Origin of the sequence: Hyella patelloides LEGE 07179, assembly GCF_900659865.1 — a bacterium.
GTDB classification, from domain to species: Bacteria; Cyanobacteriota; Cyanobacteriia; order Cyanobacteriales; family Xenococcaceae; genus Hyella; species Hyella patelloides.
Genome location: NZ_LR213780.1, coordinates 1 through 56,672, shown reverse-complemented (window position 1 = coordinate 56,672; position 56,672 = coordinate 1). Strand labels below are relative to the sequence as shown.

Here is a 56,672-nt window from a genome sequence, read left to right as displayed (position 1 = left end):
AAGATAGAGCGTTGGTGGTCGGTTCTCAAAACTTGGATGAAGCAGAGAGTTAAAGAATTTGAAACTGTTAGAGAATGTGTTGATACAGCTTTTAAAAAATGTCCTAACGTATATGCGTAATGCTATACTAGGCGTGTTTTGCTCGGTTTCAATGACAAACCCAAATTAGAGAGCCAATCAGCTATGATTTCCTTACATTGAAGTACAACTTCCAAATCCTCGTGCATACAGACAAAATCGTCTGCATACCTGATGAGATGGAGGCTTCTTCGTTTACGTTCTTTGGAGAGGTAGTTGCCGTTGGGATATAAAAGTTTTAATCCCTCAGCAAAATTTTTAACCTTATTCTCCATACCGTGTAAGGCAATATTAGCCAATAATGGTGAAAGCGTTCCACCTTGGGGAACTCCAGCTAGATTGGGTTCTAGCTCTCCATTATCCATAATTCCCGCTTTTAACCAGGCTTTTATTTGTTGCCTGAATTTAGGGAAGGTTTGGAGTTTATCGAGAAGAACTTGATGATTGATTTTATCGAAGCATTGAGCAATATCGGCATCTAAGACATATTTAGGTTTCTGACTAATAGCGATATGTATTGCCTCAATCGCATCATGACAACTTCTGCCTGAGCGAAACCCATAAGAATTGGGTTCAAAAAGAGCTTCCCATTGTGGCTCTAATGCCAGTTTAACCAGAGCTTGTAATGCTCGTTCATAGATGGTGGGAATTCCCAAAGGTCTCTTTTCCGTCTTTCCTGGTTTGGGTATCCAAACTCGACGTACTGGTTTGACTTTATGTCCCAGTTTTAGTTGACCTACCAGATTGAGACGTGCTTCTGGGGACAAGGATTTTACCCCATCCACTCCTGCCGTCTTCTTTCCTTGGTTATCTTGGGTTACTTTCCTGACTGCTAGACATTTCGCTGACCATGAATTGACCATCAATCTTTGAAGTTTATGGACTGTGAGTATGTCACCACGACTACTGGCTCGATAGATTCGCTTTTGTAATTTGTAGACAGAACGTTCTAGCTTACGCCAGGAGATGTTCTGCCATTCATACGTAGTCTGATTTAACTCGTTCATGGTATAAATTACTAATCACGACTCTATCTTCTGTATTACCGTGTGTCCGTCAGCTTATCCTCTTCCATTACAGAAGGGCATTTGCTTCTGACACAATCCCTCCACTTTCCTGGTTTCTAGTTAGCAACCCACTCAGATGTTCTGAGAACCAAGAAAGGGTTAATTCGTTCCTATCAGTCATTGGTTTGAATCCTTAGAGCCTGTATCTCCACCGAGATGAATTAAGGGTATTTGTTGATAAAACCCTGATTATCAACACTTGTCTCATCTTTTGCCTTAAGGCTCAGGCGTATCAACCTCTTGAGCCTGTTTCGCATGACGATGGCTCAAACTACAGTTTGCTGATGCTACTCATAGATTCCTGCTTGAAGGGATTCTCAATTAGGTTATGAGTTACCTCCTTTTCTTCCCGCTTCATCTCTGGAATTGCTACAACCAAAAATGGGGAGGATGCTTTTACTGGAACACCACCAGAGTCGGACTTGTAAGATTGATTTCTTACTCACCAACATGACTAATAAGTTGTCAAGGTTCTTTTACCATTGCGCCTAATCCCCCTCTCCAAATAAGGATTGGTTTCTAGACAACGAATCACACAAGGTTGCTGCAACGAGGGGCAACGAGGTCTGATTTGACATTTTTTACGCCATTTTTGGGCTTGAATGATAAAAAATACAAATCAATTACTTTGCCTAGTTAGTCTCATTCTAGGCAAAGTATCATGAGAGTATAAACACCAGCATGAGGATTTGACCCATGCTACAAACAACAGTCCAAGTTCCTTTTTCGGCAAAGTCCTGCGCTCCTCCACCGAAAAAACCATCGACTAGGGAAAGAGAATACTTGGGCACTGGTCAATTAAGATGTGTTGTCTTCCCAGCTTCGCCAATTGAGCATTTCTGACATCATAATTGGTCTTTTGATATACCCAATTGCCATTGCAGGAGTAACATTTTTTCCGAGACTAAAATGGGGACTTACCCAATTATGTATTAATCTTTGAATGGTAATGGCTCGATTTAATCCTTGAACCTTTTTAGCATATAAATTTTGTCTTCTTCTATAAGCACTACATTTACGTCTAATTGCACTATTATGTGCCTCTCAACACATCTTAATTGACCAGTGCCGGGGGCAGCAGGAGACCATTTTGATTCGATTTTTTCTAAATGTTTTTCCCAGCCTATTATTGTGGCATGAGATTTCCCTAAAATTCTGCCAGTTGCTCTTAACCCATTGCCCTCGGCTCTCATTTTCATTGCTAAAGCTACTTTTTCCGAGGAATGGCGTAGTCTATACATTGGGGTTCTAGTTCTTTGATTAAATCTTTTTCCGCAATCTTTGCACTTATATTTTTGAATTTTAATCCCATTTTTTAGGGTATTTGTACCATGTTTTATCGTTTTTTTACTTGAGCAATTAGGACAGTTCCCAGTTATGGCGATCGCATATTATTAGTGGTTTCTGACACTCTATTATCTCTCAACACATCTTAATTGACCAGTGCCCTAAATTGGAGTAAGCATCAGTTTGACCAGCATGAGGGCGATAGAGCTTCTGCACCTTGATTCTTTTTAATCTGGGCATTAACTGAAAACTCAACAGATGAGTAAAGGCAAAAGCCACTTCGCTTTGACCGTGACTGTTCACATAATTCTTCTTCACCTCCATGCTGGTACAGTGCTTCAATACTCCGTTAATCATTGCTGACACTTCGCTACTCGAACAGGTTTTAAGCTGAGAATAAATACAGGTAGAATTCTTTTCAACGTGCCAATAAATCATTACTCCCCGTCCGCCATAGCGGAGATGATACTGAGTCATGAGATTTTGCTTCCACGCACCGAAATGTTTGCTGTCGCTAGCACAGGTGGTTGTGCCTTCACCCCAGATGTGAGGCAAACGAATCTCATACATTGGCATTAACTATCTTTGCGATAGCACTGCGTAATTGGTCTTTGTGAATGTAGCTACTCTAACTTTTTCTTTCTTGTTAAAGACTTTGCCGAAAATAATCATTTTTGCATTCTTTCTGTGCTTTTTCAACTTCTCTTTTTTTTGTTACAAGCTCTTCTTGCTTTTGCCTTTTTTCCCAAAATTGGAAAAAAATCAAATTATCTCCAAAATTCTGTTAATTAAACTATGCTTATAGGGAACTCTATAAATACAGCCTAGGCTTATTTCAATTTTCAGCGACTTAAAGATGGTTAAAATTCTCATTGTTGATGACAGCAGCAGTCTGAGAGAGACATTTTCCGAAATTCTCAGTTCAATCAAAATCGAGGTGTTAACGGCTACTAATGGTAGCGAAGCAGTTAAATTGCTGGGAAAATACACCCCCGATTTGGTTATTACCGACTTGATTATGCCCGAAATGAATGGTTATGAATTATGTCGTTGGGTAAAAAATAATCCTTCAACTAAAGAAATTCCTGTGTTGATGTGTTCTACCAAAAGCGAAGAATTTGATCGCTACTGGGGAATGAAACAGGGTGCAGATGCTTATCTGACAAAACCCTTTCAAGCAGCCGAATTAATCTCGACAGTTAAAAATATGTTAAAAGCATAAAAAAATTTTCATTTTTAATAAGCGAAAATTAAAATCGATCGAATATTAACTGATATTAGGTTTACTTAAACTTTTTAAAACGATACTTGATGTGGTTAGCTAGTTCAATTTTGGGAGATTTTCCCATAGGTAATACCAATTCTTAAAAGTAATGAGAGACTTGGGAGGTTGGGTAAGCAATCAGAACCTGCGGAATTTATAATCCGTTTATACCCGTTGCATCTTCGTGTTTACACCCGTCATATTGGGTGTTTATCTCCATCGCATTTGGGGGCAACTGAAGGCCCTAAAGGACTCGCTCCGCGTCGCGCACAAGAGGTTTCCTCGCGACATGAGAACGCACGAGTATACAAATCCGAAGGTCGATTCTGATAATCGTTGGGTTGAGGATAAAACCCAACCTAAAATCTAATTTGATCTCTCCCAATTATTTTTGATAAATGGTATGAATAACAAATCCGAAGAGTAACATGAAAATATTTATTTTTAGTAATTATTAACACTTAATCTCAAATTTTTTCAAAGCTAGATCGCAGACCCTCAAATTACGCTATTGAGTAGGCTATTGATACGTATCCTGGTGATTTGGTGTAGGTACATGGATTAAGCAGTAGATATCTCGATCTATAATTTTAGGCTATGGCGACTAATCGGTATTTAACTTTGTCGCCTAACAATTTTGATGTTGGGTGATTAAGTCAGTCAAGGTATTGACTAAGCGTTCATTTTCCAAGGGTAAAATGTCTTGGCCGTGGAGCATTTCTTGTAAGATTACAAAATAAACTAGCGTCCCAACCATAACTCTTACTGTAGCTTCTGGATCGTCTAGTTTTAGTTCAGGATGAGCTTTAAAATATTGGCTTAAGATTTCAATGCCTGGTTTTGCGATATTTCTGACATAAGCTTGTGCTAGCTGTGGAAAACGCCCCGATTCTCCTATAATGATGCGAACAAAGTCTTGGAAATTGCGATCGCTTCTGGTATTCTCTAACATTCTCATTCCTATTTGAGATAGCACTATTTTGGGTTCTTGTTCTAAAGATTGAGGCTTTTGCAAACCCATTACTGTTTGGAATTTATCTTTGACCAAATCTTGTACGACTGCGCTAAACAAGCTTTCTTTGTCTCCAAAGTGACTGTATACTGTGGCTTTAGAAACTTTGGCAGTTTTGGCTATTTTGTCCATACTCGCAGCAGCATAACCATGTTTAAGAAATTCTTGCATTGCTCCTTTAATGATGGCTTCTGCTTTGGCTTCTGATTTGGAACGTTCTTTATTAGTTGTTTTTGTGTTTGTCATTATTATTTTTCTTTGGTTAGCATCATTTTAAGACGATCGCTTATTTCTAGATTAAGACCAATATTTTTTAAATAGTTATTAACTCCTCCATAATCACGATCTAGATAGGTAAATGTGTCTATTATGGTTTGCGGTGGAGATTCTAACAAATGGGTAAAGCCTTCTCGAACTGCTTTTGAACGCATTCGATCGTATAAAGGAGCTAAATGACGTTCGCTTAAATGGTAATCTTCAGCAATGGTTGTTATCGGTACGCCAGCCATAGCTAGTAGCAAAGCGGTAATAATTCCCGTCCGATCCTTTCCTACGGCACAATGAATTATTACTGGAATTTGTTGAGTCGCAATTGTTTCTAAGACTGTTTTAATTGTGTGCGCTCTCTCTTCTAAAAAGAAACGGTTGAGTTCCAATAGTGTTTGATCTTTGATTGATTCAATTATGTTTCTGTGATTTTCTTCTACTAAAGGCAAATTAAAATACTTAATCTCCGCTCTATTGCTAAAAGCATATTCTGCTGTTTCTAGTTCAAAGGGACTCCGCAGATCGATAATTGTTTTTATTCCATAATTAATAAGCTGTTGCTGACTAGATGGCGGTAAACAATGTAAGCTATCACTACGTAATAAAGTACGCCATTTTATTTGTTTCCCTTCGGTGGTTTCGTATCCTCCCAGTTCCCGTAAATTAAGGCAACCTGCTAGTTCAAGATGCCGTTGTAATGGTTTTAGCTCTTTCATAATAGTTCCCTTAATTGACATTTTTTCAAGTCATCAGTTTTTGGAATTTTCGTTAGCGCACGCGCACGCGCCAGCTTAGCTGTCCGCAACGCGCTGCCTTTGGCAGACCACTTTTTGGAGTTTCAAGTAATAGAATTCATAGTGGTAACTTATAACGATTTACTCTGACTGTATCAGTATTGAAATCTTCAGTAAATTCAATTTGTCCCGATAAGTCTCAAAGATTATAGTGCGATCGCGATTCAACTAATTCTTTGAGTGCTAAGTGAACTAACTCTTTTTTCGTACGCACTCCAGTAAGGGCAAAAGCTCTTTCTAAAAGCTGCTCATTCAAATCAATGTTAGTTCTCATAGAATAAATTCATTTTTGGTGTTTTAAACACTTAATTATCTGTTTCATGGGTAAATTGATTATTCTGACTTTCTTTAATAACGTGCATTTTCTTAGGTAATTAGTTGGTTGATTTTCGCAATAGCGATCTCGCCTTTGACAAGCATCAAGCAATATCAAAATACTATGTTTTATTGGTTAGTGAATTTTTTATAGTACAAAAATATCTTGCGATAGCGTTCTAGAAAATATTGTTGCTAAACTAATCGGTTTAGTTTTATTATATATCTAAAGTGAACTAAACGGTTTAGTCGTAACCAGATAGCATGACTATGAACTATACAACAGAAAACAAAGCTCAATCTTCCAAACCCCTAATCAAGAAAACTCCTGCTTTAATAATCGCCTTGGCTTTATTAATGGGAGGTACAACAGTTTTCGCCCTGCGTCAATTTTCTACTACATCCCAACCCAAAGCCGTACCAGAAACCGTTATTCCTGAAATTACAACAGTAACGGCATTGGGTAGGTTAGAACCCAGTGGAGAAATCATCCAAGTATCAGTATCTTCTAATTCAGAAGGTAATCGGATTGAAGAGTTACTGGTAACAGAAGGAGAAGAAATTACAAAAGGACAAGTAATTGCGGTTTTAGACAGTCGCGATCGCGTTGAAGCAGCCTTGAGACAAGCAGAAGCCAGAGTTATCGTGGCACAAGCTAATTTAGCCAGAGTAAAAGCAGGGGCGCAAACAGGAGAAATAGAAGCCCAACAAGCAACTATATCCAGAATAGAAGCCGAACGTAGGAACGATATTGAGGCGCAACAGGCTACCATATCTCGTATCGAAGCCGAATTAAAAAATGCCCAGATAGAATATCAACGCTACCAACAACTATACGATCGCGGTGCAGTATCCGCCTCTCAAAGAGATAGTAAAGAATTAACCTTAGCCACAGCACAAGAACAACTAGCCGAAGCTAAAGCCAATCTAAACCGTATCAAATCTGCTCAACAAGAACAACTAGCCGAAGCTAAAGCCACTTTAAACAAAATTGCCGAAGTGCGCCCCGTAGATGTAGATGTCGCAGCAGCAGAAGTCCAAGAAGCTCAATCAGCAGTAGCTACAGCTCAAGCAGATCGCGATCGCGCCTATATAAAATCTCCCCAAGCAGGAACAGTAATTAAAGTTCTAACTCGCCCTGGTGAAGTAGTTTCTAACAACGAAGGAATCGCCAGAATTGGACAAATTAACCAAATGTATGCCGTAGCGGAAGTTTATGAAAGCGATATTGGTAAAGTAAAAATCGGACAACCCGTCACTATTACTAGTAGCGCAATTTCAGAAGAATTAACAGGAACAGTAGAGAAAATTGGCTTAGAAATCGAAAGACAAGAAGTAGTCAACACCGATCCTACAGCTAATATCGATGCGAAGGTAGTAGAAGTCGAAATCAAGCTAGACGAAGCATCTAGCGAAAAAGTAGCAGGGTTAACTAATTTATTGGTAAATGTCAGGATTAATTTATCAATGAATAATGAATCATTAATAATTGGTCGATCGTGATTTTAATTGATTGTCTGAGAAAAAGTTGGTCTGATTTGTTGCAGGAATTGTCTGTAAAAGATCTCAAGTTGGGTGATGAAATATTTGCCAATTTAATTCAGAGTTATTCTGAGCCTATAAGGCACTATCACAACCTCGAACATATACAGGAAATCTTATATTTACTGCAACAGGTAAAAGATATTTCCCAAAATATTCCTGTCTTACGGTTATCCGCTTGGTTTCATGATTACATTTACGATCCTCAAGCCAAAGATAATGAAGAGTTGAGTGCTATTTATGCCGAACAAGTTCTCAGTAAATTAAATCTTGACTCCCAAATAATTTACTTAATAACTCAAATTATTCATAGTACAAAAAACCATCAACCATTGATTAAGGAAATTGATAATTTAATCTTTTTAGATATCGATTTAGCCATTTTAGGTACAAATAAAGCTCGATATTTCCAATACGCCCAAGCAATTAGACAAGAATATAGTCATTTAGATAATCGCGACTATCAATCAGGAAGAACCAAAGTTTTAAATCGATTTTTAACTAAACAAAGGATCTACTACACCGATTATTTTCATCACCGCCTAGAAACAACCGCCCGAAAAAACATACAAGCCGAAATAAAACTACTGAATAACAATTAAATTCATTTACTGACGACTAATCATTATCCATTATCCATTGAAAACCCGATGTTCAAATCGCTAAAAAACCGTACTCCTTTAGGATGGTTACAACTCAAACACGACAAATTTCGTCTGTTCACTGCATTATCGGGGATTGCGTTTGCCGATATTTTAATCTTCATGCAGTTGGGCTTTATGAACGCCCTGTATACAACTAATACTCAATATGCTCGCAAAATCAAAGGCGATGTTGTTTTAACCAGTACTCAAGCTACCAACTTTACTAGACCCTATACCTTTCCCCGCAGAAGGTTGTATCAGGCGATGGATATACCAGGGGTAGAATCAGCCGAACCTATTTATGTTGGTTCTCTTAGCTGGCGTAACCCTCAGAATAGAGAAAAAACCTCGATGACAGTTTTTGGATTTAATCCAGATAAACCTGCTTTCGATCTACCCGAAGTTAATAGCCAATTAGATAAAGTCAAAATTCCCGATACAGTATTATTCGATAAAGCCTCTAGAGGAGAATATGAGGAGGTAATCGAGCGAATCGAACAGGGAGAAACCATGACTACAGAAATAGATCGCACTACGATAACCATTGGTGGTTTGTTTGAAGTAGGAGCTTCTTTTCAAGATGATGGTGCATTGATTACCAGCGATCAGAATTTTATGCGCTTATTTCCTAGAAAACAGCCAGGAATGGTTAGTATAGGTGTAATCGATCTTCAAGAAGGAACAGATGCAGAACAAGTAAGAACTTACTTAAACAATTATCTTCCTGATGATGTCAAAGCTTATACCTATGAAGAGTATGTAGAGGGAGAAGTCACATACATTCAAAGCAGTACCGCCATCGGTTTTGTTTTTACTTTGGGTACAATGATGGGTTTTATCGTGGGTATCGTGATTGTATATCAAGTACTTTCTACCGACGTTAACGATCATATGGCAGAATACGCGACTTTTAAGGCAATGGGCTATCGTAACTCGTATTTACTCGGTGTCGTGTTTGAAGAAGCTTTAATTCTTTCGATTATTGGCTTTGTTCCCAGTGTAGCTTTAGCAGCAGGATTATATCAATTAACTGCAGCAGCAACAGCATTACCCATATTTCTTCCCGCTTCTAGAGCCGTTACTGTACTGATACTTACTATTGTTATGTGTGGTATTTCAGGAGCAGTTGCAACTCGGAAACTTCAATCAGCCGATCCTGCGGATATATTTTAAACAAGCTATTAGCTGTTAGCAGATGATTGTTGTTAAATATTCTTCTCAGTTTCAGGTCTATATGGTTCTTCTTTAACAGTATGACCGTAGACAATTTTAATAAATAAAACAGGAACAAACCACTCAAATCCAGTAGGTGAACTTACAAAATAGCCATTTATTAATAAAGCTGTAACGATAATGAGCATTGAAACTGGACGTTGTAGATAAAGAGGGGTATTAGTCACAGTTAAAACTGAAATCTGCAAAATCAAATACCAAAACACACCATAAAACCAACTAGCAGAGGAAAATATCAGGCTAACTATTAAAGGATGAATATGAATAATAGAAAAGAATAAATGGTTTTTAGCTAGCTTTACATAATTAGGTTCAAATGTTTGGAGAGAAGAATGATAGAAACGCTTACAAGAATTGAGAGAATTTGCTACTGCACCACCAACAATATCATAGGCAATAATTACTGCTAGAATATATTGCCAAATTGTCCAATCAAAATCATTTTTCCAATAAAAGAAACCAATAAGTACTACGCCTATAAACCCCGCAGTCCAACCAAGTATTTTCTCTATAGTTGTTGCTTGAGTACCTACAGCTAGATCGGTTTTTCCTCTGTAAGCCCAAATGATATCAGGTGATCTTTCCATAAACAATTTATGTCCTCAATAGATATTTTCTAGTATTTGTCATTTGTTCGCCATAAAAGAAGTCTACTCAACTATTTTGCTGATTGCTTCACGATTACGAAGACACATTCGGTGTAACTATTTGCATATCTAAACCGAGATAAACGTATGCATTGGGAATTGACAAAAATAATTTTTAAGAATGCGTAGTAAAAGTTTAATTCAAATATTTATCCTTAGTACATTAGCTTTCTTAATTTCTTCCGTATCAGGACAATCAACACCAACACCGCTTATAACATTTACTTGTGAAAATAATCAAGGCATTCCTGTTACTACTGCTAAAAATACTGAAGGGCAAACTCAAACTATTTTTTATTGGAAATCGAATACTTTTTATGATTATGTAACACCTCAAAAACTTTGCCATAGCGTCACCGAAAAACTTAATAATTATGCTGACAAAAGTAATAATTCAGCCTTATTTGTTTTACAACCCACTGAACAAGTTGGATTACCAAGTGTCTGCATTACAGAAAATGGTTTTAGGTGTGATGTAGTTTTGTTTACTTTAGCTCCAAACGAAGCACCTATCGATCGAGCTTATCAAACTTTAAAATCGATTCTCAATCAGGAAATAAGTCAGTCTATTCAAGATATAGAGAGAAATAACCAACAAGAATTTTATTTTTCTATTAGCTTATTTACCAATGAACTATAACCACTTAATTTTATAATAAAATAATAATTTTCATACTAATAAATAATAATCAATTAATTTGCCAATAGTATAAGTTCATTACAATCAACTTTATGTCTTATTCCTGATAAAATCTAACTTAAAAAGTAGATGTAGTGCAAATTGCACTGTCATTCATGAAAGCACTATGTAGATAGCTCGACTAAAAGTGAGATCGCCATTAAGGCAATACATTAGTCTAACTAAAACTGAAACTGCATTCGCACATTACCTACATAGATATTGGGATTGTCTTCAAAATTATTAGGATTAGCGATCAAATAAAAAGCAGGAACAATTGCTAAATTGTCGTTGACTGGATAAAAGTAAGTAGCTTCAAATTCGTACTGTGTACCGCCGTCTCCCGCACCAGAAGCTAGAAACTCTTCTCCATCAAGAACATCAAAGGGAATCACAAAAGAGAAAGTTGCCAATGCGCCTTCTTTAACCAAGTCAGGAAATGCTAAACCAGCCTGGATTGATTGAGCATCAATTTCTCCCTCTTCTCTGTCGGAATCTCTGGGAAAAATGCTTGTACTACCATAGCTGTAGCGTCCAAAAATGCCTAACCAATCGACTATTTTCCAGTCAAAGTTAACCGCAAAAGTATCAGCAGGAGCATCGCCAATTGTACCGCCAAAGCCATCATCGGCTACCCCATATACAGGTTCGCCTGTCGCTCCACCGATCCCAAAGCCTGTAGTATTACCATTTTCATCTAAAATTGGCACATTATTATCGACAGTAGAACGAGTATACATTAAACGAATATTGGCTGTTTCTGCAATTGAGAAATCAATCTCCGCAGTTAGGGTTTGTGTACCACTAAATAAGCCTTTATTGGGAGCTGAAGATGTGTTAAAAAAAGCTGATGGCAGAAATTCTGTGTTTTCTCCTAAATAACCCACTTTAAAAGACACAAAATCGTTGAAATCAAAAGTGATTACTGCACCCGAACCGCGATCTATAGGATTAACCAATGTTCCGCCACTGGAGTTGAAACTACCCGCACCAGTAAGAAAGAAAGTATAGGCATTATTATCAAAATAACGATACCAGTTAATTCTTGGCCCGACTACTACCCGCAGTTTTTCGCCAAGGGGAAAATCGTAAAATAGTTCGCGAATTTCAACACTATTAGTTCCGCTTGCAGTACCTGTTTGATCGGTAAAGGGAGTACCAAAGGTATTATAAAGTCCAGCCGAAGCAAAACTGTTAGCTGGAGAGTTCCCGTTACCTGCTACCAATTGAATAGCCAGATTATCTTTTCCTGTAAAAGAAGAATTCAGGTTAATCCAAGTATAGTAACCGAACGTAATTTCAGGATCGTCTGTAATCTCACTGATTATAGGATCGTTATTGCTATCTCTACCCGCACGACGCAGAGGTAAAGGAGCATCAAGACTATTAGTTTCGGCTAAGACATCATCCCCCGCAGTTGCACCAGTAAAGTTAAAAAAGACGTTACCAGACAGTTTAGTTGTGGTGGAAAACTGATTGTCTTCTAAAAAGGCAGTGCGCCCCTCTAAATTATCAATTCTTTCAGAAATACTAGCGAGTTCTGCTGCAAATTCTTGGGTTAAACGTTGAATAGTATCTAAGTCTTCTCTGACTACACTTTCCGATGAAGCAATTAATCGTTCGATTTGATTGAGACAGGAGTTTAAACCCGCAGCAAATTCATAGCGAGATAATGCCTGATTACCACGATAGGACTGATTGGGAAAACCCGCTATGCAACCATAACGATCTACTAATGAACGTAGTGCTTCATAAGCCCAGTCTGTAGGGGAAACATCTTGCAACTGATTGACATTTGTTACCTGAGACATTTCATCGGTATTTTTTATGCTGTCTAATTCTTCATATACAATTACTTCTTCCGAGGCAAACGTTTTTAGAGTTGTAGCGAGTAAGAAAGTTAAGGGGAAAAGTAATAAGGTTAAATTATTGATAAATTGTAAATTATTTTTAGTAATAGAATACCATCTTCCAATATTTCGTAAACTCATCTTCACTATCACACCGTTTAATATTAACAAGCAAACCTATCACCATTGGCTGTACATAAAAGTATCTTTGTATACAGTATACTATTTGCTTTTTAAGGCTGAAAAGACTAAGATATTCTTGATTTTAGGTATGGAATAAATAATGATAGAATTCGCTGCTCGTTATTAATTGCTCTTTACTCGTTGTCCGTTGCTCGTTGTTGTTTTTTTCTCTTAAAGAAAGAAAAGTCATATTTTATTCTTTCACACTCTGATTTACTAACGCCAAGATTAACTATTTATTACTTAGTTATTTTTTGGGTTTGAAAATTTTTTAGTTAATTTTAACTAAGTTAAGTGTCAGCTCTAAAAAATATCATAAATTATAGTGAAGCAGTAATATCAAATAATTTGTCAACATTGTGCGAAATTGTTTTAGGGATTAATCCGACAACTAAAAACTTTTTTTACAACTTACTTGTGATTGCCTAATTATTGATTAATTATTTTGGCATTAGTACAATCTTGTTGCATAACTTAGATAAAATTACGCTATGGCAAAAACTAACGCGGTGCGTCTTCTTGATTCTTGGGAAATACAATACAAACTGCTTGATTATGAAGTAGATTTAGAAGATTTAGCAGCAGAAAGTACGGCGCGTAAATTAAATCTGGCATCAGAACAACTATTTAAAACCTTAGTTGTACGCAGCAACACTAATAATCTTTATTTTGCAGTTATTCCCAGTAACACTCAATTAAACCTCAAAGCATTAGCTAAGTTAGCTGGTGAACGTAAAGTAGAAATGATTGCAGTCAAAGAATTAAAATCCCTTACAGGATATATTCGTGGTGGCGTAACAGCCATAGCCAGCAAAAAAGATTACCCTGTTTATGTTGATGAAACTATCGAAGTTTTTGAGCGCATTGCCGTATCTGCTGGAGTGCGGGGAACTTTGATTATGTTAGCAACTCAAGATTATTTACAAGTAGTAAAAGGTAAAATTGGAGCGATCGCCTTGTTTACTGAGACGTGATAAATAACTAAAAGGTTTAATTACCTTGATTCTAGAGACAAAGATTGATATTTTTCAGGCATTGTTTTGGCATTTAAATGTTAATTAACAATAGAAAATGCTGCCTGAGACGATATTTTTGTCTTGTCCACCAACAATTTATCCCAGCGATCTACCAAACTGGGAAGCTTGTCTACTGAGAAAAATTTTAAATTGTCCTGCTGCTGGATCGATCTCTGGAAATTATTTAGAGTTTGAGCAAGCTTGCGCTCTCATGGGTTGTCAGATTTCGCAATTGTCGATCTTTAACTGCGACTATTATAGTATTTACAGTGAGCAAATTCGATTTCTATTGACCACAGATTAACAATTACCAAGGCAATACTCTATGGCTAAAAAAGCAGCAAAACTGGTTCAGAATATCAAAAAATTCGCCTATGTGATTGTTCTTTGTTTAAGTGCGATCGCTGTAGTTGTTTTTGTGGGAATGTCTTCTCACACCGCATCTTTTACCCAAGCAAGTAATTTCCAGTCTTCAAGGGAGAAACCCGCTAATCCAGCTATGAAAGAATTTCCTATCGGGTGGATAGATCGCATTGAAAAACCAGAAACTCCAGGCAAAGTTGCCAATGAAGGAATCAATCTTTTGATTCCTTATACTCATAGTTACCAGCAGGAAACCATCGAAACCTATTTAGATAATGCTCAAAAAAATGGGATTAAAGTATTTTTAGAGCCATATAGAGAGCCTGTTGAGACTGGAGATGCTGCTGCTGTAACCGAATTTGTGAGGACTTATAAACAACATCCTGCTGTTGCTGGTTGGTATGCCTATGACGAACCCATACTCGCAACTAGAGTACCAGTACCTCCTGAAATCCTAGAAATTACTTATCAAGCAATTAAAGCTGAAGATCCCAAGCGTCCTGTAGCAGTGGTTTTTCCTGGTTCACAAATAGACAAAGTTCCTCAATATAGGAACGCAATGGATATCTGTATGATCGATCGCTATCCTTTTTTTTACCCCAAACCAGAGTTTAGTAATCTTAGTGATTTTGGACAGTGGATGGAGGAAGCAGCCTCTTTTTCTGGAGATCAACCATTTTGGCCTGTTTTACAAGGTTTTGGAGAACAAGAAAATGGCAAACCTAAATTTAAAAGGCGTTTACCTACCGCAGCCGAAGAACGCTACATGATTTATACTGCGGTTTTAGCTGGTGCTGATGGTTTGATCTTTTATGGACATCATTGGACGCAGCAATCTTGGGTAGATTCAATTTTAACTCCTTTAATTAGTGAGTTTCGCGAATACTTGCCTATTGTTGAGGCTAATCTCATAGCTGGAAACTCTCAAGTGAATCAAGACGATGTGCAAACTCTTCTCTATCAAAATCCGTCTAACCAACAATACTTGTTGATTGCAGTTCATCACGGCAGAGGTAAAGTAAGAGCAACTATAGGTTTTGAGTCTTTAGAGGCTAGTAATCAAGCTAAAGTTTTGGCAGAAAATAGAGACGTTGAGTTAATCGAAGGTGGAATTGAAGATACTTTTGATTCTTATGCCGTACATATCTACGAAATTTCTTAATTAATTATCATCCAAATATAACTAAATAGGTTTTAAAATTACATCAAATCCTGATATACAAAGTTCTTCTTGAGGCAAACTTTGAAATTCTGATGACATCTTTTGTTTTGGTATTGGTAAATGCGGCCAACGGGTGGTTGTAACTACTTCTGTCTCAAAACAAGCTTCTTTGAATAACTGCAATAGTTGGGAGTACCTCAGACGATTAGTATAAAAGCTAGAATTAGTAATTATGCTTGATTCCCAAATTTTTTGAGAGAATCTCAGATTATTTAGTGATGATACGAAATGATCTTTGAGGTCTATGCAGTGGGAGCAAACACCATTGGGGCGAATAATACGCCTTATTTCTTTCATTGTATCGAAAAACTCTGTCAATCTGACGTGTTCGAGAACAGCATGAGAAAACACAAAATCAACTGACTCGCTCTGTATGGTCTTTAAAGATTGTAAGCCTTCTGTTAGGTAATCTGTTGACAAAATTCTAGTAACTCATTCAAAGTATTTATAGACTGAATCTCGGCTAGATTCATGTTTTTTTGATTATGCAAAAAGCTTATTAAATCGAGATAAGGTTGTAGCTCTTCAGTAGCGCAATTTTCTACATCTACGAGATAAGTGGATTTTACACCAAAGGCACGAGCCAAAATTGCGGAAAATAAGGAAGCTCCAGGACCAAGTTCTAAGATGGTAAAGTCTGAATAGTCACTTAAATAATTTACTCGCTCAAAATGTCTCTGAAAAATTTGATAAGCTTTATCTGGCTGACTCATCGAGCCACGCTTAAATTTTTGAAGCCGAAAACCGTCAATTAAGGGTATATGTGCTGATAACAGCTTGACTATCATTTGAGCTTGCCAGGGAATTTTTTGTTTCCAATTCATAAAAACTAAATTTTAAAATTGTAACTTTTGATCTTTAGAATACCTCCTATTTAGGAAGTGCATTACAGAAAAGCATATTATTATTTCAAATATAGCTTTGAATAGATACTTTGATAGTTTTCTGAAACTTTTCTGGCATTCAAATGTTCACAAACAATAGATCTTGCTGCTACAGACATTGACTCAGATTCAATATTGACAAGCCGATTCAATTGAGTTGTTAAATCTTCTATGTTGCCAGTAGAAAACATAACACCAGCTTGTTGATTAAAATTGAGGATTTCTCGATGTGGTTCGATATCAGAAAGACAAACAGGAACGCCACAAGATAAGGCTTCTATTACTGAATTGGGTAATCCTTCAGATACAGAAGCTGAAACAAAATAATCTGCTACTTTTAGATAATCCACTACATTATTAACTTGTCCGATAAACTTAATCTTAGAAGAGTTTTCAGCGATCGCTTGACAAGAATTTAGTAAAGTGCCGTCGCCTATAATTAGTAAAATACTATTTTTTTGTGCCTGACTTGCCAAAAATCCTCGCACAATTGCTTCTGGTTGTTTTCGAGCAATTAAAGCACCTACAGAGACAATAATTTTTGCTTCTAGAGGTAAATTTAACTTGTGTTTTAGCTTAGTTTTTTCTTCTGAGGTAGGTGGTATGTATAAATTTTCATCTACTCCATTACAGACTATTTGAGATTTTACCCCGTGTTTTTTCACCATATTGCTGATGGTATTGGAGCAAGATACGGGAAATTTAATTTTTTTTAAAGCATTAATATGTTTTTGTGCCGAATAAGAACCAATTAATTTGCCATACTTCATGACATAATCATGATATGGATAGTTTCTAATTGTAGCTACAGTTTGATAATCACTCAAATATTTAGCAGCTAAAGTATCGGGACGAATACCCTGAGAATGAATAATATTTGGCTGATATTGACGAAGTGAACGCAAGCCCCGCATCGCAGCGCGTTCCTTGGGCGAGGAAACCTCGCCAGGGTCGCTGCTCCTTTTGAAGGCGGGGTACTGTTCACTAACAAAAGACTTAAGTTTAGACTCTCCTAATAATATTCCTTGCCAACGAGATAGATTTAAAGAATAGAGCGGAATATTTAGTTGTTGAAATTTTGACCATAGTGAGTTTTTAGGTTCAGGAGAAAGTGTTAGAACTATCGGCTCAAATTGTTGAATATCCAGATATTTTATTATATAAAGAAGCTGATTAGTAGGGCCGCACGATCTTAAAGTAGAAACAATATATAAAATTTTCATTGTCCTCTAACCTCAGACAAACTACTTCTCGCTGATAAAAAGTAAGTAGGCACAGATTTTTTGAAAAATTGTTGTTTATCAATTGATAAAAACCATAAACCATAAAGTAGAGCAAAAATAACAAATGGAGAACGCATTGGATTATTGACTACCATAGCTGGGGAGATATAGACTAGCAAGTAACGCAAGAAAAATACTGCCCAATTTTTCTGGGAGTTTTTAACTCTAAAAGAAGCGATTAATATCCAAACAAAACTACTTACTAACCCTGCTATAAAAATCCATTTTCCTTGAGCATAATAGGTAAGGTATCCCGAATCGATGATTCCCAATACTTTAAAGCTGGGAATAAAAGTTCCCCAAGGATATTTTCTTAGTTCGGACAGCACCATTGGCCAAACATCTTCAACTCTGGTACTCCAAGAGTAGTCTTGTTCTAAACCTTGTTCTTGTACTCTGATAAAGCGAGAAAAGAAAACATCATAGTCAAGTTCGAGGTATAAATTAAGCAAAATAATTAGCAAAACAACACTAATTATAATAGTTATTGCTAGTTTAAACGATCTTTTTATGCCACTAGTTATCAAGCTTAAAAATATAATGAGTGCTGCTACAATATAAGCATTACGGGAAGTCGATAACATAATTAGTAACAGAGCGGTCATTAAATATACCAAATATATACCTTGTTTCTTGACTTGAAACTTAGCTAAAAAATAGCTCATGGTAATAATGCCAAAAGCAGCAAGTGCAGACACGTTAACAAAAAAACCAGAAACTCTTAAACCTGATAGTTGATTAAAATGAGAATCGGCTGCCCAAGACTCTAAACTATTAGTAATAAGCAAGAATTCGGGTAGCAATCCCATGCCAACTGCCAACTGAATGATACAGTAAATCAAGTTAATTATTACTGCGATTTTGAACAGCTTTTCTAATTTCAAATCTAGTTTATAAGCAGATACATTTCCTAATTTTAAGATGCAAATGGTTACGGGAAGATAAAGTAACAACACTCTAGCACTACTCAAAGAATCACTCATTGAGCCATAATAAAATGCCCCAATTATAGGAAATAATAGCTCCAAAATCAAAAAGGGTAATATGGGTAACAAAGGTCGTATTTTTAACCGAGATTTTCCCAATAATAACCAGCAAGATACGCTAAAACTAGTAATAGCGATCGCTATTAAATCGGGGAATCTAATAAAGTTATCATTAATAATTTCAATTCCATAAGGATATGTAAAAATCAGGGATATAAAGTATAAAACTAATAGTTGTCTAATAGTTTTATTGATTGATATTTTATAGTTAGAAGATTGAATTTCCATAAATAAGTTTAATAATATTTTAAAGAATTTGGCTCTCAAGCAAAAAGAGGGGAATTATTAATGAAGTCTAGATACTGATTGCTAATCTGCTCGACAGAGAATTCATCTGCTCTAGATCGCAATCTAGCGGGATTTGAAGGTTGAGCTAAACTCTCCAAAATGGCTTTTGCTAGTGCTGGAGAATCTCTGACAGGAACTAACTTACCATATTGCTCTTCTGCTAAAATTTCCCCAGGGCCACTTGGGCAATCAGTAGAAACAACAGTAGTACCACAAGCCATAGCTTCCACTAGCACGTTACCAAATCCTTCCCAAGCTGAAGATAAGACAAATACACTCGCTTTTGCCATATAAGCATAGGGATTATCTACAAATCCAGGTAACAAAACATCTGCTTCTAAGCCTAAATCTTTAACTAAATCTTCTAACATCTGACGCTCTTTACCTTCTCCGAGAATTACCAAGTAAGCTGGCTGCTGCTTTCTGACAATTGCAAAAGCTTTAATCAGGTTAGTAAAATCTTTTTGCTGATGTAATCGCCCTACCCCCAAAACTATTGGTACTTCTAAGTTATCTAACTCAGGAATTGCTACAGAAGCTTGAGCCATTTTGGTTATTTCAGGAGTCACCACAGGATTGTAAATAACTTCAACTCGTTTAGGTGATATCTTAGTTGCTACTGCGATACTTTTGGCTACACCTTGAGAAGCTGCCACAATTAAATCTGCTTGAGGATATAAATATCGTCTCAAATAAGGAAGTAGTTTACGTCTGTTATAAGTGTAATTTTTTGCCTGCTGAGATACATCATTTTGTATCATAACCATAGTTTTAACCTTAGTTTTGGCAATATACTTAGCACCAATGGCGATTAAATTAGCTCCGCTTAAACTGGAAATTAACAATTTTGGTTGATACTCATTAAGATAGTCAACTAAAGGAAAAAAGCTGTGGACTAACTTTGACACTTTAAGGTCTACAATACGAACTCGATCGACAACTATATTCAGATAAGGACCTTCAGCTTTTGCTAAAACTAAATCTACAGCTAATCCTTTTTTAGCAAATTCGTTAGCTAAATTAACGATTACTCTTTGCGCTCCACCACCATGAAGTTCAGAAAGAAAAAAAGCAATGTGTTGGCAATTCATTGACTAATTTTTTGTTTGAGCTTAATTAATCCTGTAATTTTACCAAACCAGAGTAAAGATAAGCGTAAATATTCAGTTAATAGAGCAAAAAATACTTGAGGATTGCGACTAGTAGCAGTAGCTCGCTGCATCTCATTTAACATGGCAAAATTAATTCCATAAGAAACACCACCACTACGAAAAATTGCTAAAGTAGTTGTAGAAATTGCTGAACGCTCCTGCTTTATTTTCTCTGACATCACAATTCTTTCAGCAACAATCAGATATAAATCGCTCTTAAAGATGGATTTGCTATTTCTAATCCCTAAAAAACCTTGATGAGAACCTGGAACTTTGACTATATTAAGCATGGGATCTGATTGAGGTGTTGTTGCTGCTCTTTTAGACAAAGTTTCTTTATCTATTCGATAGAATAAAACACTGCTAAATAGATTAGATAATTGTTCCTGATTTGTCTTTTGAATTTCGTTAATTACTGTTGCTAAGCATTGAGAATCAAATAGAAGATCGTCGGCATTAATATGTAAAGTATAGTCTCCTGATGCAGCAATTGTACCTTTGTTCATCGCATCATAGATTCCCCGATCTGGTTCGCTCACCCAATAATCAAGATCGTCTTCATACTTTTTGATAATTGCTAAAGAATTATCGGTCGAACCACCATCGATTACTATGTATTCTAAATTAGGGTAAGAACTATTGACGATCGATTGAATAGTTTGTTCGAGATATTTTTCGCCATTAAATACTATAGTAATTACCGATACTAATGGTAGTTGATTCAGAGAATTTCGATATAAACCCTGAGTCCGTAATCCTCCTTCCCCAATACGTCGTGAATCAGGTGGGAGTGAAAATGTTGTTGGAAGAATATCTTTTGTTTTCGTAGTAGCAACTGGCTTTTGTTTTGTGAGAAAATTACTACGCTTTTTGCTTGTAGAATCTTTAGCTTTTTGAATATCTTGAAGTTCAAAAGGACAATCTATCGGTAATAGTTGATATAAATGATTAACTGTCTCCCAATAGCTACCTATGACAAAACGTTGAGGAACAGTTGCTATTTTTTGTTTTTGATTTAGTTTTGTTGTCGGTTCGCAGAGATAAATAATTAATTTATGTCGCTTGGATTCATTTTCTGGCTTTTTAGCTAGTAAAGTTGATTCACACCAGCCATGATCTACTAAATTTTGTTGCCAAATTTCTGAACCCCAAGCATAACGAAAATCGATGTCATAAATCTCACCAGTTTCTGCCAAACAAACCAAAGTTTTTAAATCCTGCCAACCAGTTAAATTAGAGATAGAGTGAGATTTTATCTCAATAATTTTTTGTTGTTGAACTGGAAATCCCAGACTATTTAAAAATGATAAATATTGAGTAGAATCATCCATACTATATTGAAATTTCAGCTTAATGGTATCAAATTGACGCTGTTTATTTTATCTCAGCGATCGCATTTTGGCTATTATCTGTTGACCGTTTTTGGATTAAGTTACGTATCATAATATATCGATTGGGTGTCAGTAAAAACATGAACAAAAGCTTGAACGTTTCTACGATTTCTTTTTTCGTTTTACTCAACATTAATAAAGTTGTCCAGTGAGATATTGTGGCTGCTCTTTGTTTGGTTAAAATCAAATTACGAATTAAATTAAAATAGAGATCGTTGAGAAAAATTCTCTTAAATTCTAGAGTATCAGTAAGAGAATCATGCCATTTATTGATTACTTGTTCTAAACCTTTGAGTCTGCGATCTATCGTTTGAGAGGTGCGAGTACTAAAGTGTTGTCTAAAAACAATTAGAGGTTCTGGGATACAATCAAAATCATTTTCTAGAGCAATTCTATACCACATATCCCAATCTTGAAAACTAACTAAATTTTCATCAAAAAGACCACATTTTGTAAAACAGCTATTAACAACAGTGACACTGCTAGTAGTAATCGGGCAAAATCGACCTAGATTCATAGCGGTAACGATATCTTGCTGGGGAAATTTAGCTGAGACTACTTGAGGAGGTAATTCATTACGATCCCAGCGTTTAATAAAACCTGAATAAATCAAACCAGCATTGGGATTTGATTGATGTTTTTGAATATGTTGTAATAGCTTATTAGGAAGCCACAAATCATCATCATCGAGAAAAGCAATTATATCTCCGTCTGCTTGTTTAATTCCAGTATTTCTAGCTGCATTTCCTCCCTGAGAATGTCTCTGATTTATCAGCACAAATCGGCTATCTTGCATTTTTGAGAGTATTGATTGGATTGCCGAAGCATCTGGAGGATAATCATTAACCACCAAACAATTAAAATGCTGATAAGTTTGCTGAGAAACACTATTAAGTGCCTGTTGAAGATAATCTAATCTTTTAAAAGTAGGAACAATAACAGTTACTTTCATATTTATCTAGTTTTACGGAAAAAGCTACATATAGCTAATTTATTTTTCGTTCATATTAGTCCAACTCGACGGATTATATTTTAAATTTTAAGTTAAATATCTAACTCCTGGAAATGTAATAACAATCTATTCTCTATTCCATATTCTTTGCCCTTACTTTTCACCACTGGTACTATCTGAAGCTAGTAATTGATGAAATATTGTGTTTAATCGATCGTTTAATTGATTAATGTCGTGTTCTTTAACGACAATTTCTCGCCCATGATTGCCCATTATTACCCCAAGATCGGGATTGAAAAGCAATTTTTTGATTTTTTCCGCTAATTGGTCTATGTCTTTTTCGGGAACGAGAAATCCCGATTTTCCATCTTTGACTAATTCTGGTATACCACTATGTAGGGTACTAACTATGGGTAAACCAACAGCAGAAGCTTCCATCAGAACTACAGGAATTCCTTCACAGTCACCCTGTTGACTAGTGACACTAGGAGCCAGCATAATGTCACTATTTTGCATTAGTTGTACGACTTCTTCTTGGGTTTTGCTCCCCAAAATTGTGACCCAATTACTCACATTAAGGTCTTCAATCAATTGTTCGAGTTGACTTCTAAGCTCTCCATCTCCGACTATCTGATACTCAAGTTGAGGATATTCTTTGGCAATTATAGCCACTGCTCTAATCCCATACTCAATGCCTTTCTTTTCTTTAAGTCTAGCTACAGTTAAAATCCGAGTTTTTTGCTTGGTTTTGGGTAAACGAGGACGAAATTCAAATTTATCCAAATCAATTCCCATTTTGTGTATGGTAATTTTACTTTCATCGCACCCCAAATCGATTAACTTTTGCTTCCAAGTGTTGCTAATAGGTAGCTGCAAATCTCCTTTTTCAAATAACTCAGCATAAAAATCACTATCATTATCGATCAGCATTTGGGAGATATCAACTCCATGAAAGGTCGTAACTATTTTCCCTTTCAGAAGAGCGATTTGTTTGAGAAACACAGCTAAATTACCTGTATGACCTAAGTGACATTGAATTATGTCATAGTCATCTCCACCAACAAAACTAGCAGCAGCATGAAAAAGTCTCAGAGAAAAGGCTTTTTTTCCGAGCTTGAAAAAATTTAAAGTTCTCAAAGCTTTCAGAAGCCTTAAAGGATTTTTATAGATGTTTTGTAAAATGAGCTTGATGGCAACTAGAAATCTCAGCAAGTAGTTGCGAGGAAAATCTCGATAAAAAGTATGTTGTAGTAAATTGTATTTAATTACATCGGCGTGAACTTTAGCTGCTTCTCTGGGTTTTACTGCATAGATATCAACTTGATGACCGCGATCGATTAAACCAGTAATTTGATTTAAAATAAAAGTCTCTGATAAGGCGGGAAAAGTCTCAACAATAAAAGCAATTCGCATATCTCTTATTTTTTTGATGGAAATGAACTACTACCACCTACCCTAATGGAACGAGATGGTAGTTTGAGTACTAATCATTTCTACACCCAAAATTTTTATTCTCTAAGTACAATTATCTATCAAGAGATTTTCAATTTCCATCCGAGCAGGTTCAGGGGGAATAAATTTTGGTATTCCAGTAGCAATGATGGCTATAGGAGCAATATATTTAGGAATATTTAGTTTGTGAGTAAAGTTAGAATATATTGTTTTATTTGCTTCTCTAGAGCCGATCAAATCATCGGCAAAATGATTCCAACAGACTCCTAAACCACATTTATGAGCTACTAAAACCATTTGCATGATAGCAGCACCTGCATCTATATATATAGAACGTTCTGATTTTCCCAATGCTCCATAAAAACGAGTATCCATACCAACAAATATTAATAATGGCGCGCTGATGCAGTGATTTTCTTTGATTTCTCTAAGGAGTTCTTTTTGTTCTGGTTCAACTAAAATTAAAAATCGCCAAGGTTGACGATTACCTGAAGTTGGAGCCCATTTCGCTGCATCAATCATCTGATGAGCAATTTGCCTAAATTCGGATTTACTTGGTTGTTCTGCTGACCAAACACGAACACTACGTCTAGCCCTCAAAAAATCAATAAATTCTGGAGCTAAATCTGAATTAAATTGGGGAGGTAAAATACTATTTTTTTGGACAAAATCCTGCTCCAAATTATCAAAGGCATGATAAATTTTCTTTGACCAAAGAAAAGTTGATTCATTGCTAGGATAGTTTCGACTTTCTAGAACTTGATAAATTAAGCCCAGCTTATGCCACTTGCTACGATAAATACTATATTTTGATTGAAGTATATTATTGTAAATTGTTTTTTCAATACGATGAGACTCATGGCGCATCAAACTAAGTAATTCATCGTCACTCAATTTTGCGAGTTCATCATACGTTACTTTACCTGTAAGATGACTTTTGCGTTTGACATATTTGTGGATAATTTTTCGGTAAAAAGGAACTAAGAAGGGAATTTTTTTGAGTCTATTTTTAATATTCATCATCAAAGAGCGTTGATAAAATAAAAAGACAAATAAGTACAAAATTTTTTCTTTTGGCAAATTTGAATGTTTTTATTGTAAACCTACAAGTTGAGGTATCTTATCAAAATAAGTCCCACTCCAGTCGATAGTTTTTTGACTTTCGATCTTTAAGCAATTTTCTACCAGTGAGGGAATCTCATCTAAGTTTTGGGCAAACATCACTGAAGGGATATCTTTAAACCAATGAATAGCGGAAGTCAATTTGTGATCTACAGTCTGCAACACGACACAGGGCTTTTGACATAATACGGTAAAGATTAAGCCATGATAGCGATCTGTGACCACTATATCGGCAGCGAGAAAATGCTTGAGGGTGTCATCCAAAGTTGCTTCTCGTCGCTCAATAGCGATCTCTTTTTCAAGGGTTGTATCATAATAAGTGCATTCATAGGGTAAACTGTCACCAATTTCCTGACGCTGCTTTGGTGTCAATGCCGATTCAATATCTAAACGCAAACAGAGTAAGATTTGGGGCGGGTCATTACGTTGCTTTGAAGATCGTAACGGTAAAGAAAGAACAAAATCAGGCATACAGAAAGTTTGAGCTTGGGGAAACAATTCTGCTGCCAACTCGCCACTGCGAGGATCGCGACCAATTAAGGTTAAGTTAGGATGGCTAGCATAGATACTACGGGAGATTTCTTTCTCGGCTTGACCACTAGGAGTATCGCTAAAGAAAATAGTTTGTGGCAAGCTAATTATCTGATTATTAGGAAAAGTGCTAATCATTTCTCGTCGCATTCCTTCCGACCACTTACCGCGATCTCCTAAATTACCTCCACTATGAAGGAAAAAGATATCGTCAGGTTGCACTAACCACTGTAGAGCAGGCAAAAGATAATGACCTCGATTTTTATCCATTTCGATCACAGGAAATTTGCTGAAATGTTTATTTAACCAAGCACGAATCGCAATTACTTGAGCATGATCTCCAATATTTTTTAAGTAGGGTGGAGGAGTGAGAGTGTAAATGATTTTTTTCTGGTTTTTAAGTTTTTTGTGGCTATAGGCAAAGGTCAAATTATCAATAATCCATTTGGGAGCAGTAACAGTTTTGTAGACAATTTTTTTTACTCGTCTGTATATTTTTGCTAAAGTAGTTTTCATGGACAATAAAATAATTAGATTCTTAAACTGTGACAATTATAGGTAGTGATTGGGTCAATTAGCGAACTGAACCAATCTTTTTTTCGAGTTTTTCTGACTAGAGGCTTTACCTATTTTCTTCGAGCAAAGAGAGTAGAAGCTACTTTCCTGTCAACTAGGTGTTGATTGAACATCTGTATTGTTCTTGAGCTTAAAAACTGCAAAATAACCCAGGGCAATTCGAGAAGATAAATTAGCTTTATCTATGATTTGCAATACTGGTTTTTGTTTCAAAATATAAAAACAACTATGTTGAAATAAACGTAAAATTTTAGTTCCTATTTTTTTAACAAATACTGCTATGTATTTAGGCAGAAATCTACAAATCATTCCAATCAAAACTTCAACTATTTTTGATACAACATCCACAAATACTCCAAAACCATTACCAAAATGTTTCAATAAAACCACCTCTAAACTTGCTTTTTCTGCGAGATGCTTGAGACCATGCGGTGTATAACGATAATAGTCAAATGGCTCTTCGTGTAAATGGTATAAAAAGGGTACGCTTAGAATTAAGTAGCCATCTTGCTTTAAAATTCTGCTAATTTCTTTCAACAATACTAGAGGTTCACTGATATGTTCTAAAACTGAAGTTGAAAAAACACAATCTACAGAGCTATCTTCCAAGGGCAAACTCTGGTTTAAGTTAGCAAAAACATCAACATATTTTGCCTCATGGTTACTTTGTGGCCAATCAATACAAGTTACTTTATCTACTCGATCTTTATACCATTCGTAATAAGGAACATTGCCACATCCTAAATCTACTAAATGTCCATGTAAATAAGATTTGTGTGAATCAACAACGCGAAAAGCCTCTAGTGTGATGTATAAACTCCCTGGAGCCATTCCTGACTCATCGACACAAAATTTATCACCGTAATTTTTAATCTTAGTGGGTTTCCATTCCGAGACGTTTTTCATGGCAATTGTTAGCTATTATTTTGGGTATTTTGTCAAAATATTCAGAGTTTTTTAATTTCTTTGATGCTTAATCGCGAAAAAGTTTTTTCTAATCTAAGATGCTTTCTCGTCTGATTTCAGTGTTTTACAATACCTATTAAGGGAATACAATAATTGAACAAAATTGACGCGGAATTTTTTTGAGTATTCTTTCTCCATTTACTTAGCTCTCAAAACTTGTGCCAGTTGTAGCATCTCCCAGAGAATATTTCTACCATTAGGCATCATAATCCAGATCAGAAGATAAAAAACAGAATATAGTCCTAAATCAATCAATATACTCACTAATATATTAATTCTTAAATATGAGACCAAATTAGTGTTTATAAGTATCATTGCTGCTCCTGTAGAAGCCAAAGCAGGAGGACAGAGAGTAGATATTAACTTGGTTAATTTTAAAGTGGTTTGATGGTAGCAATAGGCAAATCCCGCTATGAGGAAAATTGGTCGAGATAAGCCATAAATCGCAGCCACTCCCAAAACACCCCAACGCACCCCAATCAAAAATAAAATAACGTTAATAGCTGATGAAATAATCCCCCAACGCAATTGACGATCGACTAAGCCTAGTGATTGGTATGCCCAGCCTAAACCAACACCAATAGTAGAGTTAAAAGCAGCAGGTAACAGAAATTGAAAAATGGGAACTACTTCTAACCACTGTTCCCCTAAAACTAGCAAAATTGCTTTATCTGCTGAGGCAAATAAAAAGCCAATCAAAGGCATTCCCAGGGTACTAATTAATAAAATTGCCTTGTAGTAATATCTGCGGTATTGGTGGGGATCATTTTGTAAACTGCATAAGGCAGGAAGAGCTACATTAGTAACTGGAGCATTAATCTGCTGAATTGGTAACAACACTAATTGATAAGCTTTGGCATAAAGACCGAGTTGTTGTGAACCCCAATAACGACCAATCAAAATATTATCAAGATTGCGGGAAAAATAATTAACTAAATTAAAGCCTGTTACATTTCCGCCAAAAGCCAGCATTGATTTAATTCCCGAATCTTTAACGGGCATTCCTGGTCGCCAACTGCAAGCCCACCACACTCCCAATGCATTACCCGCAGCTGTCACAATTTGCATTAACACCAATGCCCAATAACCCAACCCGTACCAAGCAGCGATCGCTGCTGCTATAACACCAGACAGAGTAGATATAATTTCAATCTTTGCTAGATCGCCAAAATGCATCTGTCGTCGCAATAATGCTTGATGCTGTACTGTCAAACCACCAAAAATAAAAGTACTGGCTAAGGCAATAGTAATTCCAGTTAAGCGAGATTCCTGATAGAACCAAGATGCAACGGGTGCTAAGGCCACTACTATCGCTGCTGCCAGACAACTAATAGCAAAATTAATCCAAAATAAGGTACTGACTTGCTGGTGGTTAATTTCTGCTTTCTGTATAGTAGCGTTAGCTAGTCCTAAGTCTTTGAACAATTTGGCAAAACCAATCGCTACTGTCACCATCCCAATCAAGCCGTAATCTTCTGGTAAGAGCAATCTGGCTAAAATTGCTGTCGATCCCATTTGAATTACAAATTTACTAGCTTGGGCAGCAATAGTAACCGCACCACTACGAACCGATCGCTTTTTAAGGTCTGTTTTTAAATTGTCATTGCTGAAATACTCTCTAGATTTGTTAGATATAGAGCTTTGATTTTGTTTTGACACTAATTAACCTTAATTAAACTTGCCAATCTTCAGTACTATGTAAAAATAGCATAAATTATCTTGAGTGTTGAGCTATTAGAAAAAATTGCCTCATAACAATTGGCGTTGCTGATTTGAGGTCTGAAATCAATAATGACAAAGTTCGTAGACGGGCGATATAAACTTTTGAGGAGACCTCAACAGCGTGATTGGATAAGCACAGGGTACACCAGCATCCCTCACGCTCAAAAGACACGCCCTCCTCTAAGCTAATAGCTATAAGCTAATAGCCTTCTAAAGATTTATAAAAAAGCTCTAATTATTAAAATCATACTGTGATTCAGCAACGCCTAACAATTTAGTCTGCTCAAAAGTTTCTGAGATTATCCTTTTCTAAGTAGATAAGACTTACAAAATCATGAATCTAAAAAACCAAAGGCAAAAATTAAAAAAGAAGGCTATTCCTTGGATATTTAAACTCAAAAATCTCAACAAACAACAATTTAACTGCCCAGTGTGCAATTATACTGGTGCTTTTAAAGACGTTAATCCCCCCACTGGTTATCGAAAACACGCCCAGTGTCCCCAATGTCGTGCTTTAGAAAGACATCGTATTCACTATGTAGTCGTTAAACAGCTATTAGAAAGTATGGATACTTCAAATTTAAGTATGCTGCATTTTGCTCCAGAAGCTTTTTTTCGAGATTTGTTTGCTACCAAATTTGAGAAATATGAAACAGCCGATCTATATATGCCCAATGTCGATTATCAAGTTGATTTACAGAACCTTCCGTTTGCCGATCGAAGCTACGATTTCATTTTTGCTTCCCATGTTTTGGAACACGTATCAGACGATCTCAAGGCAATCTCAGAAATTCGTCGCATATTAAAGCCTCATGGGATCGCTGTTTTACCAATACCTTTAGTTGCCGAAACGACTATTGAATATCCTGAACCTAATCCCTATGAAGAATATCACGTAAGGGCTCCTGGTTTAGATTATTTTGATCGCTATGAACTTTATTTTAATAAAGTCGAGCGCATTAGTTCCGATTTATTACCTCAAAAACACCAATTGTACGTTTATGAAGATCGTAGTCAATGGCCGACTAAAGAATGTCCTTTACGACCAGCTATGTATCAGGAGAAGTACCTTGATATTGTTCCAGTTTGTTATGCCTAAATTTGATTGCTATTGATGCTTCAACAACCCAGTAATTTTGCTTAATTAAATAAAACAAAATTGGACTAAGTATTAACACTAATAACACCTAGTCCATAGTCCAACTAAAAAAATTCGGTTTTTGGCTCAATAAGGGTAATCTTACATCATACCCATACCGCCCATGCCACCCATACCGCCCATGCCACCCATGGGATCCATTCCACCACCACCAGCAGGCATTGGAGGTTCGGGTTCGGGTTTTTCGACGACTAAAGCTTCAGTGGTTAAGACCATCGCTGCAATAGAAGCTGCATTTTGTACCGCAGAACGTACTACTTTTGCGGGATCGACAATTCCCGCAGTAACCATGTTTTGTAATTTGCCAGTAACAGCGTCGTAACCAACATTGAATTCGCTATCTTTAACTTTTTCGACAATTACTGTGCCTTCTACTCCAGAATTATCAGCAATCTGACGTAAAGGAACTTCCAACGCTTTGGCGAAAATATCCGCAGCAACTTTTTCTTCGCTATCACTGAGTTGCTCTTTGTATTCTAAAACTTTCTTTCCAAGGTGAATTAAAGTTGTACCACCACCAGGAATAATACCTTCTTCAACGGCTGCTTTGGTAGCGTTAAGAGCATCTTCAATGCGGAGTTTGCGATCTTTTAGCTCGGTTTCGGTTGCAGCACCTACTTTAATAACTGCCACACCACCAGCAAGTTTAGCGATGCGTTCTTGTAACTTTTCACCGTCGTATTCAGAATCGGTTTCAGCTAGCTGTTTGCGGATTTGAGCTACTCGTTTGCCAATTTCTTCGCTTGTGCCACCACCAGAAACAATAGTAGTATTTTCTTTATCAATGGTTACTTTCCCTGCATTACCTAACATTTCTAGGGAAACTGCGTCTAAGCTTAAGCCTACTTCTTCGGAGATTAGCTGACCACCAGTAAGGATGGCAATGTCTTGCAACATTTGTTTTCTGCGATCGCCAAAACTGGGAGCTTTGATAGCTGCAACGTTTAAAACACCTCTAGCTTTATTCACGACTAGAGTTGCTAGAGCTTCTCCATCAATGTCTTCAGCAATAACTAGTAATGGTTGACCACCGCGAGCCACTTTTTCTAGTACGGGAACTAGATCGGCTACGGCACTAATTTTTTTATCAGTAATTAAAATTGCAGGGTTTTCAAACTCAACAATTTGTCTTTCTTGATTTGTGACAAAGTAAGGAGAAATATAGCCTCGATCTATTTGCATCCCTTCTACCACATCAAGTTCAGTAGCTAGAGATTTTGATTCCTCTACGGTAATTACCCCATCTTTGGTAGCTTTTTCCATTGCTTCAGCGATGATGTTGCCGATTTCTTCATCATTACCCGCAGAAACACTAGCTACTTGGGCAATAGCACCACCTTCAACGGGAGTAGCTAAGGAGATAATTTCTTGTACCAAGTAAGCAGTAATTTTTTCTAAGCCTCTTTTAAGTGCCACAGGGTTAGCTCCTGCTGCAACATTTTTGAGCCCTTCTTGAATCAATGCTTGAGCAATCACAGTAGCGGTGGTTGTGCCGTCTCCTGCATTATCATTGGTTTTGGCTGCTACTTCTTGGATCAGCTTAGCACCAGTGTTTTCTAAAGGATCTTCTAATTCAATTTCTTTGGCAACCGTAATCCCATCATTGACAATTTGGGGTGCGCCAAACTGTTTTTCTAATAAGACATTACGACCTTTGGGGCCTAGAGTAATTTTTACGGCATCAGCTAAGGCGTTAACTCCTTTTTCTAATGCACGTCGGGATTTTTCATTGAACGAAACAATTTTCGCCATATCAGTTTACTTTCTCTTTAGTTCCGTTGTGTCTTCATCTGCAAATTTAGCACTCTACTGTTTAGAGTGCTAATAATAAATTCTATAGTTTTGCGACTCAACTAGCTGGTACGGATATCTAGAAAACAAACATGGCTATTTTTTCTGCCAAGAAAGTGACTGCCAAAAAAATTAGACAATTACGTAAAAAATCTACTTTCTTTTCGAGATTGAGCATCGATTTTTTAGTTCCTGTCAACATTCGATTAACTTGTTGCTGTCGTTCTAAATCTCTGGCGTTAATTTGTTTTTCCCAGATATGGGGATCGAAATCAACTTCCCGTTCAAAACGATCGCTTAGAGAGTTGAGACCTTGATTCATGCGATCGCCAACTCGCTGCTGAAAAACTTCTAATCCTTTACGAAAGTCTTGTTTAAGACTATCAATCTGCCGTTCGAGCTCATTAAATAAATCTCGGCGAACCAGATCGTTTTTGCGTAGCATTTCGGCTTCTAGCTTTTCAACAGTTCTTTGGGAGCTATTTTGAAAGCGAGATAACTCTTCTGTGGTTACAGGAGGTATATTATTGAGGCTAGACAAGATTTTTTCAAATAACCCAGGGCCTAACTGAAAATAACCCCTTTGTACGTAACGAATGGTATCAGAAATTTCTTGCCCAGAAGTGGTTTTTAATAAATAACCCCTTGCTCCTGCTTTAACCGCAGTATCAATACTATCGCGATCTTCACAGGCACTCAAAATAACAACTTTAGTCTCCGCAAAATCTTGAGCAACTTGATACGTCAGACTAAAGCCATTCATTTCTGGCATTTCTAAATCTACCAGGGCAATATCGGGACGATTCTGTTGAATAAACTTGAGGGCTTCAATTCCATTGGCTGCTTGTCCAATGACTTGAAAATCAGCTTCTTTTTCCAAAATTGCTTGAATTGCTTTTCTGGTGAAACTCTGATCGTCCACTATTAGGATACGGATCATTCAAAATATCCTCGTCAAATGTATTTTTAGTAATTTTGATTAGTAAAATTGAAATGTCAAAATTTTAGATAACCATTGCGGTTGCCATCGGCTAACAACTGATTCTTCATGCTCTTCGCCAAAAGAAAGTCGAGCCGTCTGTCCGACACTACAATATTGCTGACCACTTAAAAGGTCTACAGAGGAAGGAACAGTAACAACCACCCTTGAATAGTTACCTGCTGTGACTGTGGGGGGAATCTGAGTTGAAATAGCCCTTTGTGTTGAACCATTGTAAGAGTCTTGTTGATGACTACTCAAAGACTCAATCAAACTAATCTTACCTGTTAAAGATAAGTTTCGATCCGCTACAGTTACGGTAACTGGTTCTTGGGTATCAATTTTGCTGACGATTTCAGGGTTAACCGTAGCTTCGATCCACAGATAATTGCAGTCAATTATAGTGGCAATTGCTTCAGAACTCTCGACTATTTCTCCTTCTGAATATTGGTGAGTATAAACTGCTCCTGTAATGGGGGATTTAATCGGGATTGACTGAATTTCTGCTGCTTGAGAAATAGCTGTAACCAGTTCATTTTGCAGATTAGCCAATTCTTCTTGTAGGAGATTTACAGAAATTTGTTGATTTTCAATTTGCTGTTTTAGCCGAGCAATTTTTTGTGATAATTGATTTTTTAACTGTTGTTTACCTCCTGTAATTTCTTGCTTTAGTAGTTCATATTCTTGGCGAGTACTCTCAAGATTGACAGTTATCTCTTCAATCGCTAGTTTAGCCAGGTTCCACGAGTTTTTTGCCGAATTCAGTTGTGCCTCAGAAAGCCGATTCTGTTCGGACATCTGCTGTAAATTTTCATAGTTTATTTTGGCAGAATCTTCTCGGAGTTTTGCGGTTTTGAGGGCTGTTTCTTGATATTTAATTTGATTGAGATGGAGACTTCTGATTAAGGTGTCCACTTTTCCTGAAGGATTATTTACCGATTCTTGCTCCAGACTTTGTAAACTGACTTCTAAAAAAGAAAGGGATTGCCGAGCCACAGTTTCCTGTTGTTTTTTTAACTCTATTTGTTCTTGTAGTTGGGTTGTTATGGGCTGATAGCGATCGCCTAATAAGGGTTCAATCGTCGCTACTACACTCTCTGCATTTACGGATGCACCTTGGGGATAGTTTATTTTGGCTAGTTTGCCCCGTATTGGGCTATTAATAGGGATTGTTTTGCCATTGATTACGGCATTTTCGATTACTACTTGAGGAGAACGTTGAGAAATAACCGACATGACACCAATAGAAATTGCTAGCAATCCGAAACTAGCGATGCTAATTGCCGAAAAATAGCGATTCAATCCATTCTTTTCGACAGAGTCTTCTTCTTTTTCTTCTGGAGGTAAAGATAAGGGAGGCTCCAACTCATCTTCCACAGGCATCAACAAATGTGGGGAAGGTTTGAATTCAGAAGAGTTGACTTCGGGTTTAATGGCTGCGCGATTAGCAATTGTATCAGAAGAGTTTTGTGGAGTAGTAGGAGTATCTAAAATTCCCCATTTTGGAAGTTCTTGATACTCCGATGCCTCACCAAAAACAATTTCTGATTCGTCAGTGCTGAGTTCAGATAAAGTCTGAGAAATTTGTGGAATAATATTTTCATAAGCGGTGTTGGCAACATGAGTATCTCCTTTACTGACTGCATGAATGGCTTCAACCATTTCTTGTAGAGGAGTATCTTTCAGTAAATAACCTTTGACACCCATTTCTAGAGATTGGATTAAATGCTGCTCATTTACTCCATCGCTAAAGATAATAACCTTGACTTCTGGATACTTGTTACGAATAATAGCGACAACATCAAATCCTTCGATTTCGGATAATTTGATGCTAAGAAATAGAATATTGGGATTAACCTCCTCAATTTTAGAAATAGCAGCATAACCATTATCAACTGCTGCTACAATCTCAATATCTGGCTCAGACTCTAATAGAACTCTCAAACCTTCTCGAATTACTTTCTGTTCATCTACCAGAAGAATGCGAACCATAATTAACTACTTTACTAACTAACAAATGTTTAAAGTTTAAAAACGAGAGCGACAAACAAAATAAATAATAGGTAAAAAAATAAATATTAATTACTCAAGACAAAACTAAATTTCTTGATTAGGGTGGGGTAACAGTAAAATTGTTTTTATAATCAACTCCGTTTAAATACTTAAAGTTAGCTACTGCTCAATTTTTTCGTACTACATTACATTAATTTTTACCACTACTTTGCGATTGATAAAGGATTTTTTCCGTAAATTTACTGAATCTTCACGTAATAGATAATAATCTAAGAAGTCAGAGTTATTCATAGAATAGTAATTTTTTCGTGAAAAACTCAGTATGGACGAGAAAGAAGAAATTTCCTCGCTATGTTCAATCACGCTTCGGTAAACTAAAGAACAGATTTTATAATGAGGATGAGCGCGATCGCTTAAAAAAAAGATGATAAATAGTAGTATTTGGGAACTAGATTTTTATTCCCGTCCCGTTTTGGATGAAAATCAGAAAAAACTCTGGGAAGTCTTAATTTGTGAAAGCCCTATTGATGTCACAAATACAACCGAACAACTATTTAAGTATACAGAATACTGTCCTAGTAAAACGGTTAATTCCCTCTGGTTGCGAGAAGCTATTGAAAAGGCGATCGCCCAAACGGGAAATACGCCTAAAAAAATCCGCTTCTTTCGCCGTCAAATGAACAATATGATTACCAAAGCTTGTGAAGATGCGGGAATTGCTGCTGCTCCCAGTCGTCGCACCTATGTTTTAGAAGAATGGCTGAAAAATAGGTATCAAGAAGTATACCCCCAAGAACCTGGTTATGATGCCAAAGCTGCTAATTCTACTTCTGTCAAGTATCCCCCGCTAAATGCAATTGCTTTACCCGATGCGGTACGAGGAGATAAAACAGATCGCTGGGCTTTTGTGAGTTTAGAAGCGTCTGCTTTTGCAGAGATGCCAGAGTGGGAAATTAGCTTTGGGGAATCTTTTCCCTTATCTGTGGCGGAAATTTCTCCTGAAACTAAAATACCTGGTTTTATTGTCTTTTCTCCCCGCGCTATTCCTTTAGCTGCTTGGATGTCTGGTTTGGAAATGGGTTATTTGCAACTAGAAACAGGCGATCTCTCTAAATTGCGTTTAGAAACAGGAGCTAGTGATAGTTGGATTTTAGCCAACCTAACCAATAAACAAACATTAGCAGAAGCTCAAGGATTTGCTCAGGCAAAGAGTCAAGCTAATAATGTCCATTTCTTAGCCGTACAGTCCGATCCTAATTCAGAATCTTTTGCTGGATTTTGGCTACTAAAAGAATAAGAGCTTTAGTAATTTTGAAGTATTAGATAAGATACTATTCGCTACTTGCTGTTCGTTACTATTTTTGGCGTTGCTGATTTAGCGAACGAGTGCGCGACGGCGAAGCCGAGTCCTTTAGGGGTCTTGGGGGTTTCCCTCAATGAGCAACTCGTTCAAGACAGTAATGTCACCCAAAATAATACGGTTCGTAGCTATAAGCTTTCTTGCTATAAGCTTTCTTGCTTTGAAATAATTTTGAATAACAGCATAGATTAGTAAAAACTTGTCTCAGCATTATGCATTCACCAACGCCCTATTTTTTGGAGATTTTTGAATTTCAGAGAAAGTAAAGTCAGACAGCTCTTCTTTCTTCATCCTTCATCGTTATATCATTATGAACTCTGAATCTATTATCACTGCTCAAAACGTCGAAAAATGGTACGATAACAACTTTCATGTGTTGCGGGGGGTTGACCTGCAAGTTAATAAACAAGAAGTTGTCGTAATTATGGGGCCTTCTGGTTCGGGAAAATCAACTTTTATTCGTACCTTTAATGCTCTAGAACCCTATCAAAAAGGACAAATTGTTATTGATGGAACTAAACTGTCTAACGATTTAAAAAATATTGAAACTATTCGCCGAGAAGTGGGAATGGTATTTCAACAATTTAATTTATTTCCCCATTTGACAGTTTTACAAAATGTTACCTTAGCTCCTATTTGGGTCAGAAAATGGTCAAAAAATAAAGCTGAAGAAGTTGCGATGCAACTATTAGAAAAAGTTGGTATTTTAGAGCAAGCAAGTAAGTTTCCTGGTCAACTTTCAGGGGGACAACAACAGCGTGTTGCGATCGCTAGAGCCTTGGCAATGCAACCCAAAATTATGTTATTTGATGAGCCGACATCAGCTCTCGATCCTGAAATGGTAAGGGAAGTTTTGGATACGATGCGTAATTTAGCAGAGTCTGGAATGACGATGGTTTGTGTAACTCATGAGGTGGGTTTTGCTAGAGAAGTGGCAGATCGAGTAGTCTTTATGGATGAAGGAACGATCGTCGAAATTGCTACTCCTGAAGATTTTTTTAATAATCCTCAAGAAGAGCGATCGCAAGAATTTTTGTCTCAGATATTATAACGGCTTTCTATTAGCTTCCTCAGCTAAATATTGAGTAAAATTCATCTTGTCTATTACCAGTTGCCTCTTATTTTCAAAATTTCCTTATTTACAACGGTAATTACTATTTTATTTCGTTACACTAGCTAATAATTGTACTTTGGGAGAAGACAAAAATTGAGCTATTTAGCTAACAAAATAGTATTATTGATACTCTCTTTTTGCTTTGTTTTAGTAACTCCTGTATTAGCACAGCAACCAACAGTTAACTTGCCTGACTTTTCGGTCAATGATATTCCCATTTTTTCGCCTTTTGAATTAGAAGAAGATCGTGCAGCCGTAATTTTAGATGGTAGAGAGCTTTTTCAAATAGGTAGTTTTGTTAATCAAAATAACTATATAACGGCAATTCAACGAGCAGCAGATATTAATAAAAAGCTGAAAAAGGCAGTAAATGCGGATAAACCTCCTGAATTAGAAATTAAAAATCTTAATGGATTACCTATTATATTTTTAAATGATACTTATCTATTTACAGTAACTTCTAAAGAAATAACTGACGGAGAAAAGACAGAAAATAAAGCTAATTATTTAAAAAAGATAATTAGAAACTCCATTATTACCGCACAGCAAGAAAGAACGAAAAAATATCAATATAGCAATTATGTTGTTGCTATTATTATAATGGCGATCGCCGTTATCTTGAATCGCATTCTAGACCTTTTAAAAACTCACTCGTTAATCGAAACTTGGAAAAATTTAGTTCCTGTTCTGAGAGCTAAATCTTCTCCTGATACTCTAGAATTGAGTTTTTTGTCTAAAGTAAAATTAGGCTTAACTAAAACTTTACTGTGGTTAACTGCTGCTTTCTGGATAACTGATTTATTTCCTTTAACTAGAAGACTACGCTACGAAATCTTAAGTAGTCTTTGGAATGCCTTAAATTCGCCCTTGTTTTCTTTAGGAAATCAAAATTACTCTATTATTAGTATTTTAATTTTACTGGGATTATTTTGGGGATTAATTTCTCTGATTAAAACTATTACCAATTTATTGAGGACTCGTATTCTTAATCACACAGGAATGAGTCGAGGTTCTCAAGAAGTAGTTTTTATTATTGTTCAGTACGGCTTAGTTTTTCTTGGCACAATTATCTTATTGCAAATTTGGGGGTTAAATCTAAGCTCTTTAACTATCTTAGGTAGTGCTTTAGGTGTTGGTATTGGTTTCGGGTTTCAAGACATCGCTAAAAATTTTGCTAGCGGTTTAGTCTTACTATTTGAACGTTCGGTACAGGTAGGCGATTTTATTGAGGTTAATGGTTATAAAGGAACTGTAGAAAGAGTAGGTGCAAGAAGTATTGTTTTAAGAACTTTAGATCGCATATCAATTATTGTTCCTAACTCCAGTTTATTGGCGGATGAAGTAGTAAATTGGACTCATGAAAATTCAATTTCGAGATTACATTTGCCAGTAGGTGTTGCTTATGGTTCTGACACCGAAGCAGTAAAATCTGTCCTTTTAGAAGCAGCAACAACCCAGATTGAAGTATTACGTCATCCTGCACCCCAAGTCCTATTTGACGGTTTTGGAGATAGTTCTTTGAATTTTAAGCTATTAATTTGGATTTCTGAACCAAGTCACCAAGTATTTATTAAAAGCGATATTTATTTTCAGATTGAGAAGTTATTCCGCGAACGTGAAATAGAAATTCCCTTTCCCCATAGAGATATTGAAATCCGTAACCCCAACCTATCCATAGGGTTATCTGGTGAAGTAGAAAAAGCTCTAATGCATTGGTTAAAAAAATCCCCTGATAATCAAGACATTAGCAAATAAAGATTTTTAAGCTCATCCCATGCTTCACATACTTAATGCATATCTTTTTTTGTTTGGAAACTAGACAAATTATAGAAAGCAGAGGGTTAAGGAGATGAAAATTAGATGGCAAAAATTATTGATTAATGTTTCTTTATGGGCGATCGCTGAAATCACTTTAAATATTGTTGAGTTAGATACTATTGCCGACTACAGCGAGTTTTTAGAAATGAAAGAAGAAATGGAAACCGTTATAAGTGCAATTGCCTATACATAAAGGAGCGAAGCTCCTAGCTATAAGCCATAAGCCATAAGCTATAAGCCAGTTACAAGAAGTTTTAAACATCTCGTAACTGTAGACTACATAAACTTGTGAAGGTAGGGGTCTTGAACCCTTCTAGCTTAGAGCCTAGTCCTAAAGGATACCGCTTCGCATAAGCTTAAAGCTTTTTGATAAAGAGAAAATTTTCTTTATAAAATTATTATAAGTTTCTCAATTAAGCAAAAATTAAAATTAAAATATTAAAGTTAAATGAATCAGCAATTATCCCTCAATACAGTCATCCAGGTGATGCAGGTTTAGATTTATTTTCTATAGAAGAACAAACAATCTTACCAGGAGAAAGCAAGCTAATACATACAGGAATAGCTATCGAGTTACCATTAGGAACAGAAGCACAAATACGTCCTAGAAGTGGATTAGCATTAAAGCATTCCATAACAGTTTTAAATACTCCAGGAACAATAGATACAGGTTATCGTGGAGAAATAGGTGTAATTTTAATCAATCACAGTCAAGATAATTTTTCGGTTTTTAAAAGTATGAAAATTGCTCAAATGGTAATTACTTCTTTTATTAGCGTAGAGATAGAAGCTGTAGATAAGTTAAATATTTCTGCTAGAGGAGATGACGGTTTTGGCTCAACAGGAATGGTTAAATAGGGTTAGCTGAAAAAGTTTTTTGTTGAAGTAATAAGTCTTTTATTATTCTTAATAAACAGTATATTTATCAATATTTTTGTAATAGTTATTTTTGCTAATTTCAATTTTTAATTTATGATTAAATTTTCTGTCATAGTAGCTAAATCATTTAATTGTGCTTCTAAATCCCAAGCTTTTTGCTGATAATTACGCTTTTTAACTAAAGCAGCGCGGGCTAAATCTTCTCTATTTTGTTGTAGAGCTTGTTTCGCTACTTTTTCCCAGGAGGTTATTTCTTGAAGAGTTTGTTTATATTCTGGCTGAACTTGTTCCCAGACTGTTTTAATATCATGGAGAGCATCTTGCATTAATTGTTCTCCATTACGATTATCTGTTTTTTTCAGCGATCGCTTTATTAAATCGGATAATTTGCTAGTATTAAATTTACCCATAGCAGGAACGAAATTACGAATTTGGATACTATCACTAATACCTGTTTTACACCAAGTAGCAAAATGTTCGCAATTATTAAATAAAAAATTATATTTATCTTCTCCTAGTCTACTTTCTGCTCTGGAAACTACGACCTCTGGAATAAAACAAAATCCCTGACTGTAGTTTTTAATTGAGACAGGGTTACCCCGACTAAAAACTGCAAAAGTTGTTTTTTCGACAATTTCACTAGGTTTGCGATAATGAATTACTGTACCATCTCCGCAATCTATCCCATGATGTTGATACACTCCTTCCTGATTCCAAAGATTTCGATAAACATATAATTGATCGCCTTTCATAATTTAGTTGTTAGTTTTTAGTGGGTAGTAGATAGTTGCTACTTATTACTTATTACTTATTACTTATTACTTATTACTTATTACTTATTACTTATTACTTATTACTTATTACTTATTACTTATTACTTATTACTTATTACTTATTACTTATTACTTATTACTTATTACTTATTACTTATTACTTATTACTTATTACTTATTACTTATTACTTATTACTTATTACTTATTACTTATTACTTATTACTTATTACTTATTACTCATTACTTATTACTCATTACTTATTACTCATTACTTATTACTCATTACTCATTATTTGTCTGACAATAACTGATTAAAATTCTAATACAATTTGCGATCGCACCTAAATGGGCAATTTCGTAACCGTGGGTATTTTGGGTAGGAAAACCCAAGCAAGCTGCGCGAGCTACATGACCAAATTTCATGGCAATGGAAGCATCACTACCAAAACCGCTAATCGCAGCATATTGTATCGAAGTGTTGGCTTTTTTGGCTGCTTGTTGGATTTCTTGATTTAAAAATTCATCATAGATACCATAACTGTCTTGAGCTAATAGTACAGGGGTCGCTCCTTCTTCGATAGGATATTCAGGGGAAAGGGGACAAATTTCTAGAGCAATTAGAGCATCTAAAGTCTGATTTTGGGTAAAATACAATGCGCCTATCGCGCCTACTTCTTCTTTCGCGGAAGCCACCAGATAAACATCCACTACTGGCTGTTTGAGATATTGTGCTAAAGCGAGTAAAATTGCTACCGATGCCTTGTTATCTAAAGTGTAGCTAGCAATATAATCTTTAAGGCGAAAAGGCTTTTTACGATGTTTTCCCACCAGTACTCTACTTCCAGGGCGAATTCCCGCTTGTTCTAACTCTTCTGGAGTGCATTTGGTTTCTACCCAACTATCTTCCCAAACTACAGGAGTATCTTCTTGTTGCGCTCTTTGAGGAGACTCATGGGAAACGTGACGTGAGCCAAAAGAAAGTATACCATGAATTGTTTTGCGATCGCCTATAATATCTACTACTCCTTCGCCATAAATCCAAGGAAAAGAACCTCCCAAGCGACGAACTTGTATTCTTCCATTGTTTTCAATAGACTTGACAATAGCCCCAATTTCATCTTTATGTCCCGTAATTGCCACTGCTTTTTCTGAGTTTTGACCCTCAATCTTGGCAATTATATTACCTGCTCTATCTTGCCATGTCTCCACTCCCAAACTCTGAAATTTAGCCATTAACAGACGATCTACTTCTGTTTCCACACCACTAGGAGAGTGTTGCAAAACTAATTCTTCGATAGTTGTAAAAAGAACGTCGTAATCAATTAAAGGTTGATGAGAATTTGAATTTTGTGTCATTGTTAGCTTGCTTCGCTTAGAGGTAGTAGGGAGTAGGGAGTGGCTTACAAGGGTAAGTTTTTAACAAAAGAGTGAGTAGAAACTGTAATTAAGTAGCAAAATCTGCCGATCTTTGTAGTCTAATATACAAGAAAATGCCAAAAAATTCTCTTAATCATCAAAGAGGGATGACCATAAGGCTTAGTTTCACTCTTCCCTATCTCGTCTTTGAAAATGGCGATCTCGGCTCTGCCGAGGCGCTGCGCGATCGAGACTTTAGTCATAGGAAAATATACTTATTTGTATCAACGAAAGTTAGAGGTTCTTTATATCGTTTGTTGAGGGTAGATTTGAGACGTTTGTTAGATGTTTACATTCTGAGAAATTTCTAAGATGAAGTCACCGTTACTCCGCCTTAAAAGCGACGAGACCCTGCGTTATGCGCGACGGCGAAGCCGAGTCCTTTAGGGGAGCGGTATCCTTTAGGGCGGCGTAAGAGGTGCGACCCTGCTGACGTTTCGTCAGCCAAGGAACGCGCACCTAGCAAGGGAATGCTCGTCAAGACAAGACGGAGCCTGCGGTGATCGTTGGTCAGTTCTTAAGAGAACAAACCTCAAACACAGCACAAATCACAAACTAAGGAGAAATCTCATTATGAGTAGCGAACAAATCATTTCCCAAAACAAAACGAACCACAAATCAAAACCTTTTTTTTGCTGAAGTTCAATAATAAATGAAAGTGCATACTTATAGCTTTGTGAACCTACCCTTATGAGGCAGAGAATGGAGAGTAAGGAAGAGAAAATCAATGAAGACACTCTATGAATATTAATTAATATTACTTCACTTGGAATAATTACCCTTCTCTTCTCTAGTTTTTCTCGATTGCTAGTTATTCATAAAGTAATCCATGAACTCTCTGAAAACAAATAATTAATTTTTACTTAGTTGTACTTTCATAGAGGAGTTATAGTTTATATGATTCAAAAAACAATTGAAGAGCAACTATTTTTGGTAGTTGCTGAAAACTGGAATTTAGAGCTTTTGTATCAAGATTTAGCCAATGTTAAACGAGTTAATATAACTAGAAAAGCCAAGCTCAGTCCAATAGAAAAAGCAATGTTACGAGGTTTATTAGCTGGATATTCTCCTAAAGAAATAGCTAGTAAATTATATTGGACGGCTGCTTCTGTAGGGGTTGAATTAAGTAAGGGAATATATCGTTATGTTGAAGCTTTAACTGATCGAGAAAGTAACGCTCTAAAAAGTTGGCGAGATGTGGCGAAATGGCTGGAAGAAGCAGGATACAAAACAAAAAATAAAACCCACAATATATCTATAAACTGCGGAGAATTACCAGAAGTTACTCAATTTTATGGTCGAGAACCAGAATTAACTCAGCTTAAACAATGGATTGTAGAAAAGCGCGATCGCTTAGTCATGTTATCAGGTATGGTAGGTATTGGCAAAACGACTTTGGCTGCTCACTTAACTCAGGAAATTAAATCTGATTTTGAGTGTATTATTTGGTGTAATCTGAAGTATCAATCTTCGCTATCTCATATTTTAGTTGAGATTCTAGATGTTTTATCTCCCAATGGAAAAAGTAATGATACTGTTGTTGATATTAATATTCAAATTAATCAACTTTTAAAATATCTACAAGAACAGAGATGCTTGCTTATTTTGGATGGGCTTGAAAATACCATGTCTGCTGGTAGTTTCGCTGGTTTTTATCAAAAAAAATATCAAGAATATAGTCAGCTAATGAAAAGAATAGCTACAGAAAATCATCAAAGTTGTTTACTAGTTACCAGCCAAGATGAGCCTATCGATATGCCACTACTGCAAGGAAATAATGTTCATACTCTTAGCTTAAATGGTTTAGGAGAAGCAGCAAAAAATATTTTTCTTGAGCGAAATCTATCCTCTTTTCAATTTTGGGATGAGTTGATTTCTTGTTATTGTGGTAATCCTCTAGCTTTAAAATTAATAGCAGCTATAATCAGAGATTTATTTAATGGTAATGTGGCTTCTTTTTTGGATGCCAATAACAATCAAACATCAAACATTTTACCTATTTATTTTAAAAAACTTTTTGAACAACAACTAGAAAGATTATCTAACTTAGAAATAGAAATTTTACGTTGTTTAGTTAGTAATAATCGACCAATCTGCTTTAATAACTTACAAGATCATCTTGCTTCGGAAAGTAACGCTGCTTATTTTATTCAAGCATTAAATTCTCTAAGAAGACGTTCTTTAATTGATATGATCTCAGAAAATAATAATACTTGTTTTCAAATAAATAACATCATAAAAGCTTATTTTTCTACGAATAATCAAAACAAATTTGAGTTGTTAGCTCTTAATGAATACTAAAAAATATATAGTTAAAACTTATATTTTTATCGATTGCCAATCATGCAAAATGATTGGTATTTTTAGTTTAAATGTTGCAATATTTTATCCAAAAATTCCTAATGTTAATTAGGTGTTTTTATTTGATTTAAAATACTAAGATAATTTTGTAAGCTTAATCAAATAAATGAAATTAATCAGGAGCAAAAATTATGGCTATTTTTAATGGTGGAAGTGGTAACGATCTTATTAATGGAACTGAGGATAATGACGTTATCAAAACTCGTCTTGGTAATGACACTGTGTTCGCTGCTGGTGGTGACGATGCAGTCAGAGGAGGAAAAGGCGAAGATTGGATTAGCGGAGGAGCGGGTAACGATACTCTCCGAGGTGATAATGATAACGATACTCTTGTCGGCGATCGAGGTAGCGATCTTATCGAAGGCGGTAAGGGAGATGACCTTCTAGTCTGGAATAATGGTGATGGTAGTGACATTATGGAAGGCGGTTTTGACTATGATACAGTACAGGTTAACGGTGCTTTCGGAAACGGAGATAATTTTGAATTAAGAGCCAATGGTCATCGTGCTGAGTTTGAAAGGCTCAACTTAGTTAACTTCGAGCTTGATGTCAATGATGTAGAGCAATTTGAAATTAATGGTCTTGGTGGAGATGATACTCTGACTGTTCAAGATTTGACTGGTACTGACGTACAAAAAGTCAACTTTAGCGGTGGTGAGGGTAATGACCTTTTTGATGCTAGTCTCACCAATGTCTCCATCATGGCTGATGGTGGCGCAGGAGATGACACTCTTAATGGTAGTAATGGTTTAGATACTCTTATTGGTGGTGAAGGCTCTGATAGTTTTGTCTTTGACGACGATCCTTTCAAAGGAAATCCCAATGTTGTAGCTGATGATGATGTGCGTCAAGTAGTCAATCAACCCTATGAACTAGATGACTTTACCATTGCAGACGATCTTTTTGTGATTGATGCTCAAGATTTCAATATTGAGGATTCTGTTGAGTTTGTCAACGGTACTATAGACGAGTTAACTGGCTTGGCTCAAGGTGGTACTGATGCCAATATAGTAGTTGTTCAAGATGGATTTGCCAATGCAGGAGCAGCAGCCAGCGCGATCGCTGAAACTGGGGTTGCTCAAGATGCAGGTGCATTTATCTACTTTAACGAGAACCTACAGATTAACCGTCTAGTCTACTCCGAAGATTTGGGTGTTGGCACGGCAGACATCTCTATTTTGGGCAATATTAATACCTTAAATGGTGACGATGCTCTTAATGCATTGCCAGAATTCAGTGAAGCCAACTTTGCTTTTCAAAATGAAACTGGGCTTGGCTAAAGAACCATTTTTGATTACTCGGAAAAAAGAATTTTCCAAGCTCTTTTGAAGTAATCCCACTGAAAAACTTGAGTTTAAGCAGAGTAGGATTCAGGAAAACTGGTTAAGTCAACGATCAAAGGCGTAGTGTTAACGGGGCGTATCCCCATTCGAGGACAATGTAAGTTCTTGAGGTTTCCTCAAAAAACAGCCCCTCCGCTTTAAAGGACTCTATCACAGATACCGCTCCGTATTGCGCTTCGCGATCGCCCTTAACCAGCTTCCCCTTCCTGATAACGTTCTTGTGCCAAGGTAACCAACTTATCTACTAACTCAGGAAAAGGTACTCCTGTAGCTCCCCATAGTCTTGGATACATACTGGTAGAAGTAAAACCAGGTAAAGTATTAATCTCGTTAAGAAAAATTTCTCCTGTAGCTTCTACATAAAAGAAATCGACTCTAGACAATCCTGATGCATCCAAAGTTTGAAATGCTTTTACCGCCATTTCTTGTATTTGAGTTGTTACTTCATCGGGAAGTTGAGCAGGGATATTTAATTGGGCTAATCCTTCGGTATATTTAGTTTCGTAGTCGTAAAATTCGCTATCAAAAGTAATTTCTCCAATCACGGAAGCTTTGGGGTAATCGTTACCTAAAACCGCACATTCTACTTCTCTGGCGTTTACTCCTTCTTCAATTACGATCCGTCTATCGTAACTAGCTGCATTATCGAGAGCGTTTTCTAATTCTTGGCGGGTGCGTACTTTAGCAATTCCTACTGATGAGCCCAGGTTAGCAGGTTTGACAAAGCAAGGATATTCTAGGGTGTCTTCTATTTCATCACAAAGTTTGGGGAAAACACAGGGACCAGACCAAACTTGAGATCGAGATACCGCCATATACTTGACTTGGGGTAATCCTGCTTCGGTAAATGCGGTTTTCATGGCAATTTTATCCATCCCCACAGATGAACCTAAAACACCGCTACCTACATAGGGAACTTGCATCAAGGTTAATAAGCCCTGCACTGTGCCATCTTCCCCATTAGGACCGTGTAAAATGGGAAACCAGACATCAATCTGGGATAATTGGGCGGGAAATTGCCATCTGTTAGGATTTACTGCTGTTTCTAAAGGTTGTCCCGTTTCTAAGACTTGTTGCGCTGTTTCTCCACTGTGCCAACTACCTTGTTTATCAATATAGACAGGGATTACTTGGTATTTTTCTATATTACCTGCTTGGGTAAAGGCAGATGCGATAGCTTTTGCCGAAACTAGCGATACTTCATGTTCTCCAGAACAACCACCAAATAATAAACCTACTTTTATCATTTATCCTCCACCATTTATTAGTTATCATTCATCAGTTACCAGTTATCAGTTATCATTTATCGTCTGAAAATGAGTCACTAACAACGAGCAACGAACAACCAGCAAACGAACACATAAATTATGGTATTAGATCGATCGACCAAAAATGCTCGACAATCAATATAATTCATACTTTAGTAAAGTACAGGGTAAAGAGCCATTATAGACAGAAATTCTTTTAGCTGTGCGTAAACCAACTTTTTTACTGAGGTGTTTGCTACCAGTTAGGATATATGCCGTCCAACCTGTAAAGCGTTGTTTGAAGATATCTCCCAACATTTTATACAAGTCTTCTAATTCTGCGACATTACCTAAACGTTCTCCATAGGGAGGGTTACAAACAATAATTCCTTTATCTGCTGGTGCTATTATTTCAGAGAGATTTTGATGAAGAAATTGAATATGATTTGCTACGTTACAATTTTGGGCATTCTCTTGAGCTTGAGTTAAGATTTCAAAATCGCGATCGCTGCCAATTATCGGTACATTAAGAGTAAAATTTTGCTGATTATTTGCTTCAGTTACAATTTTATCCCATAAAGTTTCATCGTAATCTAACCAGCTTTGAAACCCAAAGCGATCGCGATATAAACCAGGAGCAATATTAAGAGCTTTTAAAGTAGCTTCAATAGGTAATGTTCCCGAACCACATAAAGGATCGTAAAAAGCTATTTTTGGTGTCCATTCTGTCAATTGAATTAAAGAAGCAGCCAAGGTTTCTTTTAAAGGTGCTAATCCCACTGCGGGACGATATCCCCGACGATGTAAACTCGCTCCAGAACTATCCAAACTAATAGTACAACGATTGTTATCAATATGAGCATTAACTAAAAGATCGGGTAATTTGGGCTCAACATCAGAGCGTCTACCATAATGTTTTTGTTGCTGGTCAACAATTGCTTTTTTAATTTGTAGCGCAGTAAAATGACTATGATTCAATTGCTTATTTTTTCCCGTACAATCAATGGCTAAAGTCATATCAGGATCGAGATATTCTGACCAATCAATTTGCTGCACACTACGATATAACTGCTGTGCATTAAAGCTTTTTACTTTAGCGATTGGAACTAAAACTCGAAAAACAATTCTACTCCATAAATTTACTTTATAAAGTAATTCTTTATTTCCTTGAAAAGAAACTCCTGTAAAGCTGGTAGTAACTTCTTTTGCTCCTAAATTTTTTAATTCTGCTGCTGCAATATCTTCTAATCCCCTTGCAACAGTAGCAAAATATTTATTCATTTGTTATTGGTTAGTTGTTTGTAGTTTTTACTTGCTTTCTCATTCCGCCTTCCTCATTCCTCATTCCTCCTTTATCCTAGAGATAGCCAATTAGTACATTGACTCATACTATGATCGATCGCGAACAAGTCAGGAAAGTAGCTCATCTCGCCAGATTAGATATTACCGCAGAAGAAGAGGAACAGTTTACTACTCAACTCAACAGCATTTTGGATTATTTCGAGCAGCTTAGTGAGTTAGATACCGATAATGTCCAACCTACCACAAGGGCAATTGAAACCAGCAATATTACTCGTCCTGATAGATTAGAACCTTTTCCTAATAAAAAAGATTTAATACAGTCAGCACCCGAACCTGATGGTGAATATTTCCGAGTACCAAAAATTATGGCTTCAGATGAAAGCTAAATGTAAATTAACTTAAGTATTCTTTAGCACTTAGACAATAGAAACTTAGTTACATTTTCCGATGTCAAACAGCCTTCAATAAACTTAATATTGGATGGAATCAATGACGATATCTTTTATGTGTAACTTCTGGATAATTATTTCTATATATAGCACTCGTAATAGCTATCAGATAGCAGTTACAGCTATTGTAGAGTTATATTTCCAGAGTTACTCTTTCCTGATTTAATTTAATTATTTGTTCAAAAAATCAAGTGTCTAATCTATTTTTTAGCCGAAAATATCTCTTCCATTTCTTAGAGATAAATATTAATCTCAAGTAAATTTACTGATTATAAAATACAGAGAATTACTTAAAACATAGTCAACTCTTCATCTACTTTCTAAGTAAAATATCTTAAGATAAGCTTCATCTCATTTCCTCTCACAATCGTTTTTTGGGCAATATACACCGATAAAAATACTTTGAAAACGGTTAGACATACTGACCAAAGATCATTTATTCCAGTTTGAATTTTGAAAATTCCGCAATTAAATTACTTATGGCTTAAATTAACCAAGCAATGCCTCAATTAAGTCTAAAGGTACTAAAATTAAGTCCAAGATTTGGTACAAACTGCAAATAACTCTACACCAAATTCATCAGATTCAATAGTTACAGGCAAAGTACGAAATTTAGAGCGACCAAATAACTTTTCCAATTGCTCTGCGGAGCGATAAATCAAATGCCATTCTAAAATATGTTCTAACAGTAAGCGATCTGGATTAGAAGCATGAAAATTACCTAAAATAACAGTACCATTTGGTAACAGGCGATCGTAAATCCAATCTAGAATAGCGATTAATTCACGATCGCTTAAATAATTACTTATAGTGACACTGTAAATCATTTGTTGTGGCGGAATGTCAAGACAACTGTGACCTTGAGCGATTAAAAAAATATTATCTTGAATAAAGGTTAAATAGTCTTGAAACTCCAGTTTACGAGCTAAATTAGCAGCATAAGCTAAACGTCGCTGATTCATATCGATGCAGGTGACATGAATATTAGGAATTTCAGTATGGAGAAACAAATCTAAAATTTCTGTAGCAGCACCACTAGCTAAGCTAGTAACTGGCATTGATTCATCTGCACTCCAACCGACAGTCAACTCTTTGAGGGTAGCCGTAATAATTCCACCACGGCTTTTAAGAGCTAAACAGGTAGGAATCGAGCGAATCCAACGATCGATATAAATTCCTAGATGTCCATCTCCTTCGGGTTCATTTTGCGATAGCATTTCTACGATATCAGAATCACTACCACAGTTACGAGCTTGACGAAAGGCTAGATCGATAAAACTACTCAGCATCAAAAAAGGAAAAGTTTCCCGAAAAATATAAGTTCCGATCGCTTTTTCGATATCCTGATGATGGATAATTTGCTCCCTAAGAGAGTTCGCAATCATTCCACATACTCGGTTTATAGTTTCTTGAGCCGTTTCTTCCGTAATCTTTTTAGCTCGTAAATTATTTTCGACTTCTAAGAGATCGTGTTTGAAAAGTTCTAATTCACCAATCAATTCTGGAGGAATACGATCTTGTCCTTCGTAACCAGCACGGCGAGCTTCACCATAGGAATAGGTACTGATTGTTCTACTGAGGGAGACTACTAAAGAGGTGGTTTCTCGCAAACGCAAAGAGAGATTATGAGCTATCGATTGATAAAAACGAGCCGATAAACCAGGAACAGAAACTAACAAAGAGTAAAGATCGTTTTGTTCTAAAATTAAAACTTCTACAATGTCTTGAGCGACAATTTTCGCGCTAGTAATCGCTTCTTCAAGGAAAGACATCTCACCAAAAATATCCCCAGGCTGTAAAAAAGCGATCGCTACTCCTGCCCCTACTGTAGCCTTTTCTACTCTGACAGAACCCTTTTGCAAAATATAAATACGCTGAGGAGAAGCACCTTCTTTAACGATAATGTCATTTTTTTGATATACAGCAACTTTCGCTTTTTCTCGCAAGATATTGTAATCTTCTGTGGTGAGGAATTTTAGCTTACTTTCCATGATTTGCTAGTTGCTGGTTGCTGGTTATTTATGGCTAGTCCTAAAGGATACCGCTTCGCGACCGAAGGAAGTCCTTTATGGCTAGTGGTTTGTTGTCAGTCATTGGTTTTGGTTGTTGACTGCTGGTGGATTACTACTTACTAACTAAGACCTAAATCGGTGACTTTCCCACTTAGCGTTTCTGATTTTTGAGTTCCGATTGCTGATTTGCAAGATAAGTCTTTTCTGGGTACTGATTCGTCAAAAAGAGTCAAAAGTGTTGATTTTCTGGCTTCAGAAGTTTCTCTCGCCATATTCCACAGACTTTCGTAAAAGAAAAAGGAAACTCCTGCAAAATTGCGATCTCGTACTGTCCTGACTTGTTGTTTAATTTGTCCCGACATTACAGGACGACCTTTTAAACCAGATAAAATACCAATACTGACAGGAATATGTCTTTGCGCTGCAACTAGTTCTGGTTTTGATAATTCTGCAATAAAGCTACTCTGACTAGAACGATACACCTGCACGATTAATTCTTCAATTAAACCTTTACGTTCCCAGGTGTGCCAATCCATTAAAAAAGAATTGAGAGAAAAGTTTTGTGGATTAGGTGAGACAGACACTATTGCATTGGGGTTTGCTGCTTTAATTGCTTGAAAAAGCTTTTCCATATAAGCGGTTATTTTACTGGCTCGCCAGTTTACCCAATCAGCGTTCTGATAATCTTCTGGAGGTTGTTTACCTAAATGCTCTTTCTGGTACAAAGCAACAGTATATTCGTCGTAACCCAATTCTGAAGGATAACCGAAATGATCGTCTACTTGAATTCCATCCACATCATAATTACTCACCAACTCCACGATTAAATCGGTAATAAGTTGCTGTACTTCAGGATGCAGAGGATTCAGCCAGACTCTTTGATGGTTTTCACCTTCCCACCAGATAGTACTACCATCTTGTCTTTGTACTAACCACTCAGGATGGCGTTTGGCTAATTCTGAATCAGCAGGAGCCATAAAACCGAATTCAAACCAAGGTATTACCCCCATTCCTGATGCGTGTCCTTGCTCGATAATTTCTTGTAAAATATCCCTTCCTTGTAAACCAGATTCAGGATCGAGTTCAATCCCTGTAACTGATTTTGCCACCTCTGAAGGATAAAGTGTATAACCCCAATTCCATACAGTAGGATAGAGAGTATTGAAGTTTAAAGTGGATAGATCTGCGATCGCTTTTGTGGTACTCTCAGGAGAAAATAAGACATCACTATCGATATTGGTTAACCAAACTCCTCTAGATTCTTTGCCTACGTTGCAGTTTGGGATTTCTGTTAAATAAGGAGAAGTCGGAAGGGGAAGAGTTTCTAATTGAGCGAGGGAAGAACTAGCTTGTGGAGTTACATTAGACGAAGTAGTAGCTAAACCAGAAGTCGCCATTGCCAACACTAAGGTAAAAATGAAGAGAAACACTACCCAAGACTTAGTACCATGTAGCCGACTAAATTCCACTAGCTTGTTAGCATAGGTGTTGTATAACTTACCGATCCGATGCTTCATTGTGCTAAAAATTACTTTGCAACCCATAACAAATATGCAAATTATAACTTTGTCTAATAGATGTTAAACCCAATATAAAGGTCTTCAAGTTTTTTTGACATATTGTTATTAAATATTGCTAAATGTATATTCGTGATGCCCAAATAACAGATTTAACCGCTATCGTACAAATTTATAATAGTACTATTAGCGATCGCATGGCGACAGCAGACACCACACCTGTTACTGTGGAGAGTCGTTTACCTTGGCTACAAAATCGTGATTTTCGCTATCGTCCAGTATGGGTAATGGAAACAACAGAAAAAGAAACAGTAGGCTGGCTCAGTTTTAATCATTTTTATGGTCGTCCTGCATATCACCATACAGCAGAAATCAGTATTTATGTCGCAGAAAATTATCGCCGTTGTGGTATAGGAAGCCAGTTCTTAGAAAAAGCGATCGCGGATTGTCCCCAGTTAGAGATTAAGATTTTACTGGGGTTTATTTTTGCTCACAATCAACCTAGCTTAATTTTATTTAAAAACTATGGATTTCAATCATGGGGATTACTCCCTCAAGTGGCTGAATTAGACAATCAAGAAAAAGACTTAGAAATCTTGGGACTTAAAATTAAATAAATTAAGATATTAGTAAGGAAATTTAAGCAAAACGTCTCTCAAATAGATCGCCAAGGAGGAAGAATACAAAGTACTGATAAGATTTTATTTTCTAGCTAAGCTCTTTTTCTTGTCTATTATCTGATAATAATTGATTCAAATCTTATTGATAACTAAATTAACGAGAAGCTGGACTTTCTCGATCGCAAGCTACTACAAGCTCAATAATACTTTTGGCTATTTGGTAAGCTTCACTAGAAGTTTTATAAATGTCAGTAGGCTGGAATAAATTACCGTCTTGCAAAACTATGGTATATTGCCACCCCGATCCAGGAGTTAAATAAACAGCAGTTAAATAACCATTAACAATATTAAGATGTTCAAGTTTCATTGACGATATCATCCTCGATTAAAGTGTTTTCGTTGATCTAGAACTGTAGCAAATTGCTTGGGGACACAACTTATCTAAGGTATTGAAACAAAGTAAAATATTCGTTAAATAACTGTAAAATAAAAATATTTGAGTCAGAAAAATCACAGAATAAAATACCCCCTCTATAAATAGTTCATTCTAGGTAAGTATCAATAACCTTGCAAAATATAGAATGTTACAAGATAACTTACTGCTCAAAACCTGGTACTACTTGTCTCAAACATTTTATTTTCTAACATATAAAATAGAAACTTAAAATCCGTGTAAATACGGTTATTTGATTGTTAATGAAAAAATTTTTAGGTGGTTTTGGCACAGTTGCTGGTGCGACTTATCCCTTAAAAGCCCTAGGCGTATTTTGGCGACACCCCAGACTATGGGGTTACATTACAATACCCATCATAGTTAATTTAGTGACTGCGATCGCTCTTTACGGCGGATTGCTGTTTTTTGGCTTTGAGTTCATTGCCGAGATTCAAACTGATTTAATTACCTGGTTTCAGCAATTACTGGTTAACCTTCCTCAATGGTTGGGATTTTTAGAATACGGATTGATTGGTTTAGCTTTTTTATTACGTATTTTACTGACTATAATTGCCTTAATTGTGACTGGTTTTGTTTTAGCTCAATTTGGTGTTTTACTAGGTGCGCCTTGGTACGGACAGCTTTCAGAACAGCTAGAAAAGATTCGCACAGGCAAAGTAGAAATTATTGAAGTTAGTATTATTAGAGATATTGGCAGAGCTATTTTATATGAATTGAAAAAGTTAGTTTTAATGGCAATAGTAGGGCTTCCTTTAGGCATTATTGGTCTTTTTCCAGGACTGGGAACTACTATGTTTACAATTGGCGGGTTTCTTCTTACTACGACAATTGTGGGTTTAGATTTTATCGATTCTGCTTTAGAAAGAAGGCGGTTTAAATTTCGTCGTAAGTTAAAAATTTTATTTAGCTCCCTCCCAGCAAGTGGTAGCTTTGCTTTAGTATGTGTGTTCTTGATTAGTATTCCTTTGGTTAATTTGGTGACAATCCCTTTATGTGTTGCTTCGGGAACATTATTTGTCTGTGACAGAGTTTTGAAGAAGTCAGCGAAAAATCAGAGGAGGTAAAGGGAATAGAGGGATGAAGGATGAAGGATGAATGATGAAGGATGAAGGATGAGGGATGAAGGATGAGGGATGAGGGATGAAGAACAACGAACAACAAGCCACGAGCCACAAGCCACAAGCCACTAAGCAATAACAAATAACAAATAACCATTAAACTAGATGGGTTTACAATCAATACAAGTACAGAGTTAACATCGCTCACTAATCTATGGAAATATCGGAATTAAAAAGAGCAATAGAAAGTATCTCATTACGCCTGGGTAAAACTCAGGAATATCTTTGACTTGACCACGCTCAACGCTAAGATACAAGACTTAGAGCAAGTATCCGCCCAGCCTGAATTTTGGGACAATCAAGAGACAGCACAGGCTACTTTACAGGAACTTAATGACTTAAAGTCTAATGTGGAACAGTATAACCAGTGGCAAAATTCTCTAGAAGATACAAAAGCGATCGCCGAACTGCTAGAATTAGAAGAAGATGCTGCTCTAATAGAAGAAGCTGAGACTAATTTAACTCAACTACAACAAGAGTTAGACCAGTGGGAATTACAACAGCTACTATCTGGCACTTATGACAAAAAAGGTGCAGTCTTGACTATCAATGCTGGTGCTGGAGGTACAGACGCTCAAGATTGGGCAGAAATGCTCTTACGAATGTATACTCGTTGGTGTGAGAAACAGGGTTATAAGGTTCGTTTGGCAGAAGACTCTCCAGGGGATGAAGCAGGAATCAAATCAGCCACTCTCGAAATTGAAGGGCGTTACGCTTATGGTTATCTGAAGGCAGAAAAGGGTACTCATCGCTTAGTAAGAATCTCTCCTTTTAACGCCAATGGCAAACGTCAAACTAGCTTTGCTGGAGTGGAGGTAATGCCCAATTTAGGCAATGAAACCATAAATTTAGATATTCCTGAAAAAGATTTAGAAGTAACTACTTCTCGCGCTGGTGGAAAGGGCGGACAAAATGTCAACAAAGTAGAAACAGCAGTTAGAATTGTCCATCTCCCTACAGGGATTGCGGTGCGCTGTACTCAAGAACGTTCTCAACTGCAAAATAAAGAGAAAGCAATGGCATTATTAAAAGCTAAACTGTTGATTGTGCTAGAAGAGCAAAGAGCGCGAGAAATTGCGGAAATTCGCGGTGATATGGTAGAAGCTGCTTGGGGTAATCAAATCCGTAACTATGTATTCCATCCTTACCAGATGGTTAAAGATTTACGCACAGAGGAAGAAACTACAGATGTTAATGGTGTTATGGATGGTGATTTGACTTCTTTTGTTGAGGCGTTTTTACGCCAAGAGAATCAGTTAGTTTAAAATTAGCTCTAAGCCATTAGCTCTAAGCTATAAGCTTGAATTGCATAATGGAGAAGTTGACGAGCGAACCTGCCTATAAGCTTGGAGCTTAAAGCTGTTAGCTAGTTAAATATACTTAATGTGCGTTCTTTGTTCTCTTGATAACTAACATTTGATTACCTTTTTTTTGAAATTCGTAATCAACAGATACAACTTTTACCTGATAATTACTTTGCTCCAACTCTTTTTTAACTGGTTCGAGATGACAAGATATCTCTCCTGTAAAATTTTCTAATAAAGGAAATATTCTGACTTCTTGAGCCACGCGACACATTTCTTGGATTGCTCTAAGATGAAAATTATCAGAAAATTGTTCCGAATAAGTAAATAATAAATGACTACAAAGAGTTAGAGCTAATTGTTTAGAAGCAAAGTTTAAATTGGGCAATTCTTGATTTAGATAACGTTCTTGTTTTAAGCCTTGTTCAAAGTCTGCTAAAAATAATTTCATAGCAGATAATCTTTTTTTTCCTAATTCGTCTGGAGTGGAAACATCTTGCCAAACAAAACGTTCACAATTAGTTTTTAAACCTTGAATAATAACAGGATAGGTTTCTAAAATACGCTTCTCAATCGCTTTTGCAGTGAATTTACAGCGGTTTGCAGGTTTATAAGGGACAGTAGCAGCAGTGGGCAAACCAGTTACGCAGATGTTGGGGATTCATTAAATCCATCGCTATTTTAATCAGGGTATCAACCCTTTTGGAAGTTCTGGGAGAGAACTGCCTCAAGAAAGCCTTTAGCTGTGACCACCAGTGTTCAATGGGATTAAACTCTGGAGAATAGGGGGAAAGCTCTAAAACTCTCGCTCCTAC

General features: G+C 36.5%; 49 protein-coding genes and 4 pseudogenes. 20 read left to right on the top strand and 33 right to left on the bottom strand.

Going from position 1 to position 56,672, the window contains the following annotated elements:
• Positions 1-128: 128 nt before the first annotated feature.
• The 4 genes and pseudogenes from H1P_RS04210 to H1P_RS04200 form a co-directional block, all read right to left on the bottom strand.
• Positions 129-1,085, bottom strand: a pseudogene (locus H1P_RS04210) (reverse transcriptase domain-containing protein); the annotation flags it as partial.
• A gap of 719 nt (positions 1,086-1,804) precedes the next feature.
• Positions 1,805-1,936: a hypothetical protein gene (locus H1P_RS38790; protein WP_281291083.1), complete on the bottom strand. Its 132-nt coding sequence runs from the start codon at positions 1,934-1,936 to the stop codon at positions 1,805-1,807.
• A 7-nt stretch (positions 1,937-1,943) separates the two neighbouring features.
• Positions 1,944-2,524, bottom strand: a pseudogene (locus tag H1P_RS04205) (transposase).
• Positions 2,525-2,594: 70 nt separating this feature from the next.
• Positions 2,595-3,054, bottom strand: a pseudogene (locus H1P_RS04200) (Tn3 family transposase); the annotation flags it as partial.
• Positions 3,055-3,288: 234 nt separating this feature from the next.
• On the opposite strand from H1P_RS04200, the gene H1P_RS04195 reads away from it, so the two are divergent.
• Positions 3,289-3,654, top strand: a complete 366-nt coding sequence (locus tag H1P_RS04195; protein ID WP_144864458.1) for a response regulator — start codon at positions 3,289-3,291, stop codon at positions 3,652-3,654.
• A 670-nt stretch (positions 3,655-4,324) separates the two neighbouring features.
• Here the strand turns inward: H1P_RS04195 and H1P_RS04190 are convergent.
• The 3 genes and pseudogenes from H1P_RS04190 to H1P_RS39790 form a co-directional block, all read right to left on the bottom strand.
• Positions 4,325-4,954, bottom strand: coding sequence for a TetR/AcrR family transcriptional regulator (locus tag H1P_RS04190; protein WP_144864456.1), 630 nt, complete (start codon positions 4,952-4,954; stop codon positions 4,325-4,327).
• Positions 4,955-4,956: 2 nt separating this feature from the next.
• The gene (locus H1P_RS04185; RefSeq protein WP_186375827.1) at positions 4,957-5,691 is read right to left on the bottom strand and encodes a tyrosine-protein phosphatase; all 735 of its coding nucleotides are present in this window, start codon (positions 5,689-5,691) and stop codon (positions 4,957-4,959) included.
• A gap of 136 nt (positions 5,692-5,827) precedes the next feature.
• Positions 5,828-6,043, bottom strand: a pseudogene (locus H1P_RS39790) (type II toxin-antitoxin system VapB family antitoxin).
• Between the two features lie 305 nt (positions 6,044-6,348).
• Between H1P_RS39790 and H1P_RS04175 the strand changes: the two are divergent.
• From H1P_RS04175 to devC, 3 genes are read left to right on the top strand one after another with little or no spacing between them, the layout of a single operon-like run.
• Complete coding sequence (locus tag H1P_RS04175) at positions 6,349-7,587, top strand: ABC exporter membrane fusion protein (RefSeq protein WP_246141459.1); 1,239 nt, start codon at positions 6,349-6,351, stop codon at positions 7,585-7,587.
• The gene (locus H1P_RS04170) at positions 7,584-8,228 is read left to right on the top strand and encodes an HD domain-containing protein (protein ID WP_144864450.1); all 645 of its coding nucleotides are present in this window, start codon (positions 7,584-7,586) and stop codon (positions 8,226-8,228) included. Before H1P_RS04175 ends, H1P_RS04170 begins: the two co-directional genes overlap by 4 nt.
• Positions 8,229-8,276: 48 nt before the next feature.
• Positions 8,277-9,443: an ABC transporter permease DevC gene (gene devC / locus H1P_RS04165; RefSeq protein WP_144864448.1), complete on the top strand. Its 1,167-nt coding sequence runs from the start codon at positions 8,277-8,279 to the stop codon at positions 9,441-9,443.
• A gap of 32 nt (positions 9,444-9,475) precedes the next feature.
• Here devC and H1P_RS04160 read toward each other — a convergent pair whose 3' ends face one another.
• Complete coding sequence (locus tag H1P_RS04160; protein WP_144864446.1) at positions 9,476-10,090, bottom strand: hypothetical protein; 615 nt, start codon at positions 10,088-10,090, stop codon at positions 9,476-9,478.
• Positions 10,091-10,271: 181 nt separating this feature from the next.
• On the opposite strand from H1P_RS04160, the gene H1P_RS04155 reads away from it, so the two are divergent.
• Positions 10,272-10,790: a COP23 domain-containing protein gene (locus H1P_RS04155; RefSeq protein ID WP_144864445.1), complete on the top strand. Its 519-nt coding sequence runs from the start codon at positions 10,272-10,274 to the stop codon at positions 10,788-10,790.
• Positions 10,791-11,011: 221 nt separating this feature from the next.
• On the opposite strand, the gene H1P_RS04150 is transcribed toward H1P_RS04155, so the two are convergent.
• Positions 11,012-12,820: an iron uptake porin gene (locus H1P_RS04150; protein ID WP_144864443.1), complete on the bottom strand. Its 1,809-nt coding sequence runs from the start codon at positions 12,818-12,820 to the stop codon at positions 11,012-11,014.
• Between the two features lie 533 nt (positions 12,821-13,353).
• Here H1P_RS04150 and ybaK point away from each other — a divergent pair.
• Together ybaK and H1P_RS04140 are read left to right on the top strand one after the other, a co-directional pair.
• A complete protein-coding gene (gene ybaK / locus H1P_RS04145) occupies positions 13,354-13,836 on the top strand; it encodes a Cys-tRNA(Pro) deacylase (RefSeq protein WP_144864440.1) in 483 nt (160 codons plus the stop codon).
• A gap of 367 nt (positions 13,837-14,203) precedes the next feature.
• Positions 14,204-15,403 carry a hypothetical protein gene (locus tag H1P_RS04140; protein WP_144864438.1) on the top strand — a complete coding sequence of 400 codons (1,200 nt, stop codon included), beginning with the start codon at positions 14,204-14,206 and terminating at the stop codon, positions 15,401-15,403.
• Positions 15,404-15,424: 21 nt separating this feature from the next.
• Here the strand turns inward: H1P_RS04140 and H1P_RS04135 are convergent, their stop codons facing one another.
• The 12 genes from H1P_RS04135 to H1P_RS04080 all read right to left on the bottom strand — a co-directional run bounded on the left by H1P_RS04135 (position 15,425) and on the right by H1P_RS04080 (position 28,764).
• Positions 15,425-15,883 carry a methyltransferase domain-containing protein gene (locus tag H1P_RS04135; RefSeq protein ID WP_186375826.1) on the bottom strand — a complete coding sequence of 153 codons (459 nt, stop codon included), beginning with the start codon at positions 15,881-15,883 and terminating at the stop codon, positions 15,425-15,427.
• On the bottom strand, positions 15,865-16,287 hold the full coding sequence (locus H1P_RS04130) for a hypothetical protein (protein ID WP_144864434.1): 423 nt from the start codon (positions 16,285-16,287) through the stop codon (positions 15,865-15,867). Before H1P_RS04130 ends, H1P_RS04135 begins: the two co-directional genes overlap by 19 nt.
• A gap of 80 nt (positions 16,288-16,367) precedes the next feature.
• Positions 16,368-17,570: a glycosyltransferase family 4 protein gene (locus tag H1P_RS04125; protein WP_144864432.1), complete on the bottom strand. Its 1,203-nt coding sequence runs from the start codon at positions 17,568-17,570 to the stop codon at positions 16,368-16,370.
• A complete protein-coding gene (locus tag H1P_RS04120; protein WP_144864430.1) occupies positions 17,567-18,904 on the bottom strand; it encodes a hypothetical protein in 1,338 nt (445 codons plus the stop codon). Before H1P_RS04120 ends, H1P_RS04125 begins: the two co-directional genes overlap by 4 nt.
• Positions 18,905-18,939: 35 nt before the next feature.
• Positions 18,940-20,055: a glycosyltransferase gene (locus H1P_RS04115; protein ID WP_144864428.1), complete on the bottom strand. Its 1,116-nt coding sequence runs from the start codon at positions 20,053-20,055 to the stop codon at positions 18,940-18,942.
• A complete protein-coding gene (locus H1P_RS04110) occupies positions 20,052-21,446 on the bottom strand; it encodes a glycosyltransferase (protein ID WP_144864426.1) in 1,395 nt (464 codons plus the stop codon). The genes H1P_RS04115 and H1P_RS04110 overlap by 4 nt, the downstream gene beginning before the upstream one ends.
• Before the next feature lie 43 nt (positions 21,447-21,489).
• A complete protein-coding gene (locus tag H1P_RS04105) occupies positions 21,490-22,458 on the bottom strand; it encodes a glycosyltransferase family 2 protein (protein WP_144864424.1) in 969 nt (322 codons plus the stop codon).
• 153 nt (positions 22,459-22,611) lie between these two features.
• The gene (locus H1P_RS04100) at positions 22,612-23,871 is read right to left on the bottom strand and encodes a glycosyltransferase (protein WP_144864423.1); all 1,260 of its coding nucleotides are present in this window, start codon (positions 23,869-23,871) and stop codon (positions 22,612-22,614) included.
• Positions 23,872-23,973: 102 nt separating this feature from the next.
• On the bottom strand, positions 23,974-24,990 hold the full coding sequence (locus H1P_RS04095) for a nitroreductase family protein (protein WP_144864420.1): 1,017 nt from the start codon (positions 24,988-24,990) through the stop codon (positions 23,974-23,976).
• 12 nt (positions 24,991-25,002) lie between these two features.
• Positions 25,003-26,079, bottom strand: a complete 1,077-nt coding sequence (locus H1P_RS04090) for a polysaccharide pyruvyl transferase family protein (RefSeq protein ID WP_144864418.1) — start codon at positions 26,077-26,079, stop codon at positions 25,003-25,005.
• A 150-nt stretch (positions 26,080-26,229) separates the two neighbouring features.
• Positions 26,230-27,045 (bottom strand): class I SAM-dependent methyltransferase, encoded by an 816-nt coding sequence (locus tag H1P_RS04085; RefSeq protein ID WP_144864416.1) that lies wholly within the window; start codon positions 27,043-27,045, stop codon positions 26,230-26,232.
• Positions 27,046-27,243: 198 nt separating this feature from the next.
• A complete protein-coding gene (locus H1P_RS04080; protein WP_144864414.1) occupies positions 27,244-28,764 on the bottom strand; it encodes a lipopolysaccharide biosynthesis protein in 1,521 nt (506 codons plus the stop codon).
• Positions 28,765-29,161: 397 nt separating this feature from the next.
• Between H1P_RS04080 and H1P_RS04075 the strand changes: the two genes are divergently transcribed.
• Positions 29,162-29,926, top strand: coding sequence for a class I SAM-dependent methyltransferase (locus H1P_RS04075; RefSeq protein WP_144864412.1), 765 nt, complete (start codon positions 29,162-29,164; stop codon positions 29,924-29,926).
• 141 nt (positions 29,927-30,067) lie between these two features.
• Here H1P_RS04075 and groL read toward each other — a convergent pair whose 3' ends face one another.
• The 3 genes from groL to H1P_RS04060 form a co-directional block, all read right to left on the bottom strand.
• Positions 30,068-31,738, bottom strand: coding sequence for a chaperonin GroEL (gene groL / locus H1P_RS04070; protein ID WP_144864410.1), 1,671 nt, complete (start codon positions 31,736-31,738; stop codon positions 30,068-30,070).
• A 118-nt stretch (positions 31,739-31,856) separates the two neighbouring features.
• Positions 31,857-32,717, bottom strand: coding sequence for a response regulator (locus H1P_RS04065; RefSeq protein WP_144864408.1), 861 nt, complete (start codon positions 32,715-32,717; stop codon positions 31,857-31,859).
• A 39-nt stretch (positions 32,718-32,756) separates the two neighbouring features.
• Positions 32,757-34,748 (bottom strand): response regulator, encoded by a 1,992-nt coding sequence (locus H1P_RS04060; RefSeq protein WP_144864406.1) that lies wholly within the window; start codon positions 34,746-34,748, stop codon positions 32,757-32,759.
• Positions 34,749-35,193: 445 nt separating this feature from the next.
• Here H1P_RS04060 and H1P_RS04055 point away from each other — a divergent pair, with 445 nt between their 5' ends.
• The 5 genes from H1P_RS04055 to dut all read left to right on the top strand — a co-directional run bounded on the left by H1P_RS04055 (position 35,194) and on the right by dut (position 39,919).
• A complete protein-coding gene (locus tag H1P_RS04055; protein WP_144864405.1) occupies positions 35,194-36,066 on the top strand; it encodes a Tab2/Atab2 family RNA-binding protein in 873 nt (290 codons plus the stop codon).
• Positions 36,067-36,439: 373 nt separating this feature from the next.
• Positions 36,440-37,180 (top strand): amino acid ABC transporter ATP-binding protein, encoded by a 741-nt coding sequence (locus tag H1P_RS04050; RefSeq protein ID WP_144864403.1) that lies wholly within the window; start codon positions 36,440-36,442, stop codon positions 37,178-37,180.
• A gap of 186 nt (positions 37,181-37,366) precedes the next feature.
• On the top strand, positions 37,367-38,998 hold the full coding sequence (locus H1P_RS04045) for a mechanosensitive ion channel family protein (protein ID WP_246141458.1): 1,632 nt from the start codon (positions 37,367-37,369) through the stop codon (positions 38,996-38,998).
• Between the two features lie 94 nt (positions 38,999-39,092).
• The gene (locus tag H1P_RS35745; RefSeq protein WP_186375825.1) at positions 39,093-39,254 is read left to right on the top strand and encodes a hypothetical protein; all 162 of its coding nucleotides are present in this window, start codon (positions 39,093-39,095) and stop codon (positions 39,252-39,254) included.
• Positions 39,255-39,484: 230 nt separating this feature from the next.
• Positions 39,485-39,919, top strand: coding sequence for a dUTP diphosphatase (gene dut, locus H1P_RS04040; RefSeq protein ID WP_144864400.1), 435 nt, complete (start codon positions 39,485-39,487; stop codon positions 39,917-39,919).
• A gap of 107 nt (positions 39,920-40,026) precedes the next feature.
• On the opposite strand, the gene H1P_RS04035 is transcribed toward dut, so the two are convergent.
• Together H1P_RS04035 and H1P_RS04025 are read right to left on the bottom strand one after the other, a co-directional pair.
• Positions 40,027-40,695 (bottom strand): lecithin retinol acyltransferase family protein, encoded by a 669-nt coding sequence (locus H1P_RS04035; protein ID WP_144864398.1) that lies wholly within the window; start codon positions 40,693-40,695, stop codon positions 40,027-40,029.
• A gap of 301 nt (positions 40,696-40,996) precedes the next feature.
• Positions 40,997-42,037 carry a M20/M25/M40 family metallo-hydrolase gene (locus H1P_RS04025; RefSeq protein WP_144864464.1) on the bottom strand — a complete coding sequence of 347 codons (1,041 nt, stop codon included), beginning with the start codon at positions 42,035-42,037 and terminating at the stop codon, positions 40,997-40,999.
• Positions 42,038-42,204: 167 nt separating this feature from the next.
• Between H1P_RS04025 and H1P_RS04020 the strand changes: the two genes are divergently transcribed.
• The 3 genes from H1P_RS04020 (at position 42,205) to H1P_RS04010 (ending at position 45,771) form a co-directional block, all read left to right on the top strand.
• Complete coding sequence (locus H1P_RS04020; protein ID WP_144864396.1) at positions 42,205-42,441, top strand: hypothetical protein; 237 nt, start codon at positions 42,205-42,207, stop codon at positions 42,439-42,441.
• Positions 42,442-43,027: 586 nt separating this feature from the next.
• On the top strand, positions 43,028-44,431 hold the full coding sequence (locus H1P_RS04015; protein ID WP_144864394.1) for an NB-ARC domain-containing protein: 1,404 nt from the start codon (positions 43,028-43,030) through the stop codon (positions 44,429-44,431).
• A 191-nt stretch (positions 44,432-44,622) separates the two neighbouring features.
• Complete coding sequence (locus H1P_RS04010; RefSeq protein ID WP_144864392.1) at positions 44,623-45,771, top strand: calcium-binding protein; 1,149 nt, start codon at positions 44,623-44,625, stop codon at positions 45,769-45,771.
• A gap of 251 nt (positions 45,772-46,022) precedes the next feature.
• Here the strand turns inward: H1P_RS04010 and H1P_RS04005 are convergent, their stop codons facing one another.
• A complete protein-coding gene (locus H1P_RS04005) occupies positions 46,023-47,081 on the bottom strand; it encodes a D-alanine--D-alanine ligase family protein (protein WP_144864391.1) in 1,059 nt (352 codons plus the stop codon).
• A 156-nt stretch (positions 47,082-47,237) separates the two neighbouring features.
• A complete protein-coding gene (locus tag H1P_RS04000; protein WP_144864390.1) occupies positions 47,238-48,362 on the bottom strand; it encodes a THUMP domain-containing class I SAM-dependent RNA methyltransferase in 1,125 nt (374 codons plus the stop codon).
• A gap of 110 nt (positions 48,363-48,472) precedes the next feature.
• On the opposite strand from H1P_RS04000, the gene gatC reads away from it, so the two are divergent.
• Positions 48,473-48,769: an Asp-tRNA(Asn)/Glu-tRNA(Gln) amidotransferase subunit GatC gene (gene gatC / locus H1P_RS03995; protein WP_144864462.1), complete on the top strand. Its 297-nt coding sequence runs from the start codon at positions 48,473-48,475 to the stop codon at positions 48,767-48,769.
• A 593-nt stretch (positions 48,770-49,362) separates the two neighbouring features.
• Here gatC and H1P_RS03990 read toward each other — a convergent pair.
• Positions 49,363-50,823, bottom strand: a complete 1,461-nt coding sequence (locus H1P_RS03990; RefSeq protein ID WP_144864388.1) for a cyclic nucleotide-binding domain-containing protein — start codon at positions 50,821-50,823, stop codon at positions 49,363-49,365.
• A gap of 140 nt (positions 50,824-50,963) precedes the next feature.
• Positions 50,964-52,361 carry a glycoside hydrolase family 10-like protein gene (locus H1P_RS03985; RefSeq protein WP_144864386.1) on the bottom strand — a complete coding sequence of 466 codons (1,398 nt, stop codon included), beginning with the start codon at positions 52,359-52,361 and terminating at the stop codon, positions 50,964-50,966.
• A gap of 122 nt (positions 52,362-52,483) precedes the next feature.
• Here H1P_RS03985 and H1P_RS03980 point away from each other — a divergent pair, with 122 nt between their 5' ends.
• Positions 52,484-52,978 (top strand): GNAT family N-acetyltransferase, encoded by a 495-nt coding sequence (locus H1P_RS03980; protein WP_144864384.1) that lies wholly within the window; start codon positions 52,484-52,486, stop codon positions 52,976-52,978.
• Between the two features lie 157 nt (positions 52,979-53,135).
• Here the strand turns inward: H1P_RS03980 and H1P_RS03975 are convergent, their stop codons facing one another.
• Entirely contained in the window at positions 53,136-53,348 is a 213-nt protein-coding gene (locus H1P_RS03975; protein WP_144864382.1) for a hypothetical protein, read from the bottom strand.
• Positions 53,349-53,677: 329 nt separating this feature from the next.
• Here H1P_RS03975 and H1P_RS03970 point away from each other — a divergent pair, with 329 nt between their 5' ends.
• The gene (locus tag H1P_RS03970) at positions 53,678-54,499 is read left to right on the top strand and encodes an EI24 domain-containing protein (protein ID WP_144864380.1); all 822 of its coding nucleotides are present in this window, start codon (positions 53,678-53,680) and stop codon (positions 54,497-54,499) included.
• Between the two features lie 208 nt (positions 54,500-54,707).
• Positions 54,708-55,818, top strand: a protein-coding gene (gene prfB, locus H1P_RS03965) for a peptide chain release factor 2 (RefSeq protein WP_144864378.1) whose coding sequence is annotated in 2 segments (ribosomal slippage) — positions 54,708-54,779 and positions 54,781-55,818 — 1,110 coding nt in all. Because the reading frame shifts where the segments join, the coding sequence is not laid out codon by codon here.
• A gap of 115 nt (positions 55,819-55,933) precedes the next feature.
• On the opposite strand, the gene H1P_RS03960 is transcribed toward prfB, so the two are convergent.
• Entirely contained in the window at positions 55,934-56,494 is a 561-nt protein-coding gene (locus H1P_RS03960; protein WP_144864376.1) for an SAM-dependent methyltransferase, read from the bottom strand.
• The coding region (locus tag H1P_RS39785; protein ID WP_186375824.1) for a transposase at positions 56,466-56,672 on the bottom strand (207 nt) is incomplete at its 5' end. The genes H1P_RS03960 and H1P_RS39785, both read right to left, overlap by 29 nt.

Coding starts and splice junctions, on each gene's coding strand:
- H1P_RS04195 (WP_144864458.1), top strand. CDS start 3,289: ATGGTTAAAATTCTCATTGTTGATGACAGCAGCAGTCTGAGAGAGACA.
- H1P_RS04190 (WP_144864456.1), bottom strand. CDS start 4,954: ATGACAAACACAAAAACAACTAATAAAGAACGTTCCAAATCAGAAGCC.
- H1P_RS04185 (WP_186375827.1), bottom strand. CDS start 5,691: ATGAAAGAGCTAAAACCATTACAACGGCATCTTGAACTAGCAGGTTGC.
- H1P_RS04175 (WP_246141459.1), top strand. CDS start 6,349: ATGACTATGAACTATACAACAGAAAACAAAGCTCAATCTTCCAAACCC.
- devC (WP_144864448.1), top strand. CDS start 8,277: ATGTTCAAATCGCTAAAAAACCGTACTCCTTTAGGATGGTTACAACTC.
- H1P_RS04160 (WP_144864446.1), bottom strand. CDS start 10,090: ATGGAAAGATCACCTGATATCATTTGGGCTTACAGAGGAAAAACCGAT.
- H1P_RS04155 (WP_144864445.1), top strand. CDS start 10,272: ATGCGTAGTAAAAGTTTAATTCAAATATTTATCCTTAGTACATTAGCT.
- H1P_RS04150 (WP_144864443.1), bottom strand. CDS start 12,820: ATGAGTTTACGAAATATTGGAAGATGGTATTCTATTACTAAAAATAAT.
- ybaK (WP_144864440.1), top strand. CDS start 13,354: ATGGCAAAAACTAACGCGGTGCGTCTTCTTGATTCTTGGGAAATACAA.
- H1P_RS04140 (WP_144864438.1), top strand. CDS start 14,204: ATGGCTAAAAAAGCAGCAAAACTGGTTCAGAATATCAAAAAATTCGCC.
- H1P_RS04130 (WP_144864434.1), bottom strand. CDS start 16,287: ATGAATTGGAAACAAAAAATTCCCTGGCAAGCTCAAATGATAGTCAAG.
- H1P_RS04125 (WP_144864432.1), bottom strand. CDS start 17,570: ATGAAAATTTTATATATTGTTTCTACTTTAAGATCGTGCGGCCCTACT.
- H1P_RS04120 (WP_144864430.1), bottom strand. CDS start 18,904: ATGGAAATTCAATCTTCTAACTATAAAATATCAATCAATAAAACTATT.
- H1P_RS04115 (WP_144864428.1), bottom strand. CDS start 20,055: ATGAATTGCCAACACATTGCTTTTTTTCTTTCTGAACTTCATGGTGGT.
- H1P_RS04110 (WP_144864426.1), bottom strand. CDS start 21,446: ATGGATGATTCTACTCAATATTTATCATTTTTAAATAGTCTGGGATTT.
- H1P_RS04105 (WP_144864424.1), bottom strand. CDS start 22,458: ATGAAAGTAACTGTTATTGTTCCTACTTTTAAAAGATTAGATTATCTT.
- H1P_RS04100 (WP_144864423.1), bottom strand. CDS start 23,871: ATGCGAATTGCTTTTATTGTTGAGACTTTTCCCGCCTTATCAGAGACT.
- H1P_RS04090 (WP_144864418.1), bottom strand. CDS start 26,079: ATGAAAACTACTTTAGCAAAAATATACAGACGAGTAAAAAAAATTGTC.
- H1P_RS04085 (WP_144864416.1), bottom strand. CDS start 27,045: ATGAAAAACGTCTCGGAATGGAAACCCACTAAGATTAAAAATTACGGT.
- H1P_RS04075 (WP_144864412.1), top strand. CDS start 29,162: ATGAATCTAAAAAACCAAAGGCAAAAATTAAAAAAGAAGGCTATTCCT.
- groL (WP_144864410.1), bottom strand. CDS start 31,738: ATGGCGAAAATTGTTTCGTTCAATGAAAAATCCCGACGTGCATTAGAA.
- H1P_RS04065 (WP_144864408.1), bottom strand. CDS start 32,717: ATGATCCGTATCCTAATAGTGGACGATCAGAGTTTCACCAGAAAAGCA.
- H1P_RS04060 (WP_144864406.1), bottom strand. CDS start 34,748: ATGGTTCGCATTCTTCTGGTAGATGAACAGAAAGTAATTCGAGAAGGT.
- H1P_RS04055 (WP_144864405.1), top strand. CDS start 35,194: ATGATAAATAGTAGTATTTGGGAACTAGATTTTTATTCCCGTCCCGTT.
- H1P_RS04050 (WP_144864403.1), top strand. CDS start 36,440: ATGAACTCTGAATCTATTATCACTGCTCAAAACGTCGAAAAATGGTAC.
- H1P_RS35745 (WP_186375825.1), top strand. CDS start 39,093: ATGAAAATTAGATGGCAAAAATTATTGATTAATGTTTCTTTATGGGCG.
- H1P_RS04020 (WP_144864396.1), top strand. CDS start 42,205: ATGCCAAAAAATTCTCTTAATCATCAAAGAGGGATGACCATAAGGCTT.
- H1P_RS04015 (WP_144864394.1), top strand. CDS start 43,028: ATGATTCAAAAAACAATTGAAGAGCAACTATTTTTGGTAGTTGCTGAA.
- H1P_RS04010 (WP_144864392.1), top strand. CDS start 44,623: ATGGCTATTTTTAATGGTGGAAGTGGTAACGATCTTATTAATGGAACT.
- H1P_RS04005 (WP_144864391.1), bottom strand. CDS start 47,081: ATGATAAAAGTAGGTTTATTATTTGGTGGTTGTTCTGGAGAACATGAA.
- H1P_RS04000 (WP_144864390.1), bottom strand. CDS start 48,362: ATGAATAAATATTTTGCTACTGTTGCAAGGGGATTAGAAGATATTGCA.
- gatC (WP_144864462.1), top strand. CDS start 48,473: ATGATCGATCGCGAACAAGTCAGGAAAGTAGCTCATCTCGCCAGATTA.
- H1P_RS03990 (WP_144864388.1), bottom strand. CDS start 50,823: ATGGAAAGTAAGCTAAAATTCCTCACCACAGAAGATTACAATATCTTG.
- H1P_RS03985 (WP_144864386.1), bottom strand. CDS start 52,361: ATGAAGCATCGGATCGGTAAGTTATACAACACCTATGCTAACAAGCTA.
- H1P_RS03980 (WP_144864384.1), top strand. CDS start 52,484: ATGTATATTCGTGATGCCCAAATAACAGATTTAACCGCTATCGTACAA.
- H1P_RS03975 (WP_144864382.1), bottom strand. CDS start 53,348: ATGAAACTTGAACATCTTAATATTGTTAATGGTTATTTAACTGCTGTT.
- H1P_RS03970 (WP_144864380.1), top strand. CDS start 53,678: ATGAAAAAATTTTTAGGTGGTTTTGGCACAGTTGCTGGTGCGACTTAT.